The following is a 46,560-nucleotide window of genomic DNA, read 5'->3' as shown; positions in this document are numbered from 1 at the left end:
AAAAAAGGAAACAATAACACCATTATTTTAGTACTTTAGTAACTACTTTTTGACCGTGCTTTTAAACCTCATTTACACTGGTCACTTTAAACCAGAATATACTGGTCACTTTCACCAGAATTTACATCACGACTAACCACGCGTTCAAAAATACGCATGATTTTCTGTTGCTTTTCGTATAACACAACAGTGAGCAAATCTGTCGCTGCTGCGAGTCCTGAAGCCATAGCGGAGGTCCAAGCGAAGTTCAGGCTATCATTTTCTACTGTAACACTGTTCATCGGTACGGTTGGTATACTCCCTTTGCTTACTACGACCTTGTCAAATCGAATCGCAAAACCATCTTCCTGTGGCTCTATCGCTTCTTGTAAGTGATAGGATAAGGCTAAATTTACTTTAGACTTTAGTCCTCGATCCGCACCGAAATAGCGACTAAATAGTGCGTTGAATGGCTGTAAAAAATTAGACACCAACTTGAATTTACTTCGCTGTTCTAGCTGTAGCTGTGATGGTTTTTTTCCTGATTTTCGCGGAACAACCCTAATGATGTTTTTCCCTCTCCAGTTTGCACCTACTACTGTACCTACTTTGCCGCTTAGGCCACCTAAAATTCCTCTTTTAATTTCTGCCATAATTTACATTGTTTACGGGTTACTAATTTTTTTACAATCGTTTTTTGCTATTCACAAACTACATGAATACGATACAAACCTACATCAGTCGAAATTAACCTGAAATACCCCCTTCCGCGTTTTGCCACTATTGGGTAAACAAAAGCACAAATGGGCATGTTTTGCCATCAAAAAACAACACAAACAACTGTTATTCAATTATTTATTTGGTTTGGTTTTACTTTTGTTCGGATCTTCTTCGGTAAACCTGTGTATTTACGCGGGTTTACCGCCCATTTACCGAAGCTGACCCAAACATGACTCGAACAAAACCCTATCCTTTTCCGAATTACTGCAAGAAACTAACCACTTCATTTTCGTCTAAATGCATGTAAGAACAAAACTCTTTGCAGGTCACTAAAGCGCCTGAAGGCTTTTGGAACTGTCGGCGAACCTGAATTAAAATTCTCAATGCTGTTCTATAGCTGAGCCCAGTAATGAGCATCACATCATGAGCATAAATAATAATTCTTCCTCGTTTTTTAATTTTACTCATAGGTTTTGATTTTAGCGTTAATAGGATAAAGTTAGCCGTAATGGGCACGAAATAGTCAATAGTACGCTACTCGGTTCATTAGGAATCGAGAAGGACAATTTCACCTTTTTTACTCCTATATATGTCCTCTTATTCCCAAACACTCCCCTGCCTGTTTTACAGCTCAAAAGTTTCTGACACCTTTGCCATAGAGGAAATAAGAACAACAAAACAAAAAAAATAACTGTATGCGTACACTAGTATTACATCGGCTGTATTTGCCCGAAGCCACACATGGGCTTCTGCAATTTGACGGCCAAGACATTTGCCTGACCCTAGAGCTTCCATGGGTGGCCAATCAAGCGTATATCTCATGCATACCGGAGGGAACCTATCCTGTATTTCATCGGCACAATGAGCGCTTCAAATCTCATCTTGAAGTGAAGAAAGTGCCTGATCGAACACTGATTTTGTTTCACCCCGCAAACAATGCAAAATACGACTTGAAAGGTTGTATTGCCCCCGTCAGTCAGCTTCTTACCCCCATTTGGGGGAGTCGTTCGCGATTAGCTATGCGCAAGCTACTCGACACTGTAGAAGAAGCGCTTATTGACGAAGGCATACAGCTTCAAATACAGGAAGCACAAGCATTAACTATTGTTCAACAAATCAAAACAGGAAAACTATGAAACAAATTTTTCTGAGAGCCCAAGCTCCCACACCGCGATTTTTCAAAATCTTGCGCACCATTGGTTTAAGTTTAGCCGCTATTAGCGGGAGTATTCTCGCCGCACCAATTGCCCTGCCTGCCATTGTTACTACTGTTGCTACGTATGTAGCCCTAGCAGGTGGTATTATTTCAGCCGTTAGTCAAATTACGGTAGACGAAGAATAGGCAGACGCTTTTTACCTCAAAAGAAAACTTAGGTATAACAAGACCTCTTAGGTGTTAGGATGAGACCCCCCTACTTGTGTTAGGGTAAGTACTTAGGTTCGGTCTTGTTACAGAAACACAACACAAAAGAGGACAGTTCCTTTGCGTTCTGTCCTCTTTTACTTTGCTTCCATGCACCAATCTAGGCCTTGCTAAACGACCACCTATATGCTTTAAGACTCGTCTTAGGCAGACTCCTTATTTTACATCCTCGTCCATTTTGTCCTTTATAAATTGATACATCGCTGTCACTATATTTGGCGTGATGTTCTTTCGCTTTTTAAATGCATGTAGCATTTGAAAAAAGTTTTTACTAATTTCTATTCCAAACAGTGCACCAAAAGCGTCTGCCCATTTGATCAAGTTATCTCTTTCTTGAGGTTCTCCATTGCAATAGCACACTGCATAGACCAACAAACACAAATCTGTCTTGGGTCGCTTCCATTTCAAATCAAGGGGTTTACACTGAGTAACACCATAAAAAATTTCGTGTTCAAGTTGCTGAATAATCAGCTGTAAGGCGCTAAAGTAAGCCCCATTATAGGCGGGGTATTTTGGATCAAAAAAGGGCCAATCCTCATGCGAATCTTTAGCTAGAACACAGGCTTTGATCTCGGTATAATCTGTCTGAAGTCTAGTTGCACAAAATGCGGTAAATTGCTCAAACCACTGCAATCGATACTGCTTAAAGTGCTGTAATTTTTGGTCTATATACACATTTCTTTCGTTGGGAAGTGAGGGAAGCGAGCTGTGGAACAAAGCCATTTCACGACAATACAGATAGTAATAATGAACTTCGGCAAACTGGTTTTCATAGAAAAAGCACTCCTCTTTGTGTGATCTAAAGCCTTGGCTGTGTGCGATTGTGCACATATCTTGGAGCAATTGTCTCCATTGGTAGGTAAAGGCTGACCATTCTTCAACAGAAATCTTCGAAATCTGTTCTATTTTTTCAATTAATTGCATTTTTTGTTGCATACACTGGCTTAGCTTTTTTTTCATCTTTTATTTAATTTAAATAGAGTGGCCTAAATAAAAAAAAGACAAGAAAAAAATACAACAAATCGTAAAAAGAGCCATTATTCCATAAAATATACACAGCTTTTAAACAAATCAAAACTATTAGTAAAGGTTAAAATACGCCTTGACCGACTATATTCGATGTTTCAAGACTAGAACGATGAACTATATTAAACATTTAAACAGTTGGTTTGAGATTATAAAAACCAAGACCGAAGCCACCCCTACGCATATTGCTTTATATGTGATGCTCTTTCACCTGTGGAACCAACATAGGTTTGCCCCTTCCTTCGGAATTAATCGGCAACATATGGTAAACCTCTGTAAAATAGGCAGCAACAGCACCTATAGCAAATGCATGCGGGAACTAAACGCCTGGGGATGGATTATTTACAAACCAACGAAGTCAAAATACGGCGTAAGTGAAGTGTCTATTGTTCCCTATCAACAGCTTCTAAAACAGCAGCTTTCTACTGCTGCTGGGCTTGAAGCAAACAACGCTACTACAGCAGTTCCTGCTCCGAGTAGTACACCAAGTAGTAGACCGAGCAGTGATCCAAGAACAAAGCAAGCAGCGGGTCACTTATTAAAACAACAAAAGGAGAAAGAAGAAAATCAAAACCAAAGTACAACCCATTTAAAAAATAAATTTAATGAGCCACTTTAAATTAAACTTAGAAGACATCTTTGTAATCGATAAGGAAAACAAAAAAAAGATATACGATATCCAACGCTGTGAGGCCTTTATACTCGAACGCGGTATTGCTATTTATGGGCATCATTTTATGATGAGTTTTCATCAACGACAAACGTTTTTCAAATTAATTATCTACGCTATTGGGGATAGTGTAAACATGGAGAAACACGATCTCGACGGGAATAAAGGGCTGTTGTTGATGGGTGAACGACAATCGGGAAAAACGGCGTATATGCGGTTGATTCAGTACTTTTTTTCGCGCAGACGCACTTACGACATAAAGAGTAGCAGACTCCTCGCTCAAGAGTTTTCATGCAAAGGGTATGAAGCTTTTACGCCTTTATTTGCGCCAAATGCCAAGGCTATATGCCTAGATAATATAGGAACGGAACAACAGGCAAAGTTTTACGGTTCTACATGTGATGTGGTTTACAATACACTCGAACATTTTTATGAACAGCGTTTTGACCTCACCTATCCGCGCTTGCATTTTACCACTTGCCTTTCTGCAAGTGAACTAGAAAAAAAATACGGCACAGGTTTTAGACAGATGCTAAAAGAAATGGTCAACGTTATTGTTTGTGAACAATAAGCGCAAAGGCACAACAGCTACACGATCTACTTGTGGTTGCTGCTAAAACTACATTCCGATAGCACAGATTAAAAGATAAAAATATCAAACAAACATTTAAAATGTCATTATATATTCAAATAAAACACACACAATCAAGGGATTGCGTTTTAATTTATTGTTTCTATGTAGTATTTTTATAGTCCTTTATTCTTAGTGGAAAAATCCAAAAAATATATACCCGTATGATAGGATGACGGTATTGGAAACAACCGTAAAGCTACTAAGAGCTTAAGGCATCTAACTTGTACGGGTTCATTTTTTTAAATCTTAGAACCATGAATGCAACCCCTTTCCTACACACAGACTCCGAACAGCACAACTTAGCGCTACTGCAAGCGCTTTATGAACAACAAGCAAGCTTTACTGCTTATGCGCAAAGTATAAACGAACTTTTTTACTACTACGTACAGCATTGTTCTTCTCAAGGTGATGACTTCTTTTTAACGCCCACAGATGTACACCGCATATTGGAAGTAGTCACCCTGCTGCATCAACTAAAAGAGGTTTCAGTTGATCAGCAAAACGTATAATGATAGTATATAAAATGAAAAAAAGGATGTTCCAGACGAACATCCTTTTATATAATTGCGTTATATTCTAAAACACTTCACTCTTCCAAACAACTTGGCCAGGTTTAAGCGTTTGCAAAGCAGTTACACGAGCAAACCCTGCCACATAAGCTGCAGGATAAGTACACACAAAATCCTCAATTACCGCATCGTGATCAACGGTGACATTGGCATTGATAATACAATGTTTCCCCACTACCGCATCCGCTTGTATTACCGCATTGGCCAAAACCACTGTTCCTTCTCCTAATTGAGCTGATGGTGCAACATAAGCTGTTGGATGTACTACAGTAACAAACTCGTGTTTTACTTCAGTTGCGATGCGCTTACGCACTTCATTATTTCCTATCGCTATCACAACTTTCGCCTGAGGCTCGGCTTGTTCATCATAAGGACGTGTGGCAGCGTCAAAATAATCAACAGCCGCTAATGGGTATATTTGTTTAATAGCATCTTCTACGACTTTACCATGCCCTCCCTTTCCATAAATCATTAAACTCTCCATACTTTATTAGATTAAAAGAAAACTAAGCCTTATCTACATATTTTTTAATAATATTTTGCTTCAGGATTAAATAGACAATACTTAGTACCACTATAATGGCAACACCTACGCCTAGTTGAATCCCTATACTTTCTTTTGTTAAGGCAATAACAGAAGAGCCTATGAAATACTGCAATAATCCATACCCAAAGGCTACATATAACTTATTCACATCTGCTTCATTGCTCAAGTACTGATACAAATGAGAGCGATGGGCTTGAAAAATATTCTCTTTTTTCAAAAAACGTCTTACAATGGTCCAAACGGCATCTATACCGTAAATAGCCAGAAATAGGATATAAATAAAATTTCCTGTCGCGATAATTAATTGACCCAACAAAAAAACAACGATAAAAGCCATACATACACTACCTACATCACCAGCAAAGGCTTTAGCTTTTACTCTAAAATTAAAGAAAGCGAAAACCGCTGCACCTAGCATTGTAAATATAATAAGGTTTTGATCAATAAAATGTATATCTGAATTAACAGTAGCTAGTAAAGCTAAAACGATCATACTATACCATGCGGTAATACCATTAATACCGTCCATAAAATTATAGGCATTAATCGTTCCGATTACACCTATCAGTGCAGGGATAATCCAAAGCCAAGATAGGGAAAACAAGTCCCATTGATAAAACATCAATAGCACTGATATCAAGTGAATCAACAAGCGTATTTTATTAGATAAGGTAAAAATATCATCTAAAAAACTAATGAGTGTAATAGCGGTTAATCCCAAAAAGAAATAAGGATATTCAAATCCGGAATAGATGAAAAAGGCCAAGGCGCCGAAGTAAAACACAACACCCCCACCTCGTAAGGTAATTTGGGTATGAGAGCTTCGCTCATTTGGCTTATCTATAATGTTGTACTTATCTGCTATTTTAAAGTACACTAATTCTGCAATAAACAGTATTGCTACTAGTAGAATATATTCCATTTTTATATTGTTGCTTACGAAAATAAAACGTCAGTAATTATAACTTTGAAAAGCTTTGTATGGTTCGTCTTAACCCTTCTTCCGCGCTAATAGGTAAGTGTTGAATCTGTAAGGCTTCTTTTATTTTATGATTGGAAACGACATAGTTTTCTGTGAGCTTTTTTAAACGTTCACTATTTAATGGTAACTTAATTTTGTCACCAATAGTAGCTACAGTATTCATAAATCCTTTCGGAATATACCAAAGTTTAGGTTTTCTATTAGACACATTAGCTATTAAGCTCACCAATTCATTTGTTGACAAGGCTTTATCATCCGCGAAATTATAAACTCCTGAGGCTACCGACTGGTTTTTTATCATTCCCTCTACTAGATAGCATAAATTATCAATTGATAAAAAAGAACGATGATTTTCAAAAGAAGCTAAAGGCCAAGGAATTCCCTTCTCAACCACTTTGTACAACAAATTCAGATTACCTTTATTTCCAGGACCATGAATCATACAGGGACGAATAATAAACACTCTTTTACCTTCTGGTAACTGAGCTTTTAGCAAATATTGCTCTGCTTCATTTTTAGATTGCCCATAAGGTGTTAAAGGTTGCGGTACAACATCTTCTACTAACACTCCTTCCACAGTATCAGCAACTGCTTTTACTGAACTAAAATAAAAGAAGTCTTTTGCTGAACTATTTAAAAATAAGTCAAACAATTCCATAGTCTTATCTCGATTTACTGTGAAATATTCTTCTGCATTGGAGGTATTAGACGTATCATGTGCTTTACCTGCTAAATGAATAAACACAACGGTATCAGTAGGAATTTCTTGTTTCCATTCTTGTTTTCTTAAAGACAATGTATCTACTGTATAAGCTTCCTTTTCCAAATAAGGGATTAGATTTTGACCTACGAACCCACTAAATCCTGTTATTGTGATTTTATTCATTGTTACTTATTTGTATTAAAATATTTTCAATCTTAGAAAGAACAGTTTCTCTCTTAAATTCTTTATTGTAGTAATTCAAAGCGTTTTTTGAACACTCCTCTTTTTCAATATCTGTTAATCTTAATACTTTTTCTATGATTATAGATAATTCTACTACATTTTCTGAATCACTTACGAAACCAGATTTAGATTCCTCTATAACTTTTGCTCCCTCACCATCCAAACTTGCTATTATCGGTTTTCCACAAGCTAAATATGATTGGACTTTAGATGGTATAGTCAATGAAAAAATATAATCTTTTTTTAGCGAAACATATAATGCATCTGCATTGGAAAAAAACTCAGGCATTTCTTCTGCCGCATATTTACCTAAAAAATGAACATATGGCTCTAGACCTAAACTCTTAGTATTATTTTTCAATGTCTCTAAATATCTACCATCACCCAATATTATCCAATTAAACAAGATTCCATTATCGATAACGATTTTCATTGCATTTAAAAATGTATCTAAACTTTGTGCTTCTCCAATATTCCCTGCAAACATTATTTTATATCCTTGAGGAAGAAGATAAGAATACTTATTTGATTTATCAATACACTTATAAAAATCTTCTGTTGTATTAGGTACATAAACAATTTTATCCTTACTTACTCCTTGATCAATAATATAATCTGTAAAAGTTCTTGATTGAACTAATAATATAGAAGAGTACTTATAGATTTTCTTCGTCAAACTGTTAAATATACCTAGTAATAGTTTATTTTTTATTCCGCCTGCTGCGGTAAGTGATGCGGGCCATAAATCTTGTACCCAAAAAGCATAAGGAACTTTCTTGAATACTTTATAAAAAACAGCAGGAATACCTACTGTAATTGGAGATGGCTCGAACACTAAAACACTATCAATTTTCTCCTTTACCGAAAATATCTTAAATGAGGCAAAAAAAGCAAAAGAAAAATAATTTAGAAAAAGACGAATAGCACCACCATTTCCACGTGGTAATAATCTAGAACGATACACCTTTATATCATTCCAATATTCTACAAAACCACAATTCTTATAACCTGAAAAAAGATTACCATCGGGATAATTTGGTAATCCTGTTAATATTATTACTTCGTGTCCTTTTTCTTTTAAACCTAAAGCGATATCATTAATCTTAAAGTTTTCAGGCCAAAAATATTGACTAAGTATTAGTATTCTCATAAATTAAAATTTAATAATAAGGATATAAATCCTTATATTTATCAATCCAATCCTTTTGGTTAAGTAACATTTCTTTATAATTAGGCATAGGATAATTAAAATCCGTTCTGGTACTAACTAAACTCTTATCTATCTTATAAGACGAGCTACCTTCTATTCTAACAAGATTATCTCTATAAATTTCATTGAATAATCTTAATAAAGAGTACTTATCAATTTTATTAGTCCCTGTAATCTGAATCAATCCTGTAATATTTTGTTTTATAATTTCAAGAATAACTTTGGCCAATTCTAATGTTGTAATACCTGACCAAAATGCTTTACTGAAACCCTTTATCAGTGCATTATTAGATTGACACATAAACCAGTGAAATAAACCTATCCCTCTTACATTTAATTCTGGCCCTATTATTGATGTTCTAATTGTTACATCCTTATTATTAACGATTTCTCCTAAAGCTTTTGATTGAGCATAAAAACCTATACCATCTTTAAAAGACTCTTCGGTATAACCACCATCTCCTTTACCAGAAAAAACACAATCGGTACTAATATGAATAACTTTAGTTAAAGTATTCTTTGTTATCTCTTCTAAGAAATGAGGGAAATAGCTATTAAACCAAATAGCTTTTGCAGGATTACATTCAGCATCATTATTTAAAATTCCTATACAATTAATAATATAATCAAATTTTTTATTTGTAATTAATTTTTTTACTTTCTCAGTATTAGCAACATCAATATTAAATAAGTTATCATGATCATGAATTCCACGCGCAACTCCGAAAACACTATAACTTCCTTCTTCCAGAAGAAAATTATAAAGAAGATGACCGGCCATCCCTTTTATCCCTACCACTAAAATACTTTTCATATTATTTATCCCAAATTACTTTATTAATAATAGAAGAATAACTTTGAATTGCTTTAATAACTCTATCTGATGTATTAACCACATTATATTCAAGTGGTAATTCAATCTCAGAAGTAAACAACCCCTTCGCAATTTCAATAGAATTAATCATTTGATTCTTTTCAATTCCTCCTAAAACAATTGTCCCAGCATCTATTGCTTCAGGCCTTTCAGTACTAGTCCTTATACTAACAGCTGGAAATTTAATCATTGCAGATTCTTCGCTAATAGTACCACTATCAGATAAAACTACAAAAGATTTTTGTTGTAACTTAACATAATCAAAAAAACCTAATGGATGAACATTACTCACTAACGGATGAAAAACAATATTATTCTTTTCAATGCGATTTCTAGTTCTAGGGTGTGTAGAAAAAACAATAGGTAATTGATATTTTTCTGCAACTGCATTTATTGCATTAGCTAAAACTTCGAAATTGTTGTTAAGATCAATATTCTCCTCTCTATGAGCACTAACCACAATATATTGATTTTCTTTTAATTCTAAACGTTCTAATACATCACTATTATCAACACTATCCTTATATTTAACCAACACTTCATTCAATGGTGAGCCAGTTACAAAGACATGATCTTTTCTAAAACCTTCACTCAACAAATAACGTCTACTATTCTCAGTATATGTCAAGTTAACATCACTAATATGGTCTGATATTTTACGATTTATCTCTTCTGGTACATTTTGATCAAAACAACGATTTCCTGCTTCCATATGAAAAATAGGTATTTTTAATCTCTTAGCCGCTATTGTACTTAAAACACTATTTGTATCACCTAGTACTAATAGCGCATCTGGTTTCTCTTGTATCAATATGTCATATGATTTAGAAATTACATTACCAATTGTTTCACCTAAATGTCTTCCAGCTACATTCAGAAAATAATCTGGCTTTCTTAAGTCTAAATCCTCAAAAAATATCTCATTTAATTCATAGTCATAATTCTGACCTGTATGTATTAATATATGATCAAAAAAAATATCACATTTTTTTATACACTCTGCTAATCTTATAATTTCTGGTCTTGTCCCTAAAATTGTAGCAACTTTAATTTTCTTTATTTCCATATTCCAATATCAAATTTATAATCATCATTAGTTTCTCCTATTAAATAATCTGAAAAGCATAGTAATTGTGACTCGTTTTCTAATGCTTTAATTGCTGTTGCAAAACCAGGACTAACTAACAAACTATCAAATGTACTCGCCTTTAAAATATATTCTTGACTAGTCAATCCATGACAAGGATTATCAAAATCATCTACTTTGACAACTCGTATAGAGAAAATGCCCTGAGACGCGAAAAACAATCTTTGCTCTACTTTATGTCCTTGCCAACCTCTGATTATAGAATTATTTCTATTCTCAATAATATATAATCTTTTAAAAATACTTAAGTCCAAAGTATTATTAAATAGTAGCTTCCCTCTAGTATCTAGATAGCTTTCACCTGAGTTAAATACAATCATTGAGCCTTATTTAAACAACTCTAATTTCAACAACAACTTCTTAACACCATTAATATCTTCACGTTTAGTATTATGAGAGTTATAATCTTCCATCTCTTCAGCTACCTCTTGACCTTCAGAATAATATTTAGCATAATTCAAATCTCTATTATCAGCAGGTATTCTAAAGAAATCTCCCATGTCTTCAGCTTTAATCATCTCCTCACGAGTACATAAAGTCTCAAATAACTTCTCTCCATGACGTGTGCCAATCACTTTAACAGAATTGTTAGCATTCTTTAATTGCTTAATAGCTTCTGCTAAAACACCTATGGTGGCTGCGGGTGCTTTATTAACAAATAAATCTCCAGGATTTCCATGTTCAAAAGCAAATAAAACTAAATCCACCGCTTCGTCTAATGACATTAAGAAACGTGTCATATTTGGATCTGTTATAGTTAATTCTTCACCTCTATCAATTTGATTTAAAAATAAAGGTATGACCGATCCTCTAGAAGCCATAACATTTCCATAACGTGTTAAACAGACAATCGTTTCACTTAAATTTCTTGCTTCCGCTACTGCAACCTTTTCCATCATTGCTTTAGATATGCCCATTGCATTAATTGGGTAAGCAGCCTTATCAGTTGACAAACAGATAACTTTCTTCACTCCATTTGACGCAGCTGAACGAATCACATTCTGAGTTCCCTCAACATTTGTCTTTACTGCTTGCATCGGAAAAAATTCACATGATGGAACTTGTTTTAATGCAGCTGCGTGAAATACATAATCAACATTATGCATTGCATATTCTATACTATTATAATCACGTACATCACCAATAAAATACTTAATCTTATCACTTTTGTACTCATTACGCATATCATCTTGTTTTTTCTCATCACGGGAAAAAACACGAATCTCCTTAAAATGATCAGTTTTTAAAAATTTATTTAGAACTGCTGTACCAAAAGATCCAGTACCTCCAGTTATCAATAACACTTTGTCCTTAATTTTCATCCAAAAATATATTTAAGTTTTTTTCAATACTATCTTCATCACTTAGATGATTATCTATATAAGATTTTACATTACACCTATAGTTCGCATATTCATCATTATTAAAATTCAAACATTCTAAAATAACATCTTTTAAAAAATGTTCTTTCAACTCTATTACAAATCCCAAATTATACCTCTTTACATCTTCAGTCCAAGGTGTCTTATCAGAAATAATAATAGGACAATTTGCAACTAAAGAATCTGCTATTGCTTGTCCATAGTTTTCACCTAGTGTTGGTAATACCCAATAATGATAATTCCTTAAAATACCAAATACTTCTTCATACTCAACTTCACCTTTATATGTTACTTTAATATTATTTGATTTATTAGCTTCAATAATACACTTACATTCATTCCAAAATGAAACATCAGAAATAGGTCCAAAAACATCTAACACAATATTTGCTTTTGTATCTTTTACTTCATTACTAATTAAGAACAATTCAGTTAAGAGATAATCTAAATTTTTAATTTTGGATATTCTTGATAAAAAAACTAACTTTAAATCACATGGTTTTTTAACTATACTTTTATCATTATCTTTCTTGAAAGCAAAAGCTGAAGGCAGTACTGGTGCATACTTAATAGTAGCGGTATCTCCGAAAATAGATTCTATTGCCAATACCTCTTCATTAGTCGTTGCATGCCACACAATATTTTTATACAAATGGATACCTTTACTAAAATATAGAAAGAGTTTTTTCTTTATTCTTCTAATATTAAGAGCTCCTTCATTAAACTCTCCTCTAGGAGACAATACGATTTTATTATTTATAAGTCTAAGTTTTTTTAAGAAGATTATCCAAATACTATAACGAAAATGGAAAAAACTATTCAAATATATCGTATCATACCTATAATTATTTTTAATAAACATCAAAATACCAATAAAACCACCACTGTAATAAATGATATCATAATCATCTTTACGTAAAACTTTATTGAACATAATATTTGAATAACTTACCTTATCTCCATAATCATGATTAGATGTAAAAACAGTAAACTGTATTTTATTATTGAGTAGATTAATTAATGCTTTAATAGAACGTATAGGTCCTCCAAACTTAAATCCAGGTTCGAAATGAGGTATAAAAATAAGAATTCTCAATTTTTCAATCATTTAAATAAAATTTTTAATGAAATTCACCTCTTCCTTTTAATACCAAGAAATGCTCAACATTTCTATATTTAATAACTTTAGCTGGATTTCCTCCAACAATCGAATACTTAGGAACATCTTTGTGAACCATTGCACCCGCTTGAACTATTGCCCCTTCACCAATTGTAACACCACCTAAAACAATTACTCTTGACCCCATCCAAACAAAGTCTTCAATAATTATTTCCTTTTTTATATTATTTGAATCATATGGTATTCTAGTTCCTTCATAATCGTGATTTGAACTAATTAATAAACATTCTGTTCCAGAATGAAAAAAATTACCTATCACCACTTTTCCTGTTCCAACTATTGTCATTCCATTAAAGTTAACATTATCACCTAAATAAGTATTATTATTTATTTTCGACATCCTCCATACACGTAAATTTTGACCACAAGAGCGTGCTTTTCGTTTTACAACAAATTTGTACAAGACAGATTTAATCAAAACAACTTTTTTATAAATAAAACTAATCATATTTTAAAATTTTTTGAGAATTATATAAAGTAATAAAAAATAAACACCCCCATGCAAGAAAGTTTACTTTTGCAGCAAAAACAACACCTTGAGAATCTAGAAAAGTATAATTCAAAATAACACTTATTAATAAACAAGGGATAGATCCGTACAAAAGAAGCCAATTCTTCTTGTAAAACTGTATAATTGGTACAACTAACCAATAAAACAATTGAAATATCATTCCTCCTATAAACCAACTAACAAAAGAGACCGAATCATTGTATTTATCGCCTAAGATAATCGGTAAAAAATATACTACTATAATATAGAAACACATGCTTACAAATAAAAAGCAACTACCTACATACAAGCGAATTCTATTAAACTCTTTTATATCTCTTTTTTCACTTAAGTTTTTGAAAACCCAGGGTAACCATGCAGCATTAAAAGAGACTGCTAAAATTTGTAGAATAGAAACTAATTGAAAACTTGCACTATACAACGCTACTTCTTTACTTCCTAAAGTTAAATTTATTATAAATCTATCAGACAATGCGAACAAATAAGCTATGCTACTATTTACAACTAGTGGCGCAGAAAAATTAATAATTGATAATAGCTCTGCTTTACTATAAAAAAAACCATACTCATATGATTTCAGGATACTTATCATAGATAATATAAAGAATACAAAATAAATTACTCCTTCAACGTATATAAGTGCTTCCAATGAAAAAAAATCAGTTGTAAATAACCCTACTATCGACAAAAAATATAAAACACTTTGTCCTATTACAAGAAAACAAAATGCTTTAAACATATTTTTACATCTAAATAGTCCCCTAGATATATTCAAGATCGATGTAAAAAAAGATATAAAAAAAGATACTAAAAGATACTTTTTATGTAATCCAACATAAGCTAAAACAAACTTCCCATCAACTAAAAACAAAATTATTAAAGAGCATACAAGTAAAATAGTATTTATCAAGATAGAAGTATAAATATATTTATTAAACGACTCCTTTATGTTTACATCGAAAAAGTAACGAACAATTAAATCAGACAAATTAAAACCTATTAAAGGAATAAAAATATTTGTAATTGCTCTAAATAAAGAAAACTCCCCGAAATCACTTACCGATAATGCTCTTACAAGAAAAGGTAGTAATAAAAAAGGAAAAGCTTTATTAATAAAATTTATACCTGTATAAACAACAGATCCTTTAAATAAATTACTTTTAAGAATATTTAATGAAATCATAAATCAATTATTTAAATGTTTTAAACTGATTTTCATAATCATCTTGCACCTTTTTAACTCTATCCTTAAAAGACTCATTGATTAGATTATCAGGTATTCTAATAAACTCAATTTCGATATTATTAAAAATTGCTTTCAATGAATAAAGAGCAGTAGAATAAAACGATGCTATTTTATATGGCTTAATTGTATTTTTTAATAGAAATAATTCTACAATTGTATCATGATTTATAGTTACTATGTTTAATTTTTGTGCTAATGGATCTAATATATTTAAATCTTCAAATCGATGAGGTACATAGTAAATGTTTAACTCTGGTTCTGAAGCACGTAACTTAATAAAATAATTTTCTAAAAGCATTAAATAACTAGTACTATCAACTATGACTTGAGCGTTAACTACATTAGAACCAATAAAAATAACATTTCGACTCTTATTGTCAACTAAAATGCTAGTTCTATTAAGTTTAGAAAAATTTCCTTTAACATATGCCAATTCATTTTTAGTAACGTTTGATCCAACCAAATCAAAAATTGAAAACCAATGAATGTCTACATTCTTCATGGTTTTCAAATTTCCTATTAAATTTCCAACTATACATTTTACTCTATCCTTCATAGAATTAATTACAGTAAGAACACTAGATCCATTATATTTATCAAACAAATTAATAGTTGCAGCACCATCGTCTATACTAAACAATATTTTATAGTTCAAATTACAGATATACAGTTTATTAAAAAACTCTTCTAGATGACCAACAAATAATCTATTAATATTTATTTTCTGTAACTTGTTTAATAGAATTACTTTATTAAAAAACATTTTTATAGGATTTTCTTTTTTAATAACAATCAATTCATAATCACACTCAAACTCTGCTAAAACATTTTTCAACAATAAATTTTGTTTATCATTATTATTTTCAAACAAAACCAATATGTTATGTTCATTTTTACAGAATTTATACATTGCTTCCAAAGAATTCAATAACTGAAAGGGACTCGCGACTAGAAATACGTTAAGCAACATAAACTTTCTTTTTAGATAAATAAAGGCACATTAAAAAGTATACAGGAAATAAGTATCTAGGTGCAAAAATTGGTGTGATGGAAAAAACAATTAAATATATTATCCCTAGAAAAACTATAGATTCATTAATTGACACTTTCTTTTTAATCACTTTATATAACAAAACTAAATTTAAAACACTTTGTAGTGTAACAAAAAAATTATTGTAGAGGTTCTGAAAATCAAAAATTTTTCCAATCCGGAAAACTAACCCTCCTAATAAATACAAAGCCTTAGGAATCACAGCAAACAAATATCCAAAAAACTGATTTTGAATTAATATAAGTGCTGTAAATAATCCTGACCCTTCAGAAGTTGATTCTGCACCTAACATTGCAACCCTATCAACATGAGAGAATGCATTTAAATTTAAAGGATATATTATTGATATACACAACAATAGAATTAAAATAGTTTTTTTCTTAGATAATCTGTAAGGATTAAATCTAGTGTTCGTAGCAAAAACAATCAAAATGACTAAACTTAATTGCCAACGCACAAAAATTGAAATAAGAATTGCATATAGAAAATATTTGAACTTAGGTTTTTCAATATATAAAACTAAATAAGAAATTGACCATAGAGAAAAAATTTCTTTATTTACTCCAATAATGCTGCCCAGCATTAAAGGAGCACTAATCATCAATAACAATAACTTAACCTCATCTACTGGAAATGCTTTGCGTGAATTAACAACTATACGATAGAACACAAATAGATTCACTAACAAAACTAAATAAAAATTTCCAAAAACGGCTTTTAATACTAATAACGGACCTATCAAGTTTAAGTTCAATTGAGCAACTTCCTTAATAGTAAAGCCAAAATCATATAGACGAACATATGTATTAGTATCAGCATAGAATTGAAAATCTACAGTTTCTTTTATTGCTTCTATTCCAATAAGAGATAGAAAAAAAAAGCAAAATACTAGATATATAATAAATAAAAAATTAAAGTGCTTCATTATTAAAACTGAATAGATAATTACAAAACATCCAATCATCATAAGTATCAATATCAACTGAATTCATACGATCCATTATATAGGCATACGTTTTATTCGTATAATACAAATTACTTTCAATGACACTTAAAGATAAAACATAGATGGCTCCATTAGGATAAAATGATTCACGTTGAGGTAAATTACCTATAGCCTCTATTACTCCATTCTCATTTATAAATTTATTCCAATGCAAAGGATGGTGTTCTTTTGTAAAAGAAATAACAGCATCTGCATCTTTTTTTATAAACAATTCTATAGCTTCAGTAATATGCTTTCCATTTCTTAGAGGTGAAGTGGGTTGTAGTAAAACACAGGAGTCAATTTTTTCTAATTGCGAATTCAAAATATATTTAATCACTTCATTACTTGAAGCTGTATCATTAGATAATTCTTGAGGTCTTAATCCTGGAACTAATGCGCCATATTTTTCAGCTACTTTAGCAATTTCAATATCATCAGTAGTAACAACTACTTTCGTTATATATTTGCATGCTAATGCCGCTTCTATAGTATAAGCTATCAAAGGTTTCCCATTCAATAATTTAATATTCTTTCCTGGTAAGCGTTTTGATCCTCCTCTAGCTGGTATTATAGCAATCATAATAAAGTTATAATTTAATGTGTTTAATATCTTCTTGCGCTTTTTTAAAATCGTCGTGTTTACCGATGTCTAACCAGTATCCATTAATCGGATACGTCACTAATTTTAAATCCATCTCTATAATGCGTTCCATTAAGTCCGTAATATCGTAAAACGTTCCTTCGGGAATCATTTTTAAGAGCGATTTATTTAGAATATAGATACCCGCATTGGAATAATAGGTATATCGTGGTTTTTCTTTTAGCGATTTAACTTGGTTGTCATTCTTAACCTCAAGTACGGCATAGGGCACATCCACATGGTAAGACGTTGCGGCAACAGCCATATCAGCGCCCGAGGATTTATACATAGTATAAAAATCACCAAAATCAATATTGGTCAATAAGTCGCTATTCATTACGATAATATCGTCGTGATAAAATTCATCCACTAATAAAACGGATCCAATTGTACCAAGCGGTTTATCTTCTTTAACATATTGAATCGTTACCCCTTTACTTTGACCATCTTGAAAGTATTCAATTAGTTGCTCTCCCAAATAATTGATACTTATATTGATTGTTTTAATACCACACTGAATGAGGCGATCAATATTATACTCTATAATTGGTTTGTCTCCAACTTTTAAGAGAGGTTTTGGCGTATTTTCAGTTAACGGACGCAATCGTTTCCCTTCCCCACCTGCCATCAAAACAGCATCAGCAGGAATAAGTGTTGTGGTCACATTAAAATCTAAGATATCAACTATTTCTTTATTTTGGTTAACGATTGGTATAACTTTCAATCGTTTAATTCGATATTCTTCTAATTCTGATAAATTATAATTATCCTTATAGATAAAAATTGGATTAGCTTGGATAAAGTCTTCCAATTGGGTATTAAAATCATATCCTTTAATAAAGCCTCTTCTTAAATCGCCATCGGTTAAAGACCCAATGAGCTGATTGTTTTTATTTGTAACAAAAAGTATAGAACTTGGAGCATTTTGATCTAGTTTCACTAATGCATCCCTTACTCCTTTATCTAGACAAATTGTGTGCTTTTCTACGCTACTTTTCATACGATATCATAAAAATGTTTAACTACTTTGAAATCCTTTGTGTTCTCTAATACGCTCATAATTTTATCAACAGCGCCTCCATTATAATACGGGTTGACAACGTGATCTAGCGTTTGCTTAAAACTTGACTCTTTTGTATTTTGAATTGCTTCTGAAATGGCCTCAACATCATTGGAACAATTGATTATGCTAGCAGCCTGAATTCTCCCTTTTTGTCGATCGCCAATATTTACTGTTGCCGTATGAAGCGAAGGAGCTTCCAGAATACCCGAAGAACTGTTTCCTATAATAGCATCGCAAGCTTTGACAACAGACAAAAAACGAAAGGCACCTAAACTGTGGAAAGCGATAGCTTTCTCTTGATGCTGCATCACGTACTCGTCTATCAGTCTATTAATTACACGTCCGTCAGTATCTGCGTTTGCTTTGGTGAAAATAAAAAAGCTATCTTCCTCTTTATCTAAAGCGTGTAGCAAATTTTTAAACTGTTCATCTGAACTAATCGCATTTAATGTTTCTGGGTGAAAAGTAACCTGATAATTAAACTTTTTAAATTTGATTCCCAATTCTTTTTCCAACTCACTTTTGGTCAAAAGAGCCAGGGCATTTATATTATCAATACCTAATGCACCAACGTTAAATACGCGTATAGGGTCTTCTCCCAATTGAATGACGCGCTGTCTATAGTCTTCAGTTGATGTGAAGTGCAAATAGCTGAGTTTCGAAATTGCGTGTCGGATTGCATCATCATAAGCCCCTTCTGTAATTTCTCCTCCGTGTAAGTGAATAATGGGTATTTTTGAAATAGTGGCAGCCGCTGCCATAGCTAACATTTCATAGCGATCGCCTAAGATAATAATAGCATCGGGTTTTAGTCGATTAAATGCTTCTGCATAGCTAATCAACCCTAGTCCCATCGATTTACTAATCCCTACTGCTGTATCAGAAGATACCAACATTTCTATTTCTTCATCAATGGCAAAGCCATCATCGATAATAAATTTTTTAGTCAAGCCAAATTCAGGAGATAAATGTGCCCCTGTAACCAATAATTGCAGGTGAAATCCAGTATGATTATTCAATGCATGTATCAAAGGCTTCAACAACCCATATTCTGCACGAGTGGCGGTAGTAACACAAATTTTTTTCATTCTACATTTCAATTAAATCATCTTCTTCAAAATTTTTGATCGCTTTACTTCCAATAACTGAATCCCATTTCATTGGTGAAATTCCATTCCCAGGTCGTTTTACCGTAACATTTTCCTCTGACAATAGTTCGCCTTGTCGAATATTCTTTTTTGCGACAATACTCTTTCGCGCTATGGCAATATTTTTAAGTTCAGAATGACTTGGTTCCTTCAAACCGGTACCTGCAATAGCCATTTCGACATTTCTAATTGCGGCAACCATTGCTTTTAATTCTTGAGGTTCAAGAGAAGCAACATGGTCTGGACCAGGCATTGTTCTATCTAAGGTGAAATGTTTTTCAATTACTGTAGCACCTAGAGCCACTGCGGCTATTGGCACTTCTATTCCCATCGTATGATCCGAATAACCAACTGCTACACCTAACTTATCTTGAATAAGGTTCATCGCTTTTAGATTCACATCTTGCATTGGGGTAGGATACTCTGTATTACAGTGTAAAATGGTAATATTGTCTTTTGCTATCCCTGCTGCTATAAAAACCTCCAATGCTGCTTCTACCTCGGCTAAAGAACACATTCCTGTCGATAAGATTACTTCGTTAAACAAACGGGCTGCTTTTCTTAGATAAGGCAGGTTCGTAATTTCCCCTGAAGGAATCTTAACTAAATCTAAACCAACATCTTTTAAGTAAGCTAAAGATTCTAAATCAAATGCGGTAGAAAAAAACTTGATCCCTTTTTGCTCACAATACGCTAACAACTGCGTATGGTCTTCTTTTGACAATTCTAACTTTTTCAACATTTCCAGCTGAGAATCGTTACCATTGCCCGTATTAGCGATTTGGTATTCGGCTTTTTTTGCATTTTTTGAAACTAAGGCATCTGCCTTGAATGTTTGGAACTTGATATAGTCTACACCAGCTTCAACAGCGTGATCTATTAATGCAAAGGCATTAGCTAGATCACCATTGTGATTTACACCAGCTTCGGCTATTATTATTGTTTTCTTCATATTTTCTTTAACTAGCAGGATTCCCATATACTATACTGTTATCAGCTATGTCCTTTACCACGACTGATCCAGCACCAATAATACAGTTCTTCCCTATTTTTATTCCTTGCCTAACCACAGCATTTGCTCCAATAAATGTTTGCTGTCCGACATTTACATTTCCTGCCAGGACAGCACCAGGTGCGATATGTACTCCTTTTTCTAGCACACATTCATGTTCGACAATAGCCCCTGAATTGATAATACACATATCTCCAATAGTTGAGAAGGCATTTACTATAGCACCAGCATTAACAAAAACACCCTTTCCCATGCTACAAAATGAACTCACAGTTGACTTTGGGTGTACTATGGTCACAAGCTCCTTATTCTTGGATAAGATAAACTCACCAATCCTAACTCGCAAGTTGTTATCGCCAATACCTAGGGCAAACAATCGATCTGAATGCCAATCAAAGGAGTCGTTTCTTTCACTTCCCAAATAATTCAAATCAAAAGGATTTCGAACCGCTTCTGATACGTCACAATAGGCTACGATCTTGTTTTCACTCAACAAGGCCGCATCATAAACAACATATGCATGTCCTGAATACCCTACGAGAACTATTTCTACACTATCTTGCACTACTTGGTATGTTTACAATTCTGTCTTCCAAAAACTCCGCATTGATTTGTTCATCACGTTGACAGTCTTTATACATCGGCAATCTGTACATCAACTGCCAAATTGGTCTTGTCATAACACCCGCATCATTTGTTTCCTTCAAGAAAGCATCTCTTTCCATTCTGTCTTGTAGCTCTACACACATTAACCAATAATTCGCACGTGTATCTTTTGTTTCTTCTCTAAATTTTATTCCTTCACCTTTAAAAAAGGAGATATATTCTTGTGCAATTTGTCTTTTGCTTTGGAGCAACACGTCTAATTGCTCCAATTGAGCGCATGCTAATGCCGCATTTAGATTTGGCATGCGGTAATTATAGCCAAGCTCTTCGTGGTAAAACTCGTAAGGATGTGGTCGTTTTGCAGTAGTAGTAATAAACTTTGCACGCGTTCCTATTTCTACGTCATTTGTAATAATTGCACCACCGCCACCGCATGTTACTGTTTTGTTACCATTAAAGGAAAATGTCCCCAATAATCCAAAACTCCCTGTGTGTTTACCTTTGTAGTAACTACCTAAAGATTCTGCCGCATCCTCAATAATAGGAATACACCACGTATCACACACCCTAATTAATTCGTCTATATGAACAGGAAAACCAAACGTGTGCATTGGAACACAAGCCGCTATTCTCTTTCCTGTCTTTTTATTATAACACTGATTATCTCTAACTTGAGCGAATTCTTCTAGGAAGCTTTCTAATGCACGAGGTGATAATCCCATGGTATCTAAATCAACATCAATGAATACGGGCTTAGCTCCAATATAAGCGATTGCATTTGCTGTTGCCACAAACGTCAACGCTTGAGTGATTACCTCATCACCAGAACCAACGCCAGCCAATTGCATAGCAATATGTAGAGACGCCGTTCCATTGACAACTGCTATTGCTTTATTCGCCGTTGTTATATCTTGCATCATTACTTCAAATTGGTCAACATAAGCACCTACTGAAGAGACAAAAGTAGAATCAATCGTATCTAATACATACTTTCTTTCATTACCTCTGAAACGCGGCTCATGTAAAGGGATGAATTTATCTGTTTGATATATATTGCGAACAAAATCAATTGTATTACCTATATTTTTCATGCTATTACATTTTTGAATCTAAATACTTACCTTTTTCTTGATGTCCGAAGTTAGGAATCATTGCGTGAAATAAATCAACGAGTTCTTCTTTGTTCCATCTCTTATTTTCTTTCATACGACCAATCGCAGTTGTGAAAGTATTCAACTTTTCTTCTTCAAAGAATAGCTCATTTTTAATTACGCCTAAATTGACAAATCGATCCATATCCAGCACTTCTCTATCGGTGAAGAACTCTTCAAAATCTTTTTCTCCAGTGGTATCACTTGCTGTAAAAAGGCAAGGCCATTTCCCCTCTTGTGGCAAGGAATGAACTAAGGCTCTAGCCTCTTCTTCTGATTGACACAAATAAGGCTCATATCCTAAGTTTTTAAGGTATTTTTCAGCGATCTCAGCGAAGGTAATTAAGTGTAAATGTTCACTTAATTTAGGGAAAAAGATATCTCTGTTTTCTCCAAAAATGCAAGACATCAAACACAACTCTCCCGATTCTTTAGGAACAACAAAGTATCGTTTAATGTCATTTGGAGCAACAATGGGCTGTTTTTTCTCAATTCGTTTGTTAAATCCATGTAATAAAGAACCATCGGAGAAAGCTACATTGGCAAAACGAGCGGTAGAAATATCAATTTGCGTACTTTTACGCATTAAATACATTTCCATAATACGTTTAGAAGCTCCCATCATATTTACTGGATTAGCAGCTTTATCTGTAGAAACACAAAAATATTTCTTCACTCCTTTATCAATCGATTGTTGTATTGTCTTATCTGTATTGAAAATATTGACATCAATCATTCGCATTAACGTAAATGGATCTTTTTCACTTCTTACATGTTTCAGTGCAGATAAATTTAATACGTAATCGTATTTGCCATCTGCTTCTATAAATGCATCGTATTCAACAGATCCAATATCTAAAGCAAACGTTTGAAAATCTCCATCAATATATCCATATGAACTACGGATATCTCTTACTAATTCGACCATATTGTTTTCGCTAATATCAACAACATGTAATTTTTTTGGATTGCGCTTAAAAATTTCTTTTGTAACTGCCTGTCCTATAGATCCAGCTCCTCCAATAACTAAAAAACTAGATGAAGAAACTATTTGTCGTAATTCTGAATCATACTTACTAATATCTTCAGTAAATAATTCTTTTTCTCTGCCTATTAAACTTAATATATTCATATGATTATAACCTTGCATCAACTTTACTTCTATCTAAACAAGCCTTAGTATCAAAAACAACAGCATTTTCTACCATTAAATCATTAAAGTCCAACGCTAAAAACTGTTGGTGTGCAACAGCTATAATAACAGCCTCATACTTTTTATCTTTTGGCAAGCTAGTTTCTATTTCAATTCCATACTCGTGTTTTACTTCCTCTGCTTTTGCCCACGGATCGTAAACATCAACATTTACACCATATTTTTTAAGCTCTTTGTGAATATCTGCTACTTTGGTATTTCGTACATCAGGGCAGTTTTCTTTAAAGGTAACGCCTAAAATCAAAACGTTAGCTGCTTTAATGCGTAAATCCTTTTCAATCATCAATTGAATCGTTTTGGAGGCTACAAAAGAAGCCATACGATCATTTACTCTACGTCCTGATAGGATCACTTCTGGATGATAGCCTAATTGGGTAGCTTTGTGTGCTAAGTAGTATGGATCAACAGAGATACAATGTCCTCCAACTAACCCTGGTTTATACTTTAAGAAGTTAAATTTAGTTCCTGCCGCTTCTAACACGTCATTGGTATCAATACCTACCTTATCAAAAATCAAGGCCAATTCATTTACAAATGATATATTGACATCGCGTTGTGCATTTTCAATTGCTTTAGAAGCTTCAGCCACTTTTAATGAAGGGGCTAAATGCGTACCTGCTTTGATGATTGTTTTATAAAGCTGATCTATTTCCGTTGCAATTTCAGGCGTACTTCCTGAAGTTACTTTTACAATTGTTGTTAAGGTATTCACCTTATCTCCAGGATTGATGCGTTCAGGCGAATAACCTACAAAGAAATCTCGATTAAAAGTCAACCCAGAAAACTCAGCTAACAACGGCACACACACTTCTTCTGTACAACCTGGATATACGGTAGATTCGTAGATCACGATATCGCCCTTTTTCAGCACTTTTCCCAACATTGATGATGCACCGCGTAAAGGTTTCAAATCAGGAGCGTTAAACTCGTCAATTGGCGTTGGAACAGTTACAATATATACGTTGGCACTAGCCAATATGTCCAGGTCATTTGAAGCGAGATATCCTTGTTGAAAACTTGTTTGCTTTGCTTTCGCTAAGGATGCATTTAATTGCTCTAAATCAGCTTCTAAGGTATGATCCTCTCCTCTGTTTAACTCCTCAACTCTTTCTTTGTTAATATCGAATCCAATGACTGGAAAATGCTTAGAAAATTCTATGGCTAAAGGTAAACCCACATATCCTTGTCCTATTACGGCAATTTTGTAATCTGTTCTCATTCGTTCTAATGCTGCTTTTAATTATTTTCCTTTTCCTATTGTATACACTTCAAATCCTATTTGTTCTAATGCCTGACGATTTAGGATATTGCGACCATCGAAAACAAAAGCAGGTTTCTGCATATTGTCGTAAATGCGTTGCCAATCGTAGGTTGTAAATTCGTCCCATTCGGTTAAAACTGCCACGGCATGTGCGTTTTCTAGCGCTGCATAGGGATCTTGGTGTACGGTAAGGTGTTCTTTATTTGATTCTGGTTCACGCGTAGCCAAATAGTCCAAATCGGACAACATTTGCATTTGGGTTACTTTGGGATCGTACACGTGAATTTGGGCTTCTTCTTCCATCAAGTCATTGGCAACGTAAATAGCCGCTGACTCCCTTGTGTCGTTGGTGTCTTTTTTAAACGCCCATCCCAAAAAGGCTATCTTTTTGTCGTTTACCGTATTGAATAAGGTAGAGACGATATTTTCTGCAAAGCGGCGTTTTTGGTAGTCGTTCATGATGATGACTTGTTCCCAATAGTTGGCCACTTCTTCTAAACCATAGGTTGTGGCAATATACACCAAGTTGAGAATGTCCTTTTGAAAACAAGACCCCCCAAAGCCAACAGAGGCTTTTAGGAATTTGTTTCCGATACGGCTATCGGTTCCAATGGCACGAGCCACTTCACTTACATCAGCGCCTGATGCTTCACACAAGGCAGAAATAGCGTTGATGGAAGACACGCGTTGGGCTAAAAACGCATTGGCTGTTAGTTTTGACAATTCTGACGACCATACATTGGTGCGCAAGATGCGCTCCTGAGGTACCCAAGCGGCGTAAATAGACGCCAATGCTTCGATTGCCTCTTGTCCTTTTTCGGTTTCTGCTCCTCCAATCAATACGCGATCGGGATGCATCAAGTCTTGAATCGCTGTTCCTTCTGCCAAAAACTCTGGATTGGACAGAATTTGAAACTCTACCCCATTGCCCGTTTGATCTAAAATGCGCTTTATCGCTTGAGCGGTACGCACGGGAAGGGTTGATTTTTCTACAACTATTTTATCTGTTTTAGCTACACGCGCAATTTGACGGGCGCATAGCTCAATGTATTTTAAATCGGCTGCCATCCCCTTTCCTTTCCCATAGGTTTTGGTTGGGGTATTTACGGAAATGAAAATCATATCCGCTTCGTCAATGGCTTTGTCTACGTCTGTATCAAAAAATAAGTTACGCCCTCTTGCCTCGGCTATAACTGCGTCTAAACCGGGCTCGTAAATCGGCAATTGATCCAAGTCTGTATTGTTCCACGCTTGAATACGCGCTTCATTCATGTCCACTACAGTAATTTGAATATGCGGGTTTTTCTGCGCAATAACGGCCATGGTCGGTCCGCCAACGTAACCTGCACCCACACAACAAATTTTAGTAATACTCTTCATCTAATAACCTTCGGTATAATCTTATTATAATCTACTATCTACAATGTCTTGCGCTAATACACTTTTGGTATCAAACACAACACCGCTGTTGTGCACTAGCTCTCTGACGTTAAATTTATCAAATTCGCGATGGGCTGTGGTTAAGACAACGGCATCATATTGTTGTGTTAGGATGTCCTGAGAAGAGAGCACCTCAATATTGTACTCTTCTTTTACCTCTTGGGGGTCTACCCAAGGGTCATACACCGCTACATCCATCCCGTAGGACACTAATTCGTCATAGATATTCGCTACTTTGGTATTGCGGGTATCAGGGCAATTTTCTTTGAAAGCAAAGCCGAGTAACAACACTTTTGCCTGGCTGACATTGATGTTTTTTTGCACCATTAGCTTGACTACTTTACTGGCGATAAACACGGGAATCTCGTCGTTGACGCGACGTCCGGAAAGGATCACATCGGGATAATACCCCAGCTGAATGGCTTTGTGTGCCAGGTAGTAGGGATCTACTGAAATGCAGTGTCCGCCTACTAGTCCGGGTTTAAACTTTAAGAAGTTAAACTTAGTCCCTGCTGCTTCTAACACTTCTTGTGTGTCAATGCCAATGCGGTCAAAGATCAACGCCAATTCATTTACAAAGGAGATATTGACATCGCGCTGTGCATTTTCAATGACTTTAGCCGCTTCCGCCACTTTAATTGACGTCGCTTTATGGGTGCCAGCATAGATAATTCGCTGGTATAACTGATTGATTTCTTCTGCTACTTCGGGTGTACTTCCGGATGTAACCTTGACGATCGTTTCTAAGGTATTGATTTTGTCCCCTGGATTAATGCGCTCTGGGGAATAGCCGACGTAAAAGTCTCGGTTGAACACCAACTTAGCGGTAGCTTCCAAAACGGGAATACACTCCTCTTCGGTACATCCGGGATATACCGTTGATTCATAGATAACAATATCGTTGGGTTTGAGGACTTCACCTACTAAACGGGAAGCACTTTTTAAAGGGGATAAATCAGGGGCATTGAATTGATTAATCGGGGTTGGAACGGTAATGATATACACATTGGCTTCAGCTAAATCTTTGATCTCGCAACTAGGCAAGTAGCCCTTTATGCCTCCAGAGGTTTGGTAGGCAATTAACGATACCTTCAGCTGCTCTTCGTCCGCTTCTTTGGTATCGTCTTGTGCGTTTCTCAAGCTCGCAATGCGCTTTGCATTGATATCAAAACCCACTACAGGATAGTGTTTTGAAAACGCCAAGGCCAAAGGCAAACCTACGTAGCCTTGTCCTATTACAGCAATCTTATATTCCTTTTTCATTTTTTTTATTACTTTCTTATTACTTAAAAATTCAGATAAAAAAGTAAGGTGTTTTTAGCCTAAGCTTCTCCCTAAGCACACAAAGGTACATTTTTTAACCATTATGCACAGCATTCCTTTTATTATTTTTAAGCTAATAGCATTTCTTGTCTGTCTTAAAAAATCGCCCTTTCTACACATAAAAAGTTAAAATTCTTTAAAGCAAAGCTTTACTCGCGAAACATCCTCTATTTTATTCCTTTTATCTAAATAGATTGATGTTTTTACCTCTTGATTTTTTGTTTATTTTTTAAATTAGCAGCACACAACTACTTATTTTACAAGGTATACGTTTTGTTGTTGTTTTTTGGGAGGGGCTTTTGAACAGCAAGTCTTTCTCTTCAGTCAGCACTTGCTATTTAGTATAAACGTGGTTTGTTTCTTTTTATTTTATATTTTTTTTGTTTTTGTGCGGTGTATCTCACCTAGTTTATATTTTGTTTTGGTGTTCGATGAATCTTCATTGCATTACGGTTTATCTCACCGAGTTTATATTTTGTTTTGGTGTTCAATGAATCTACGCTACGCTACGATTTGCGCGGTTTATCTCACCGAGTTTATATTTTGTTTTGGTGTTCGATGAATCTTTGATTTGTTTAGTCTCTTCATTTGTAAGATAATTGTGCTTTACAACGAACAACGAGCAAAGAGCAACAAACCAATTTACCTAGGGGACATTTTTATGCGGTATTGTCCGAGTCAAAAAAGAGTGCAATCTTTGTTGCGTCTTACAAAAAAAAAGCAATGAATCAAACGAAGAGAAAAGGTTCAAAAACCATAGCGGGGATTCCCCCTGCCCTTTTACAACAATTAAACAAAGGGGAAATAGAAACAGCCAACTTAGTGGAATGGTTAGCTATTGACATGGCTGTATTACTGGAAACGGTCTTGCAACAAGCGGATAGGTTAGCTTATTTGGCACCTACTTTACAAGCGGTAGCCGCGTTAAAAAAACCAACGATTACAGCTAAAAATGCCGCAATTGGTCAGCAGTTATTGTTACAAGCTATGGAAGCCAATGATCAGGTTCTATTTCCATTTCTCAGCAGTCACACGGCTGATATGGCGCGTTGTTGGGCCACGTATATGGTTGGGCTTCATCCAAACTATAACCCCGAAGAACAACTAAACGCCATTCAACCTTTTGCAGCGGATACGCATTTTGGGGTACGAGAAACCGCTTGGATGGCTGTTCGCCCGACAATTATTGCCAACCTCGAACTGAGCTTAGCAATCCTGACGCCCTGGACCTTAGACGCAGATGAAAACATACGTCGCTTTGCCACGGAGTCTACCCGACCTAGAGGCGTTTGGTGCGCCCATATTGAAACGCTAAAAACAACGCCAGAACTCGCTCTTCCGCTATTGGAAAATATGCGCAATGACTCCGCTAAATACGTTCAAGATAGCGTCGGTAATTGGCTCAATGACGCCAGCAAAACTCAACCTGATTTTGTGCGAAACCTATGCGCGAGATGGCTGAAAGAAAGCAATACAAAAGCAACAGCCTATATTGTAAAGAAAGCCTTGAGAACAATTGGTGGTGAGTAGTGAGTGGTGAGTAGTGAGTGGTACAATGTTTATATTGGTTTTGGTGTTCGATGAATCTACGATTTGTTATTTGCGCGGTTTGTTTTTCGCGCGGTTTGCGCGGTTTGTTTAGTCTCTTCATTTGTAAGATAATTGTGCTTTACAACGAGCAAAGAGCAAAGAGCAAAGAAATCTGTGCAGTGTATCTAACCAAGTTTATATTTTGTTTTGGTGTTCGATGAATCTACGATTTGTTATTTGCGCGGTTTATCTCACCTAGTTTATATTTTGTTTTGGTGTTCGATGAATCTACGATTTGTTATTTGCGCGGTTTGTTTAGTCTCTTCATTTGCAAGATAATTGTGCTTTACAAAGAGCAACGAGCAACGAGCAAAGAGCAAAAAACAACGAGCAAAGAGCAAAGAGCAAAAAACAACGAGCGACGAGCAACGTGCAAAAAAACCATTTCTTACAACCTAAAATCTCTATTCTGAATTCTGCGTCTCAACGTATAGTAACTCATCAGCAATTGGTCATACCACAAGGCGAACAGGAGTAAAATAGCGGCTAAGAGCAAGGTTTTAAATTGGTATTGGAAGAATAAAAAACCGCCGGCAACACACCCAATAAAGAAACAGCCAATAATGGCAAGCATGAGGAAGATACTGCGAAACAAGCGCAGGCGTTCGGCTCGATTTCTATAGAAGAACAGCTGAGAGAGCACAATACCCAAATCGGTAAACAATCCGGTTAGATGTGTTGTGCGCACCACTGCTCCGGAAACACGTGTAACCAAGGAGTTTTGCAATCCCATAGAAAACAACAGAACCAAGGCGGTAAACACGCTATACTTCCTCAGTGCGCCTTCAAAGAAGAGATCTACCACACTAATACCAATGAGCAAAGCTACTTCAATAAGAATGGGGATGACATAAGACACTTCGGGTTTGTGTTTCAACACCCATTCCATAATGAGACTCGATATAAAGGATCCGAGTAAAAAGAAAAAGATGTAGATCAAATACACTAAGGCACGGGGATAATTTTCTTCTGTTACTTCTTCGGCAAAAAAGGCAAAATGTCCGGTTACGTTCGTCGTAAGCGTACTCAATCCCAACACCCCAATACTATTCACAATCCCTGCTACACAGGATAGCAAAGAGGCTAATTTGAGGTTGTGTGAATATGCGCGATTTTTTCCTTGATGCCTAAACATGACAGTATTACCTTTTATCCAAAGGTAGTAATTCTCCCTTTCCCTACAAAGAAAACCAATAAGGAGCACTGCGACTTAGGTTCTCCTTTTGACTTTTTAGTTACTTCCTTAAATTAGTTTGAGAATATGATTTATGTTTGCATAAAATATCTAATTAGACGAGTACTTTTGTTTTTTTGTGCATTATTCACCACTAAAGTGCGAAATACTTGTTCTTTTCTACTATTGTTTGTGCCATGATGCGTATCGTTTGCTTTTTTATCGCTTTGCTCGCTGTTTCTAGTTGTACGGAACAACGCCCTGTTGATTCGGATAAAAGTGGCGAATCGGCGATCTCTTTTCCCTTGGCTCAACAGAGTTTAGCACTCTACTTGGGCTTAGATACTATTCCGACTTTGGAACGCAAGCCCATCATCGAAAAGGCCTTGGCTCAACCTGATGCTGCACTGGCTCATTCGCCTTATGGGGCCTATTTAAAGAGCTTGCTCTTTTACAACAGCCCTCAACAAGACAGTGTGATGTTCTACTTTGACCAATCCTTAGCGGTTTATGAGGACTTGGATATGACTTGGCAACGGTTGATCACCTACACCCAGTTGAACCAGGAGATCAAACACCATAGGGTAGCTTCCCTAGCGGTGATGGAACAACTCTATCAACAATTGGAAGAAGTGCATAAGCACTCCACTATTCTAGACTACCAGCTGTACGACATCTTAGCTAAAGCCTACTTCCTCAATCGCGATATCGATCAATCGATAAAATATACAGAGCTCTACTTCGCTCATCACCCCTTCCGAGACAATCGCCTGATTCAATCGCGCTTTCACGATATTTCTTTTTTACTGGCTGCGGAAGTACAAGATCGAGACAAGGCTTTTCACGCCTTGACTCAATTAAAGAATCTGCTTAAAGGTTCTGGAGATGAAATTGCCAAAACGCGTTATTTCGATATGGAAGCGCGTTATTTCGCCATGATCGGCAGCTATGAAGAAGCGCTAAACAGCAGTAAGCGCTACTTTCACTACAGCCAAAAAACAAATCAACTCCACCCCATGGTTTACAATAACTTGGCGACGAGTTTTGAGCGAAACCAACAATACGACGACGCCATCCATTATTATAAAGAAGGGATTGCACTCGCCCAACAAATGAAAATACGCGAACAGAATCACCTATACGGGGGGTTGAGCCAAGTGTATAAACGCAAGGGCGATTACCAACAAGCACTCGTTGCCTTGGATTCTTCTTTTGCACATGCTACGCGAATGAAGGAAAAAATGAATGCAGACAAGCTTCACGAATTGGAAATTCAATACCAAACCAAGCAAAAGGACATTGAAATAACCACGCTCAAAGAAAACTTCCTACTCCAACAAAAGAACTTTCAACAACAGCGTTGGATTAGTTTATTCGCTGTGATTTTTGTTGTTGCTGTGTTGCTCTATGGACTAATTCTCTATCGCCAGCGTTTGTTGAGTGAAAAAAACAGGCGACTCGAGATGCAAAACAAGAAGATGGAACTGGAACAGCGCATGCTACAGCTACAACTCAATCCGCATTTTATCTACAATGCGATTGCCAATTTACAGGGATTTATCAACCAGGAGAACAAAACACAAGCCAACCGTTATCTGGTTGCACTGTCCAAATTAATGCGTCACATACTCGAGCTTAATCGCCGTGATTTTGTATCCCTAGCAGAAGATATAGACGCGGTAGAAAACTACCTGCGCGTGCAGCAAATGCGCTATAACCATTCGTTTGACTATCAAATTAACACCCATGGCGTTGATTTGGATGAGCTTTTGATTCCGCCTATGCTCCTTCAACCTTTTATTGAAAATGCCATTGAACACGGCTTTAAAAACATAGATTACCGCGGAGTACTAACGTTGACCCTAGAGGAAAAAGAGCAACAGCTCTACCTGTATATACGCGACAACGGTCGAGGGTTTCAAGATGAACCCTCCACAGCACAAAAGCAATCGCTCTCTCAAATTATTACACAAGAGCGCTTGGAGGTGCTATTTTTAGCTAAAAAACAACGCGCCTTTTTTCACCTACACTCCCTCAACGATACTTCTTCTGGCAGTGGCGTTGAAGTGGTCTTGTGTATTCCTATTCTCTATTCTTAATTCAACCGCATGAAAGTATACATCCTCGAAGACGAAGTTGCCATCCTAAAGTACATCTTATCCTTAGTTGTCGATATCCCCTACCTCCAAGTGGTGGGATATGCTGATTCAATTGCCAAGGCGTATCCTGAGATTATAGCCCAACAACCGGATTTAATTTTAGCGGATATCCAATTGAAAGACGGCAGTAGCTTTGAGCTACTCCAGCGATTGAACAGCCCCACTACCCAATTGATCTTCATAACTGCCTATAGCCAATACGCCATAAAGGCACTAAACTTAGGCGCCTTGGGCTATTTAGTCAAACCCATTGACGACCTTGAGTTTACACAAGCAATTGAACGTTGCTACCAAAAGAAAACGGCATACCTGTTTGAAAAAGCCCAAATTCAAGTCGCCCAAGAACAACTACAAACCCCACAACTGCCAAAGCGACTGGCCCTGAAAACGTTTCACTATACTCAAATTGTGTGTATTGCCGATATCGTCTATTGTCAAAGCGACAAGGGATACACGACTTTTTACCTCGCTAACGGAGAAAAACTCATGGTTTCTAAGGTCATAAAAGAGTACGAAGATTTATTAATTCCCGCTCAGTTTATCCGCTGCCATCAATCCTATATGGTCAATACGGCTTATATTAGTAAATACTACAAGGACGGTTATCTGGAATTGACCAATCAGGCAAGCATACCGGTATCTGAGCGCAAAAAAGAACTGATCCTCTCCTACATCCAAAGTATATCCTAAGGCTATTGTTAACGGATAATCTGTACAAAGGGACGAATATTGATTGTAGTAGTGCGAAAATAAACAAAGGCTTTCTTCCCCTTCATATGCGCGTACCTTTGCACCAACTAAGGTAAAAATAGTACAAAACGATGTTGTACACTTGTTGTTTCCACGTTGTGGTGCGAATTCTAGTCCCCAATTTTTGCTTTAGCCAAACCCCTTTTTTAAGTAATAAGCGATAGGTAAAAGGAATACCATCTGTTTTCGCCTCGTTAAACCAACGAATGCCAGAGCACAAGTAGCTTTTCCTATTGCCTTAAGTCGCCTTATTGCACAAAAGCAGGAAATTTAAAAACTATACATATGATGAAGAAATCAGTTGCACTTTTTGGTACCCTTATTGCTTTCTTAGCACTATCATGTGGGGGTGACACAACCATTCACCTACACGAAGAAAACAATACAGCAGAGATAAAAGCTGCAGTAGAAAAGGTATTTTCACCGGATTTAGCCATTACAGAACTTGTGTTATCTACGCCTAAATTAGATACGAGATTAGACCAAATAGCTGTGGTATTTTGGGAAGGTGACAAGGAATACACACAAACCTACAATCAAAAAAATGGTTTACAGGAAAAAAGCGAAAACAATTTGATGCTGCAAATAGAACACATCAAAAAAGAGGCAGACCAGCGCAAAGCCAATGCATTCAAAATCAAAGATATTGACTACAGCAAAAAATATGACAATTTCATCAAAGCAGTAAAACTAGTGATGGAAGAATACCCAGAAAATAGCGAAGAAACTTACGATAACTTTTTACTACACAGCTATCGCTTCAAAGCTACTGGACCGAACGAAATAAGAGAATCGCTAACCGTACAAGCGAAAAAAGTAGGCGAAGCCGTACAACATCACGCGAGATCTACTACGACCAACTACTATGAGTTTACCTTTGTCGTATTGGACAATGGGGAACTAGAATGGAGATAGTAAAGAGAAACCGAATACAAATTGCTATAAAAGAGAGAAGCTGTTTTCTATTGCGTTTTACACAAAACGCCAGTGTCATAACAGTCAATCTAAAACGGAAACGCAAAAGGCTTATTCCTTTTGCGTTTTTTTATTGATGAGTAGTGCAGATTTATGGGTTATGAAAAATCTTCCAAACAAATAGCGAAGAGCGAAGAACAAAAGCAAAAAAACCTGTCCTATTCATTCAATAAAAAAAATATTTTTTGCTAAAAAACCCTTTTCTAATTAAAAAAACTATACCTTTGTCGGGATTACGGCAATTAAACTTATTGTATAGCCTGGTAAATTTCAATCGCAGCATATAAACTGCGCTTATCATTTTCAAACCTTTACTACTGTTTTTGCATTTATCACAAAAAGATAAATTTTTTTTATTTTCATTGGTAGTAAGTCGGTTTTTTTTCAAACAACTTCTCAGTACCCTTCTTCGTGAAGCGCTTTAGCTGTAACTACAAATGTAATGATCTATTTTTCTTAGTTGCTTATACAAGCGACACCCATTTACAAACCTACAACTGCAAAAAAGCATTTGTTAACTATTTAATCAATTAATGGCAGACTCATTTTTTAAGAAAGAAAACAACAAAAAAAAGAAACAAAAGCAAGAAGAGAAACTTAAACGCAGAGAAGAGCGTAAACAACACAACAATAAAGGAAAAGATTTAGAAGATTTATTTGTTTATGTTGACAAACTAGGACAATTAACTCATCTTACTCCTGAAGAACAAGCTTTACAAGAGAAACAAGAAATCAAGAAAACTGAAAAAGTTTCTCAAGAAGATCACGAGGGAATTATTAGCTATGTAACAGACAAAGGCTATGCATTCGTGATTGATTCTCAAACGAGAGAAAGTATTTTCCTTCATCAAAATGATTTGAGTGTACCTTTAGAAAAAGGATTGAAAATAAGCTTTAAATTAGAGCAAAGTAAAAATGGAATAAGAGCTGTAGAAGCAGCTAAAAAAGAATAATAAATTTAATTAATTATGCAACAAGGAACAGTAAAGTTTTTTAATGAAACTAAAGGGTTTGGTTTTATCACACCAGACGATAACGGAGAAGATATTTTTGTACACACTTCAGGTTTAGTTGACCGTATTCGTGAAAACGACGTGGTTACTTACGAAGTTGAAAAAGGTAAAAAAGGATTAAACGCAGTTGAAGTTAGACGCGTAAGATAATTTAGCTTACGGTTGACAGTGTAAACTGCTAACAATACTAAATATCCACAAAAAAGCCAATCATTTGTTATGATTGGCTTTTTTTGTAGCAGAACTGTCAACCGTACACTGTAAACTAAAAACGCCAATCATCTCAGATGATTGGCGTTTTATATACTAGCTGTACTAACCGTAAACGGTTGCTTATTCCTTGTACATTTTTTCTCTTAGCTCTTTCACTTTTGGATCATCAAGGTAATCTTCAAAAGTCATATAGCGATCGATTACACCGTTTGGCGTTAACTCTAAAATACGCGTACCCACGGTTTGAGCGAACTCTTTATCGTGTGTGGTGAATAAAACGGTTCCTTTAAATCCTTTTAAGGAGTTGTTGAAGGCAGTAATTGACTCCAAGTCTAAGTGGTTTGTAGGCTCGTCTAACATCAAGACATTTGCTCTTAACATCATCATACGAGACAACATACAACGCACTTTTTCACCTCCAGACAATACTCTACCCGTTTTTAGTGCTTCTTCACCAGAGAAGATCATTTTACCTAAGAAACCACGTACGTATACTTCGTCTCTTTCCTCTTCTGTTTTCGCCCATTGACGCAACCAATCCACTAGGGTTAGATCATTGTCAAAGAACTCGTGATTTTCTGCTGGCAAGTACGACTGAGACGTTGTAATCCCCCACTCTACTTTACCTGCATCCGCTTGGCGGTTGCCATTAATGATTTCATAGAAAGCCGTTGTAGCACGTGAATCGCGAGAAATCACAACAATTTTATCTCCTTTTACTACGTTTAAATCAACATCTTTAAACAACACTTCCCCTTCAATTGAACTAGCCAATCCGGTAATGTTTAAGATTTGATCTCCAGCCTCTCTATCTTGATCGAAAATAATTGCCGGATAGCGACGAGAAGAAGGCTTAATATCGTCCAACTTCAACTTTTCAATCATCTTTTTACGCGATGTCGCTTGTTTTGACTTGGCAACGTTCGCACTGAAACGACGGATAAACTCCTCTAATTCAGCTTTTTTCTCCTCTGCTTTCTTATTTTGTTGGGCTCTTTGTTTCGCTGCTAATTGACTAGACTCATACCAGAACGTATAGTTTCCTGAGTAATGCGTAATCTTACCAAAGTCAATATCCGATACATGGGTACAAACCGCATCTAAGAAGTGACGGTCGTGAGATACCACTAGTACCGTATTCTCGTAGTTTGCCAAGAAGTTCTCTAACCAACCGATGGTCTCAAAGTCCAAGTCGTTGGTAGGCTCATCCATGATCAACACGTCTGGATTACCGAATAAAGCTTGTGCTAATAACACACGTACTTTTAATTTCGCATCCATTTCACCCATTAAAGTATAGTGAAATTCTTCAGAAATACCCAAGTTAGACAACATCGTAGCTGCATCAGACTCGGCATTCCATCCATTCATCTCATCAAAGCGAATTTGAAGCTCCCCAATGCGATCTGCGTTCTCATCGGTATAGTTCAAATACAAGTCGTCCATTTCTTTTTTAACGGCAAACAAATCTTTGTTCCCCATGACCACGGTTTCTAACACAGTGTGCTCATCAAACATGTTGTGGTTCTGGTTCAAGACGGACATACGCTTCCCTGGCTCGAGAATCACATGGCCTGATGTAGGATCAATTTCTCCTGATAATATTTTCAAAAACGTTGATTTACCCGCACCATTTGCACCGATAATTCCATAGCAATTACCTTGTGTAAAGGTTACATTTACTTCATCAAATAAAATTCGTTTACCGAACTGAACTGACAGATTTGAAACTGTTAACATTTTTTCTCGTTTGATTTAATTTGTTGCAAAATTACTAAATATATATGAGATTTAATCCCTCTTATTTATTTCAAATTTGAATTACTTATTTTAACCATCTGTTAACAACATTAACTAAAGGTAAAACTTACTTTTGTTACAGACGTCAAATTTTAACTAGCATTATTCCCCAATCAATGTATAGTACCTTTTTAAATACAAGTATTCGCTATGGTATTTTGCCACTGCTCGCGTTGTTTTGTTCCTGTCAACAGAAATTTGAAACGACCGACTACTCGGCTCATTTTAGTGGAGAAATACAAAACCCTACCGCCAATTATATTTTATTCTTTAAGGATAATATGTTGTTGGACACCATTTTCTTGGATGAAAACAATCACTTTGAGAAAAAGTTTGATTCTTTGTCACCCGGACTTTACATCTATCGCATTAACCCTGAGTTTCAATACGTTTATTTCGACAAGAACGACAGTTTGCACTTGCGTTTGAATTCGAGAGATTTCGATCATTCGATTATTTATTCAGGTCGCGGTTCGGAAAAGAATAATTTTTTAATGAATCTCACCGTCAAAAATTTAGTGGATGAATCGACGCGATATGAAAACTACGACCTTGGTGTAAACCAATTCATGCGTTTTATCGACTCGACCCATGCTGCACGCACAACGTATTATTTGCGCAGCAAGGCCATTGTGGATTGGGGACCTGAATTTGACCTCTATGCCAAAACAAAACTCGACCTTCACTTCTACAGTCAAAAGGAAATTTATCCTATTGCGCACTATGTGAGAACCAAAGAAGACATTCGAGATCAACTTCCTACGGACTACTACTCCTTCCGCAATAAAGTGGATTTCAACAATGAAAAACTGATTCGCTATTCTTCCTTTACGAAGTACTTGGCTATTATGCTGAGCTCTATAAGTGATGAATCGGACTTGGATTTTGACAGTCAGACGAAATTTGATAAAAATATCACTAAGCTCAATGTGGTTGATACGTTAATTCGCAATGAGAAGGTAAAGAACACTATTTTAGACAATATTGCACTAATCTACCTGCTAGAGGATCAAAACTTAAACAACAACGACAAGTTCTTTGAGCGATACTTTAAGCTTTCAACCGATACGACCCAACATCAGGAGATAATTAAGATTCAGACAGCGGTACAGAACTTAAAGTACGAGAATCGCTTGCCGAAAGTAGAACTCGTAGACCTTGAGGAACAGGCTGTTGATTTTAAAAAGCTCATTCGCAAAAAGACGCTGATGTTTGTTTGGACTAAAAACGGCTTGGCCCATGCCAACGCCAGCCACAAACGCGCCTTGGAATTGCTAGAAAAACTACCCGATATTCAGGTTATTTCCGTATGTATTGACGGAGAACACGACGAATGGCGAGATTTGGTAAGCGAGTACAAGCACCCGAACCTGATCGAACTGCGCTGTGTGGATTTTAACGATATGAAAGACAAATGGATTATCACTAAAATACAACGCAGTTTCATCCTCCATGCAGACGGCAGCATTCAAGAAGCCTTTGTCAATATTTTTGACCGCAATATGGAGAAACTGTTAGCCTTATAACCAAAGAACAGGACAAAGCATCAACTGTTAATCATAAAAAAACCCTTCAATAGCAAACGAAGTTTGAAGCTATCGAAGGGTTTACTTTTTTTTTTAAGAATTCAGTATAATATTTAGTCCCCACTAATATTTTTATGATATCTTAAAATTGACATACACCAATAAGTTTTGTGTATTAAAGCTCAAACTTCTTAGACAAAATTACAAGTACTTTTGTAATAACAAAGCACATCCAAGCTTTTTTTTCTCCGAGAAAGCCCAGCATTTATCCCCCCTTGGGGAAATACTTTCTCTTAAAAAAATCCTAAACAATTTAAAATCAAAAGGCTGATACGCAAATTGCGACTTATTCCTTTATAAAGAGGAGAGGAAGAAAGGTGTAAATAAATGATAAAAATATTTTTCATTTGCTGTAAAAGAGGTTAAACATAGGGTGTAAAGGCGAAGGAATTCACAATCTTCCATGCAAATGCGGATATAAAATGATAAAAAAAACAATTATCGCGATGAAAATCACTTTTTTTATTTTTTTTATGGGGATAAATCAATATTTAATAAAAGAATAGTAGTACCTTTGCCCCTATTTTATTATTTATATGAACAATTTCGAACTATTAGGTTTAAATGAATTGCTACTCTCTGCAATTAATGATTTAGGATTTGAAAATCCTTCAGAAATCCAGGAAAAAGCAATTCCTTTATTATTAGAAAAAAATACCGATATTGTTGCGTTAGCCCAAACAGGGACTGGGAAAACCGCAGCATTTGGTTTTCCGCTTATTCAGAAAATTGACCTGTCTAAAAAACACACTCAGGCGTTGATTTTATCACCAACGAGGGAGTTATGCTTGCAAATTGCAAATGAAATCAAACAATACTCTAAGTACGTAAAAGGACTTCATACAGTAGCTGTATACGGTGGGGCGAGTATTACAGAGCAAGCAAGAGAAATCAAGCGTGGTGCACATATTATTGTAGCTACTCCGGGTAGAATGCAAGATATGATTAACCGCGGTATGGTTGATATCAAACACATCGAATACTGTGTGTTAGATGAGGCAGATGAGATGTTGAATATGGGGTTTTACGAGGACATTACCTCTATTTTAGCTGACACACCAGAAGACAAGAGCACTTGGTTATTCTCGGCAACAATGCCAGCAGAAGTTGCTAGCATCGCAAGAGAATTTATGTCTAATCCTGCTGAAATTACAGTTGGACATAAAAATCAAGGTTCTACCAATGTTAGTCACGAGTATTATTTAGTTTCGGCAAGAGACCGTTATTTAGCATTAAAGCGCTTAGCAGATGCTAATCCAGATATCTTTTCTGTAATCTTCTGTAGAACCAAAAGAGATACCCAAGCCATTGCTGAAAAGCTAATTGAAGATGGATACAACGCAGCTGCACTACACGGAGATTTATCTCAAGCACAACGCGATGGGGTTATGAAAGCCTTTAGAGGTAAACAAATCCAGATGTTAGTTGCAACAGACGTGGCAGCACGTGGTATTGACGTGGATGATATTACACACGTAGTAAACTACCAACTTCCAGATGAAATCGAAACCTATACACACCGTAGTGGTCGTACAGGACGTGCTGGAAAATCAGGGGTTTCTATGGTAATCATCACCAAAAGTGAGGCACGTAAGATTTCTCAAATCGAGCGTATCATGAAAACGAAATTCGAAGAAAAACCGATTCCTTCTGGAATGGAAATCTGCGAAATTCAATTATACCACTTAGCTAATCGCATCAAGAATGCTGAAGTAAGCACTGAAATTGAAACGTTCTTACCTTCTATTATGGAGTTGTTAGAAGATTTAACAACGGAAGAACTGATCCAAAAAGTAATTTCTTTAGAGTTCAAACACTTATTGGAATATTACCAAAAAGCGTCAAACAGCTTAGCCAATGTTTCTTCAGGAAGATCGTCTAAAGAAGTTCCGACTGATGGAGCGGTTCGTTTCTTCTTGAACTTAGGAGCAAAAGACGGTTTTGACTGGATGAGCTTGAAAGATTACTTGCGCGATACGCTAGAACTAGGTCGTGATGACTTGTTCAAGGTAGATGTAAAAGAAGGATTCTCATTCTTCAACACAGATGCTGAGCACGCAGACAAGATTATGAGCGTTTTAAACAACGAGACCTACCAAGATCGTCGTGTAAATGTTGAAATCTCAAATAACGACGGAGGAAGAAATGCAGGAAGAAGAGATCACAACAGACGCGGTGGCCGTGGAGATGGAGGATTCCGTTCTGAGCGCAGAGATCGAGGCGATAGAAACGACAGAGGTGGTGAGCGCAGAGATCGTTCTTCTAGCAACCGTTCTGACCGTGGTTCTCGTACTTCTGACCGCAATGACAGAGGTGGAAACCGCACAGAAAGAGCGCCTAGAAATGAGCGCAGTTCTTCAAGAAGAAGTGGTGACAGTAGCGCACCAAGACGTCCTAGAAGAAGTTAATCTGTTAATTTTTTTCAAATAAGACATAAAACTGTAAAATATCCACTATTTTTAAGCAATTTTAAAAATGATGAGAAATTTTACAGTTTTTTTATTTACATGCCTACTTTCTTTCGCGGCGTGGAGTCAACAAGGATCACAAGTGAAGGGAACAATCTACAACGACAAGTCTCTCCTACCTGCTGATGACGTTAACGTTATTAATATCACCCAAGTCAAAGGAACTGTGAGTAAACGCGATGGTTCATTTGTTATTGAGGCTAAACTCAACGATTCGATCCACTTCTCCTTCCCGGGTTACTTACCTATTAAGTTGAAAGTAACCAATGACTGGTTAAACAACGACAACCTAAAACTGTATATGACGGAGCAGTCTATTGAACTCGCCGAAATTTACATCAAAAAATATGACCTTACGGGAATTCTTGAGGTTGATACCAAGCTCATTCAGCTAAACGATAAGCTAAGGGTCGACTTTTACAGAAATTACAGCATGCCCTCTTATAATATCGCTGTGGGCAGCTATTTTAGTCCGGTGGATGAAGTATACAACTTATTCAAAGGCAAATCCAAAGAGCTCAAGAAAATTAAAGAAATTAAAGAAGATCAGAATATGATTGCCTTGATGCAAACCCGTTATGATCGCGAAATTGTTTGCGGTTTATTGGGCATCACCCAAGAAGATATTATCAAAACCTTGAAAAATTGCAATCAAACCGATCGCTTTATTTATACCGCTACAGACTTTCAAATCTATCAAGCGTTGAATGAGTGTTTTGAAAACTCCAAAATATTGGTCAAAAAACAGACAAATACATCCAAGTAAGGGGTGTATTTTTTTTGTGGTTTTCTTCGGCTTCTTACTCGCAAAAGCAAAAAATAAAAAGTATTTTTGTACACATTAACTACACATAACTAATTTAATTCTCGCACTAAAATGAATATCATTTTAAAATCTGCAAAGATCATAGATGCTACAAGTTCGCACAACAATCAAGTGGTTGACGTACACCTGAAAGATGGAAAAATCGAAAAAATAGCGACTTCTATTACAGTAGAGGGAGCTGAGGTGGTTCAATTGGAAGATTTGTGCCTTTCACCAGGTTGGTTTGACACCTCTGTTTCATTTGGTGAGCCTGGTTACGAAGAAAGAGAAACACTAGTACATGGATTAGAAGTGGCTGCTCGAAGTGGGTTTACCCAAGTGGCGATTGAATCGAATAATAATCCCATCACAGACAATCAAAGCTTGGTGGCTTTCATCAAACAAAAAGCAGCGGGTCAAACAACAGAAGCCCTTCCGATTGGTGCCTTAACTATGAAAAGTGAAGGAACGGATTTGGCCGAATTATACGACATGAAAAACGCAGGTGCGGTTGCTTTTGGGGATTACAAAAAAGCCATTGACAACGCCAATGTATTAAAAATCGCTTTGCAATATGTACAAGATTTTGATGGATTGGTACTGGCATTTGCACAAGACAAAAGCATTAAGGGCAAAGGAGTAGTTCACGAAGGTGCTACTAGTACTACATTGGGATTAAAAGGAATACCGCCTTTGGCAGAAGAGCTGCAAATCGCGCGCAACCTATTCTTATTGGAGTATACAGGCGGTAAAATGCACATTCCTACTGTATCTACTGCCCGCTCGTTGGAGTTAATCCGAGAGGCAAAAAACAAAGGCTTACAAGTAACGTGTAGCGTTGCCGTGCATCAGTTGGTGCTGACGGATGCTAAATTAACGGAATTTGACAGCCGTCATAAAGTTTCTCCTCCATTGAGAGATGAAGCAACAAGACAAGCTTTACTAGCGGGTGTTCTCGATAATACCATCGACTGTATTACTACAGATCACATGCCCCTAGATATAGAACACAAAAAATTGGAATTTGACCTTGCTACATCAGGGACAATCGGACTAGAATCGGCCTTTGGTGCATTGAATACCGTTTTACCTCTTGAGGTAATTGTAGACAAACTAACCGCAGGACGAAGCATCTTTGGTTTACCTACTGCATCAATTGCAGAAGGAAATGAAGCAAACCTAAGCTTATTCACCACAGCAGCTTCGTGGACGTTTACCAAAGACAGCATTTTGTCTAAATCGAAAAACTCAGCCTTTTTAGGTGAACCCATGCAAGGAAAAGTATACGGTGTAATCCGTCAAGAGAAGCAAACATTTAATTTTTAGTTCGACTAAAAACAACTTATTTTATTTCAAACAGTATGATTAAAACATTTTCAGCAGAAGAAATTGAAAAGGGTAAAAACATGGCACTGGCCTCTCACCTTACTATTTTAGGGTGTATGATTGTCATTTTTATGAATATTGAACCCAAAAACAAATACGCTGGTTTCTACATCAAACAAACCTTTGGTTTACACCTGATGTTTTATGTATTCGGATACTTTGTATCTAATGTAGATTCCCTTTTTGCAACGGTTCCTTTTTACATTTGTTTTGTTGTTTTATGGTTCTATAGCTTTTTGGGAACAACACAAGGAGAAGTTCGCGTACTGCCAGGAGTTGGTGGTTATTTTCAAAAATGGTTTGACAAATTATCTGCTTAATTATGGAAACATCCCTATCAATTAATTACATCATTAGAGAGCCTAAAGTAAAAATGGAAAAAAATCCGCTACTTTTACTTTTACACGGCTATGGAAGTAATGAAGAAGATTTATTTTCTTTTGCTAGCGAGCTTCCGGATCATTACTATATTGTATCTGCTCAAGCGCCCTACCCTGTTCCACCCTATGGATATGCGTGGTATGCGATTCACTTTGACGCCGATGCCAATAAGTTTTCTGACGATGATCAAGCCATCGAATCTAGAGATAAACTCGTGCAATTCATAGGAGAATTACAAGAAAAATATCCTATAGACCCGCAAAACATCAACCTTATAGGCTTTAGTCAAGGAGCGATTTTGAGCTATGCAATTGCCTTGTCTTATCCTGAAAAAATCAATAAAGTAGTAGCACTTAGCGGCTATTTTAATGCAAATATTATCAAAGCAGGTTTTGAAGAAGGAGATTTCAGTCAGCTGCAGTTCTTCGCTTCTCACGGAACGGTAGATCAAGTAATTCCCGTGGATTGGGCTAGAAAGACCGCACCAATCCTAGATGCGCTAAAAATAAAACACACCTACAAAGAATATCCTGTTGGACACGGAGTTCACCCCTTAAACTTTGCCGACTTTAAAGCATTCTTATTACAAGAATAAAAATACAAGAATAAAAAATGGGTGTCAATGACACCCATTTTTTATTGATTAATAACTCAGCTGCACCCAACCTGTTTTCAATTTACCGTGAGATACAATCACATAATAGTAGGTACCACTTGGCAATTGATTTCCAGCCTTATCTTTTCCGACAAATTGGTTGGTATAACCAAGACCGTGCGCATAGACTTCTGTACCATTTCGGTTAAAAATCTGGATTTTAGCTACTCCGTGATTACTCAAGTCAAAGGAATCGTTTAGACCATCTCCATTGGGAGAAAAACCTTTAGGAACAGGACAATCTTCGAAATCAACGGTAAAACTACTTTCATCATAGCAAGATACTGCTTGAGAGCCATTTTTCGCATAGATATAGATTGTTGTTGGTTCCATAATTTCCGTTCCTTCTTTCCATACTTCTCCTTCACCATTGGGTTGGGTATGATAGGTATTGTTCGCTGTCAGTGGAGGTAAGAAAAAGCGTCCACATTGAATATATTGATCTTCGATGTGATCTGCGACAGCTGTTTCATAAATCGTCACTTTAAAAAAGCTTTCAGCAAAACACCCGCTTTGCTCTTTTCTATAAATATACAAGGTAGAGGTTCCAATTTGATCATAGTGATCTCCAGCTGTGTATGCAGTTCCCATGCCTGAAGGCTGAGTGAAATAACCTTCTCCTTCTGCTAAAGCAGGTAGGGTATAGCTTGTACACACCTCAACATTTTCTAACTTTGTTACAACAATAGGTGCAATTCGAATGGCATCAAACGTGAGCACTTCCATACAGGCTGTGGTCTTATTCACCAATTCAACGTAGACAGTTTGCTGGGTTTCAACGGCAAGATCGGTTTGAATCTCTTCTGTAAGGTTAGCATCCTTAAACAATCGTACACTGAACTTTGATTGGCTCTGGTCCCCTAGTAAATCCCAGATTATTTGTCGTTGTTGCGTTAGGTCTATTTGAACGGTATTTGCTGGATCAGACTCCCTTCCACAAGCGTATACAGGAGGCAATTCAACAGTTGGAAAATCTTCTTTCACTAGGTGGAAAACGCGTTCTACAGTGAAGTCACTTCCCACACAAGCTTGATAGTTTGCTCGTGCGGTGTACGTAACCGATTCCGTCACCTCTACCTCTATCTCTTCCTCTGCTGAGAAGAATTCATCATCCTTATACCAGTTAAAATCTACGGTAGAATCGCCACTAGGTGTAAATCGCCACGCTTCATTGGAAGCTGTCCAATCACCTGTATTTCGAGTAGCCGGCGCATAAGCTAAACTACCATCTCTATTTTGAATACCAATAAGGCCATTTCCATTATTGTGTCGTGGATTTGCCTCAGGATGTAAAGATACGGGAACCACTGGCCTATTTTTGACATAAACATCAATGATATTCGTCCCTTCATAGAGCACAATTTGCGAGGTTTGTGTAGTTCCATCAAGATCATTAAAATCATAAACGTGATCATATAGGCCCATATGGTACATATTAAATACCAAAGCTCTACATGGATATGCACCTAAAATCTGATAGTTTACAGAATAATCACTTGGAGAATAGGCAGGATCAAGATCTTGCATCACCCCAAATATCGCATTGAGGAAAGGGGCATCTTGCTCTTCGCTTGCAAAAGGTATCGGTTGATCAAAAGCCCAAGGACTAAATGATTCGGGTTCGTATCTTCCATCTTCTACTTCACCGGCAATACTAAACGTA

47 protein-coding genes are annotated in these 46,560 nt (G+C 36.1%); 18 read left to right on the top strand and 29 right to left on the bottom strand.

Annotated features, from left to right (window positions below):
- Positions 1-86: 86 nt before the first annotated feature.
- Both H4K35_RS06360 and H4K35_RS06355 read right to left on the bottom strand, forming a co-directional pair.
- Positions 87-632 (bottom strand): DUF6266 family protein, encoded by a 546-nt coding sequence (locus H4K35_RS06360; RefSeq protein WP_182626542.1) that lies wholly within the window; start codon positions 630-632, stop codon positions 87-89.
- Between the two features lie 328 nt (positions 633-960).
- Positions 961-1,167, bottom strand: coding sequence for a hypothetical protein (locus H4K35_RS06355; protein ID WP_182626541.1), 207 nt, complete (start codon positions 1,165-1,167; stop codon positions 961-963).
- Between the two features lie 227 nt (positions 1,168-1,394).
- Here H4K35_RS06355 and H4K35_RS06350 point away from each other — a divergent pair, with 227 nt between their 5' ends.
- Both H4K35_RS06350 and H4K35_RS06345 read left to right on the top strand, forming a co-directional pair.
- Entirely contained in the window at positions 1,395-1,835 is a 441-nt protein-coding gene (locus H4K35_RS06350) for a DUF5675 family protein (RefSeq protein WP_182626540.1), read from the top strand.
- Positions 1,832-2,041, top strand: coding sequence for a hypothetical protein (locus tag H4K35_RS06345; RefSeq protein WP_182626539.1), 210 nt, complete (start codon positions 1,832-1,834; stop codon positions 2,039-2,041). The genes H4K35_RS06350 and H4K35_RS06345 overlap by 4 nt, the downstream gene beginning before the upstream one ends.
- 237 nt (positions 2,042-2,278) lie before the next feature.
- On the opposite strand, the gene H4K35_RS06340 is transcribed toward H4K35_RS06345, so the two are convergent.
- On the bottom strand, positions 2,279-3,082 hold the full coding sequence (locus tag H4K35_RS06340; RefSeq protein ID WP_182626538.1) for an RteC domain-containing protein: 804 nt from the start codon (positions 3,080-3,082) through the stop codon (positions 2,279-2,281).
- Positions 3,083-3,260: 178 nt separating this feature from the next.
- Here H4K35_RS06340 and H4K35_RS06335 point away from each other — a divergent pair, with 178 nt between their 5' ends.
- From H4K35_RS06335 to H4K35_RS06325, 3 genes are all read left to right on the top strand, one after another.
- The gene (locus H4K35_RS06335) at positions 3,261-3,767 is read left to right on the top strand and encodes a hypothetical protein (protein ID WP_182626537.1); all 507 of its coding nucleotides are present in this window, start codon (positions 3,261-3,263) and stop codon (positions 3,765-3,767) included.
- Entirely contained in the window at positions 3,754-4,389 is a 636-nt protein-coding gene (locus tag H4K35_RS06330; RefSeq protein ID WP_182626536.1) for a hypothetical protein, read from the top strand. Before H4K35_RS06335 ends, H4K35_RS06330 begins: the two co-directional genes overlap by 14 nt.
- 317 nt (positions 4,390-4,706) lie before the next feature.
- A complete protein-coding gene (locus H4K35_RS06325; RefSeq protein WP_182626535.1) occupies positions 4,707-4,961 on the top strand; it encodes a hypothetical protein in 255 nt (84 codons plus the stop codon).
- A gap of 67 nt (positions 4,962-5,028) precedes the next feature.
- On the opposite strand, the gene H4K35_RS06320 is transcribed toward H4K35_RS06325, so the two are convergent.
- Genes H4K35_RS06320 through H4K35_RS06210 form a run of 23 tightly spaced genes read right to left on the bottom strand, consistent with a single transcriptional unit; the run spans position 5,029 to position 27,882 of the window.
- Positions 5,029-5,505 (bottom strand): transferase, encoded by a 477-nt coding sequence (locus tag H4K35_RS06320; protein ID WP_182626534.1) that lies wholly within the window; start codon positions 5,503-5,505, stop codon positions 5,029-5,031.
- A 22-nt stretch (positions 5,506-5,527) separates the two neighbouring features.
- Positions 5,528-6,490: a glycosyltransferase family 4 protein gene (locus H4K35_RS06315; RefSeq protein ID WP_182626533.1), complete on the bottom strand. Its 963-nt coding sequence runs from the start codon at positions 6,488-6,490 to the stop codon at positions 5,528-5,530.
- Between the two features lie 37 nt (positions 6,491-6,527).
- Positions 6,528-7,436, bottom strand: a complete 909-nt coding sequence (locus tag H4K35_RS06310) for an NAD-dependent epimerase/dehydratase family protein (protein WP_182626532.1) — start codon at positions 7,434-7,436, stop codon at positions 6,528-6,530.
- Entirely contained in the window at positions 7,429-8,646 is a 1,218-nt protein-coding gene (locus H4K35_RS06305) for a glycosyltransferase family 4 protein (protein WP_182626531.1), read from the bottom strand. The genes H4K35_RS06310 and H4K35_RS06305 overlap by 8 nt, the downstream gene beginning before the upstream one ends.
- Before the next feature lie 10 nt (positions 8,647-8,656).
- On the bottom strand, positions 8,657-9,520 hold the full coding sequence (locus tag H4K35_RS06300) for an SDR family oxidoreductase (RefSeq protein ID WP_182626530.1): 864 nt from the start codon (positions 9,518-9,520) through the stop codon (positions 8,657-8,659).
- 1 nt (position 9,521) lies between these two features.
- Positions 9,522-10,646 (bottom strand): non-hydrolyzing UDP-N-acetylglucosamine 2-epimerase, encoded by a 1,125-nt coding sequence (gene wecB / locus H4K35_RS06295; protein WP_220497654.1) that lies wholly within the window; start codon positions 10,644-10,646, stop codon positions 9,522-9,524.
- Positions 10,637-11,047 carry a WxcM-like domain-containing protein gene (locus tag H4K35_RS06290; protein ID WP_182626529.1) on the bottom strand — a complete coding sequence of 137 codons (411 nt, stop codon included), beginning with the start codon at positions 11,045-11,047 and terminating at the stop codon, positions 10,637-10,639. The genes wecB and H4K35_RS06290 overlap by 10 nt, the downstream gene beginning before the upstream one ends.
- 6 nt (positions 11,048-11,053) lie before the next feature.
- Positions 11,054-12,049, bottom strand: a complete 996-nt coding sequence (locus tag H4K35_RS06285) for a polysaccharide biosynthesis protein (RefSeq protein ID WP_182626528.1) — start codon at positions 12,047-12,049, stop codon at positions 11,054-11,056.
- Positions 12,039-13,217 (bottom strand): glycosyltransferase, encoded by a 1,179-nt coding sequence (locus H4K35_RS06280; protein ID WP_182626527.1) that lies wholly within the window; start codon positions 13,215-13,217, stop codon positions 12,039-12,041. Before H4K35_RS06280 ends, H4K35_RS06285 begins: the two co-directional genes overlap by 11 nt.
- Positions 13,218-13,230: 13 nt before the next feature.
- On the bottom strand, positions 13,231-13,737 hold the full coding sequence (locus tag H4K35_RS06275) for an acyltransferase (RefSeq protein ID WP_182626526.1): 507 nt from the start codon (positions 13,735-13,737) through the stop codon (positions 13,231-13,233).
- Entirely contained in the window at positions 13,730-14,983 is a 1,254-nt protein-coding gene (locus H4K35_RS06270) for a lipopolysaccharide biosynthesis protein (protein ID WP_182626525.1), read from the bottom strand. The genes H4K35_RS06275 and H4K35_RS06270 overlap by 8 nt, the downstream gene beginning before the upstream one ends.
- A gap of 7 nt (positions 14,984-14,990) precedes the next feature.
- Entirely contained in the window at positions 14,991-16,016 is a 1,026-nt protein-coding gene (locus H4K35_RS06265) for a hypothetical protein (protein WP_182626524.1), read from the bottom strand.
- Positions 16,006-17,022 carry a hypothetical protein gene (locus H4K35_RS06260; RefSeq protein ID WP_182626523.1) on the bottom strand — a complete coding sequence of 339 codons (1,017 nt, stop codon included), beginning with the start codon at positions 17,020-17,022 and terminating at the stop codon, positions 16,006-16,008. The genes H4K35_RS06265 and H4K35_RS06260 overlap by 11 nt, the downstream gene beginning before the upstream one ends.
- A complete protein-coding gene (locus H4K35_RS06255; protein WP_182626522.1) occupies positions 17,009-17,665 on the bottom strand; it encodes an acylneuraminate cytidylyltransferase family protein in 657 nt (218 codons plus the stop codon). The genes H4K35_RS06260 and H4K35_RS06255 overlap by 14 nt, the downstream gene beginning before the upstream one ends.
- A gap of 7 nt (positions 17,666-17,672) precedes the next feature.
- Positions 17,673-18,725, bottom strand: coding sequence for a nucleotidyltransferase family protein (locus H4K35_RS06250; RefSeq protein WP_182626521.1), 1,053 nt, complete (start codon positions 18,723-18,725; stop codon positions 17,673-17,675).
- A complete protein-coding gene (gene neuC, locus H4K35_RS06245) occupies positions 18,722-19,876 on the bottom strand; it encodes a UDP-N-acetylglucosamine 2-epimerase (protein WP_182626520.1) in 1,155 nt (384 codons plus the stop codon). The genes H4K35_RS06250 and neuC overlap by 4 nt, the downstream gene beginning before the upstream one ends.
- Position 19,877: 1 nt before the next feature.
- Positions 19,878-20,888 (bottom strand): N-acetylneuraminate synthase, encoded by a 1,011-nt coding sequence (neuB, locus tag H4K35_RS06240; RefSeq protein ID WP_182626519.1) that lies wholly within the window; start codon positions 20,886-20,888, stop codon positions 19,878-19,880.
- Positions 20,889-20,895: 7 nt separating this feature from the next.
- Positions 20,896-21,513, bottom strand: a complete 618-nt coding sequence (locus H4K35_RS06235) for an acetyltransferase (protein WP_182626518.1) — start codon at positions 21,511-21,513, stop codon at positions 20,896-20,898.
- Positions 21,503-22,645 (bottom strand): LegC family aminotransferase, encoded by a 1,143-nt coding sequence (locus H4K35_RS06230; RefSeq protein ID WP_182626517.1) that lies wholly within the window; start codon positions 22,643-22,645, stop codon positions 21,503-21,505. The genes H4K35_RS06235 and H4K35_RS06230 overlap by 11 nt, the downstream gene beginning before the upstream one ends.
- Before the next feature lie 4 nt (positions 22,646-22,649).
- Positions 22,650-23,837, bottom strand: a complete 1,188-nt coding sequence (locus H4K35_RS06225) for a UDP-N-acetylglucosamine 4,6-dehydratase (RefSeq protein WP_182626516.1) — start codon at positions 23,835-23,837, stop codon at positions 22,650-22,652.
- Positions 23,838-23,841: 4 nt separating this feature from the next.
- The gene (locus tag H4K35_RS06220; protein WP_182626515.1) at positions 23,842-25,137 is read right to left on the bottom strand and encodes a nucleotide sugar dehydrogenase; all 1,296 of its coding nucleotides are present in this window, start codon (positions 25,135-25,137) and stop codon (positions 23,842-23,844) included.
- 21 nt (positions 25,138-25,158) lie between these two features.
- Positions 25,159-26,559 carry a UDP-glucose 6-dehydrogenase gene (locus H4K35_RS06215; RefSeq protein ID WP_182626514.1) on the bottom strand — a complete coding sequence of 467 codons (1,401 nt, stop codon included), beginning with the start codon at positions 26,557-26,559 and terminating at the stop codon, positions 25,159-25,161.
- A 24-nt stretch (positions 26,560-26,583) separates the two neighbouring features.
- Positions 26,584-27,882, bottom strand: coding sequence for a nucleotide sugar dehydrogenase (locus H4K35_RS06210; protein WP_182626513.1), 1,299 nt, complete (start codon positions 27,880-27,882; stop codon positions 26,584-26,586).
- A gap of 783 nt (positions 27,883-28,665) precedes the next feature.
- Between H4K35_RS06210 and H4K35_RS06205 the strand changes: the two genes are divergently transcribed.
- Entirely contained in the window at positions 28,666-29,472 is an 807-nt protein-coding gene (locus H4K35_RS06205) for a DNA alkylation repair protein (RefSeq protein ID WP_182626512.1), read from the top strand.
- A gap of 448 nt (positions 29,473-29,920) precedes the next feature.
- Here H4K35_RS06205 and H4K35_RS06200 read toward each other — a convergent pair whose 3' ends face one another.
- Positions 29,921-30,667 (bottom strand): YoaK family protein, encoded by a 747-nt coding sequence (locus tag H4K35_RS06200; protein ID WP_182626511.1) that lies wholly within the window; start codon positions 30,665-30,667, stop codon positions 29,921-29,923.
- Between the two features lie 236 nt (positions 30,668-30,903).
- On the opposite strand from H4K35_RS06200, the gene H4K35_RS06195 reads away from it, so the two are divergent.
- From H4K35_RS06195 to H4K35_RS06175, 5 genes are all read left to right on the top strand, one after another.
- A complete protein-coding gene (locus H4K35_RS06195; RefSeq protein ID WP_182626510.1) occupies positions 30,904-32,805 on the top strand; it encodes a histidine kinase in 1,902 nt (633 codons plus the stop codon).
- A gap of 9 nt (positions 32,806-32,814) precedes the next feature.
- Complete coding sequence (locus tag H4K35_RS06190) at positions 32,815-33,555, top strand: LytTR family DNA-binding domain-containing protein (RefSeq protein WP_182626509.1); 741 nt, start codon at positions 32,815-32,817, stop codon at positions 33,553-33,555.
- Between the two features lie 345 nt (positions 33,556-33,900).
- Entirely contained in the window at positions 33,901-34,530 is a 630-nt protein-coding gene (locus tag H4K35_RS06185; protein WP_255492379.1) for a hypothetical protein, read from the top strand.
- Positions 34,531-35,123: 593 nt separating this feature from the next.
- A complete protein-coding gene (locus H4K35_RS06180; RefSeq protein WP_182626508.1) occupies positions 35,124-35,543 on the top strand; it encodes a cold-shock protein in 420 nt (139 codons plus the stop codon).
- 15 nt (positions 35,544-35,558) lie between these two features.
- The gene (locus H4K35_RS06175; protein WP_182626507.1) at positions 35,559-35,753 is read left to right on the top strand and encodes a cold-shock protein; all 195 of its coding nucleotides are present in this window, start codon (positions 35,559-35,561) and stop codon (positions 35,751-35,753) included.
- 183 nt (positions 35,754-35,936) lie between these two features.
- Here H4K35_RS06175 and H4K35_RS06170 read toward each other — a convergent pair whose 3' ends face one another.
- Complete coding sequence (locus H4K35_RS06170) at positions 35,937-37,556, bottom strand: ABC-F family ATP-binding cassette domain-containing protein (RefSeq protein ID WP_182626506.1); 1,620 nt, start codon at positions 37,554-37,556, stop codon at positions 35,937-35,939.
- Positions 37,557-37,732: 176 nt separating this feature from the next.
- Between H4K35_RS06170 and H4K35_RS06165 the strand changes: the two genes are divergently transcribed.
- From H4K35_RS06165 to H4K35_RS06140, 6 genes are all read left to right on the top strand, one after another.
- Complete coding sequence (locus H4K35_RS06165; protein ID WP_182626505.1) at positions 37,733-39,142, top strand: hypothetical protein; 1,410 nt, start codon at positions 37,733-37,735, stop codon at positions 39,140-39,142.
- A gap of 596 nt (positions 39,143-39,738) precedes the next feature.
- A complete protein-coding gene (locus H4K35_RS06160) occupies positions 39,739-41,610 on the top strand; it encodes a DEAD/DEAH box helicase (RefSeq protein ID WP_182626504.1) in 1,872 nt (623 codons plus the stop codon).
- A gap of 67 nt (positions 41,611-41,677) precedes the next feature.
- Positions 41,678-42,436, top strand: coding sequence for a carboxypeptidase-like regulatory domain-containing protein (locus H4K35_RS06155; protein WP_255492378.1), 759 nt, complete (start codon positions 41,678-41,680; stop codon positions 42,434-42,436).
- Positions 42,437-42,547: 111 nt separating this feature from the next.
- Positions 42,548-43,801, top strand: coding sequence for a dihydroorotase family protein (locus H4K35_RS06150; RefSeq protein WP_182626503.1), 1,254 nt, complete (start codon positions 42,548-42,550; stop codon positions 43,799-43,801).
- Positions 43,802-43,836: 35 nt separating this feature from the next.
- Positions 43,837-44,181, top strand: coding sequence for a hypothetical protein (locus tag H4K35_RS06145; RefSeq protein ID WP_182626502.1), 345 nt, complete (start codon positions 43,837-43,839; stop codon positions 44,179-44,181).
- Between the two features lie 2 nt (positions 44,182-44,183).
- On the top strand, positions 44,184-44,837 hold the full coding sequence (locus H4K35_RS06140) for an alpha/beta hydrolase (protein ID WP_182626501.1): 654 nt from the start codon (positions 44,184-44,186) through the stop codon (positions 44,835-44,837).
- A gap of 48 nt (positions 44,838-44,885) precedes the next feature.
- Here the strand turns inward: H4K35_RS06140 and H4K35_RS15890 are convergent, their stop codons facing one another.
- Positions 44,886-45,230 (bottom strand): gliding motility-associated C-terminal domain-containing protein, encoded by a 345-nt coding sequence (locus tag H4K35_RS15890; RefSeq protein ID WP_368668694.1) that lies wholly within the window; start codon positions 45,228-45,230, stop codon positions 44,886-44,888.
- A gap of 117 nt (positions 45,231-45,347) precedes the next feature.
- On the opposite strand from H4K35_RS15890, the gene H4K35_RS15885 reads away from it, so the two are divergent.
- Positions 45,348-45,494: a zinc-finger domain-containing protein gene (locus tag H4K35_RS15885; protein WP_368668693.1), complete on the top strand. Its 147-nt coding sequence runs from the start codon at positions 45,348-45,350 to the stop codon at positions 45,492-45,494.
- The last annotated feature ends 1,066 nt before the right edge of the window (positions 45,495-46,560 follow it).

This window comes from Myroides sp. NP-2 (genome assembly GCF_014145665.1).
Lineage (GTDB): Bacteria > Bacteroidota > Bacteroidia > Flavobacteriales > Flavobacteriaceae > Flavobacterium.
This window is presented reverse-complemented; position numbering and strand designations above follow the sequence as displayed.

What these genes read in the sequence shown, in the direction of transcription:
- H4K35_RS06305 (WP_182626531.1), bottom strand. Translation starts at nt 8,646, where the DNA reads ATGAGAATACTAATACTTAGTCAATATTTTTGGCCTGAAAACTTTAAG.
- H4K35_RS06255 (WP_182626522.1), bottom strand. Translation starts at nt 17,665, where the DNA reads ATGATTGCTATAATACCAGCTAGAGGAGGATCAAAACGCTTACCAGGA.
- H4K35_RS06160 (WP_182626504.1), top strand. Translation starts at nt 39,739, where the DNA reads ATGAACAATTTCGAACTATTAGGTTTAAATGAATTGCTACTCTCTGCA.
- H4K35_RS06150 (WP_182626503.1), top strand. Translation starts at nt 42,548, where the DNA reads ATGAATATCATTTTAAAATCTGCAAAGATCATAGATGCTACAAGTTCG.
- H4K35_RS06265 (WP_182626524.1), bottom strand. Translation starts at nt 16,016, where the DNA reads ATGTTGCTTAACGTATTTCTAGTCGCGAGTCCCTTTCAGTTATTGAAT.
- H4K35_RS06225 (WP_182626516.1), bottom strand. Translation starts at nt 23,837, where the DNA reads ATGAATATATTAAGTTTAATAGGCAGAGAAAAAGAATTATTTACTGAA.
- H4K35_RS06290 (WP_182626529.1), bottom strand. Translation starts at nt 11,047, where the DNA reads ATGATTGTATTTAACTCAGGTGAAAGCTATCTAGATACTAGAGGGAAG.
- H4K35_RS06285 (WP_182626528.1), bottom strand. Translation starts at nt 12,049, where the DNA reads ATGAAAATTAAGGACAAAGTGTTATTGATAACTGGAGGTACTGGATCT.
- H4K35_RS15890 (WP_368668694.1), bottom strand. Translation starts at nt 45,230, where the DNA reads ATGGAACCAACAACAATCTATATCTATGCGAAAAATGGCTCTCAAGCA.
- neuB (WP_182626519.1), bottom strand. Translation starts at nt 20,888, where the DNA reads ATGAAGAAAACAATAATAATAGCCGAAGCTGGTGTAAATCACAATGGT.
- H4K35_RS06315 (WP_182626533.1), bottom strand. Translation starts at nt 6,490, where the DNA reads ATGGAATATATTCTACTAGTAGCAATACTGTTTATTGCAGAATTAGTG.
- H4K35_RS06170 (WP_182626506.1), bottom strand. Translation starts at nt 37,556, where the DNA reads ATGTTAACAGTTTCAAATCTGTCAGTTCAGTTCGGTAAACGAATTTTA.
- H4K35_RS06175 (WP_182626507.1), top strand. Translation starts at nt 35,559, where the DNA reads ATGCAACAAGGAACAGTAAAGTTTTTTAATGAAACTAAAGGGTTTGGT.
- H4K35_RS06155 (WP_255492378.1), top strand. Translation starts at nt 41,678, where the DNA reads ATGATGAGAAATTTTACAGTTTTTTTATTTACATGCCTACTTTCTTTC.
- H4K35_RS06260 (WP_182626523.1), bottom strand. Translation starts at nt 17,022, where the DNA reads ATGAAGCACTTTAATTTTTTATTTATTATATATCTAGTATTTTGCTTT.
- H4K35_RS06325 (WP_182626535.1), top strand. Translation starts at nt 4,707, where the DNA reads ATGAATGCAACCCCTTTCCTACACACAGACTCCGAACAGCACAACTTA.
- H4K35_RS06335 (WP_182626537.1), top strand. Translation starts at nt 3,261, where the DNA reads ATGAACTATATTAAACATTTAAACAGTTGGTTTGAGATTATAAAAACC.
- H4K35_RS06360 (WP_182626542.1), bottom strand. Translation starts at nt 632, where the DNA reads ATGGCAGAAATTAAAAGAGGAATTTTAGGTGGCCTAAGCGGCAAAGTA.
- H4K35_RS06190 (WP_182626509.1), top strand. Translation starts at nt 32,815, where the DNA reads ATGAAAGTATACATCCTCGAAGACGAAGTTGCCATCCTAAAGTACATC.
- H4K35_RS06300 (WP_182626530.1), bottom strand. Translation starts at nt 9,520, where the DNA reads ATGAAAAGTATTTTAGTGGTAGGGATAAAAGGGATGGCCGGTCATCTT.
- neuC (WP_182626520.1), bottom strand. Translation starts at nt 19,876, where the DNA reads ATGAAAAAAATTTGTGTTACTACCGCCACTCGTGCAGAATATGGGTTG.
- H4K35_RS06220 (WP_182626515.1), bottom strand. Translation starts at nt 25,137, where the DNA reads ATGAGAACAGATTACAAAATTGCCGTAATAGGACAAGGATATGTGGGT.
- H4K35_RS06320 (WP_182626534.1), bottom strand. Translation starts at nt 5,505, where the DNA reads ATGGAGAGTTTAATGATTTATGGAAAGGGAGGGCATGGTAAAGTCGTA.
- H4K35_RS06215 (WP_182626514.1), bottom strand. Translation starts at nt 26,559, where the DNA reads ATGAAGAGTATTACTAAAATTTGTTGTGTGGGTGCAGGTTACGTTGGC.
- H4K35_RS06330 (WP_182626536.1), top strand. Translation starts at nt 3,754, where the DNA reads ATGAGCCACTTTAAATTAAACTTAGAAGACATCTTTGTAATCGATAAG.
- H4K35_RS06280 (WP_182626527.1), bottom strand. Translation starts at nt 13,217, where the DNA reads ATGATTGAAAAATTGAGAATTCTTATTTTTATACCTCATTTCGAACCT.
- H4K35_RS06270 (WP_182626525.1), bottom strand. Translation starts at nt 14,983, where the DNA reads ATGATTTCATTAAATATTCTTAAAAGTAATTTATTTAAAGGATCTGTT.
- wecB (WP_220497654.1), bottom strand. Translation starts at nt 10,646, where the DNA reads ATGGAAATAAAGAAAATTAAAGTTGCTACAATTTTAGGGACAAGACCA.
- H4K35_RS06205 (WP_182626512.1), top strand. Translation starts at nt 28,666, where the DNA reads ATGAATCAAACGAAGAGAAAAGGTTCAAAAACCATAGCGGGGATTCCC.
- H4K35_RS06355 (WP_182626541.1), bottom strand. Translation starts at nt 1,167, where the DNA reads ATGAGTAAAATTAAAAAACGAGGAAGAATTATTATTTATGCTCATGAT.
- H4K35_RS06200 (WP_182626511.1), bottom strand. Translation starts at nt 30,667, where the DNA reads ATGTTTAGGCATCAAGGAAAAAATCGCGCATATTCACACAACCTCAAA.
- H4K35_RS06165 (WP_182626505.1), top strand. Translation starts at nt 37,733, where the DNA reads ATGTATAGTACCTTTTTAAATACAAGTATTCGCTATGGTATTTTGCCA.
- H4K35_RS06275 (WP_182626526.1), bottom strand. Translation starts at nt 13,737, where the DNA reads ATGATTAGTTTTATTTATAAAAAAGTTGTTTTGATTAAATCTGTCTTG.
- H4K35_RS06210 (WP_182626513.1), bottom strand. Translation starts at nt 27,882, where the DNA reads ATGAAAAAGGAATATAAGATTGCTGTAATAGGACAAGGCTACGTAGGT.
- H4K35_RS06140 (WP_182626501.1), top strand. Translation starts at nt 44,184, where the DNA reads ATGGAAACATCCCTATCAATTAATTACATCATTAGAGAGCCTAAAGTA.
- H4K35_RS06345 (WP_182626539.1), top strand. Translation starts at nt 1,832, where the DNA reads ATGAAACAAATTTTTCTGAGAGCCCAAGCTCCCACACCGCGATTTTTC.
- H4K35_RS06185 (WP_255492379.1), top strand. Translation starts at nt 33,901, where the DNA reads ATGATGAAGAAATCAGTTGCACTTTTTGGTACCCTTATTGCTTTCTTA.
- H4K35_RS06230 (WP_182626517.1), bottom strand. Translation starts at nt 22,645, where the DNA reads ATGAAAAATATAGGTAATACAATTGATTTTGTTCGCAATATATATCAA.
- H4K35_RS06340 (WP_182626538.1), bottom strand. Translation starts at nt 3,082, where the DNA reads ATGAAAAAAAAGCTAAGCCAGTGTATGCAACAAAAAATGCAATTAATT.
- H4K35_RS06310 (WP_182626532.1), bottom strand. Translation starts at nt 7,436, where the DNA reads ATGAATAAAATCACAATAACAGGATTTAGTGGGTTCGTAGGTCAAAAT.
- H4K35_RS06145 (WP_182626502.1), top strand. Translation starts at nt 43,837, where the DNA reads ATGATTAAAACATTTTCAGCAGAAGAAATTGAAAAGGGTAAAAACATG.
- H4K35_RS06350 (WP_182626540.1), top strand. Translation starts at nt 1,395, where the DNA reads ATGCGTACACTAGTATTACATCGGCTGTATTTGCCCGAAGCCACACAT.
- H4K35_RS06250 (WP_182626521.1), bottom strand. Translation starts at nt 18,725, where the DNA reads ATGAAAAGTAGCGTAGAAAAGCACACAATTTGTCTAGATAAAGGAGTA.
- H4K35_RS06180 (WP_182626508.1), top strand. Translation starts at nt 35,124, where the DNA reads ATGGCAGACTCATTTTTTAAGAAAGAAAACAACAAAAAAAAGAAACAA.
- H4K35_RS06195 (WP_182626510.1), top strand. Translation starts at nt 30,904, where the DNA reads ATGATGCGTATCGTTTGCTTTTTTATCGCTTTGCTCGCTGTTTCTAGT.